The 52,998-nt window shown below is 59.2% G+C and carries 58 protein-coding genes and 1 riboswitch; of the genes, 30 read left to right on the top strand and 28 right to left on the bottom strand.

The genetic code is table 11. From position 1 onward, the window contains the following. From Q8N04_05630 to Q8N04_05640, 3 genes are all read left to right on the top strand, one after another. Positions 1 to 141, top strand: a 141-nt coding sequence (locus tag Q8N04_05630; protein MDP3090137.1) for an IS630 family transposase, incomplete at its 5' end; no start/stop codon positions are given. Between the two features lie 534 nt (positions 142 to 675). Further along, positions 676 to 954 carry a type II toxin-antitoxin system RelE/ParE family toxin gene (locus tag Q8N04_05635; protein MDP3090138.1) on the top strand — a complete coding sequence of 93 codons (279 nt, stop codon included), beginning with the start codon at positions 676 to 678 and terminating at the stop codon, positions 952 to 954. 11 nt (positions 955 to 965) lie between these two features. Further along, positions 966 to 1,271 (top strand): HigA family addiction module antitoxin, encoded by a 306-nt coding sequence (locus Q8N04_05640; protein MDP3090139.1) that lies wholly within the window; start codon positions 966 to 968, stop codon positions 1,269 to 1,271. Between the two features lie 234 nt (positions 1,272 to 1,505). Here the strand turns inward: Q8N04_05640 and Q8N04_05645 are convergent, their stop codons facing one another. Both Q8N04_05645 and Q8N04_05650 read right to left on the bottom strand, forming a co-directional pair. Further along, positions 1,506 to 1,640, bottom strand: a complete 135-nt coding sequence (locus tag Q8N04_05645) for a DUF433 domain-containing protein (GenBank protein MDP3090140.1) — start codon at positions 1,638 to 1,640, stop codon at positions 1,506 to 1,508. Positions 1,641 to 1,781: 141 nt separating this feature from the next. Continuing rightward, positions 1,782 to 4,394, bottom strand: a complete 2,613-nt coding sequence (locus tag Q8N04_05650; protein ID MDP3090141.1) for an ABC transporter permease — start codon at positions 4,392 to 4,394, stop codon at positions 1,782 to 1,784. Positions 4,395 to 4,561: 167 nt separating this feature from the next. Here Q8N04_05650 and Q8N04_05655 point away from each other — a divergent pair, with 167 nt between their 5' ends. After that, complete coding sequence (locus Q8N04_05655) at positions 4,562 to 4,831, top strand: LuxR C-terminal-related transcriptional regulator (protein ID MDP3090142.1); 270 nt, start codon at positions 4,562 to 4,564, stop codon at positions 4,829 to 4,831. Positions 4,832 to 4,833: 2 nt separating this feature from the next. Here Q8N04_05655 and Q8N04_05660 read toward each other — a convergent pair whose 3' ends face one another. Together Q8N04_05660 and Q8N04_05665 are read right to left on the bottom strand one after the other, a co-directional pair. Further along, positions 4,834 to 5,763, bottom strand: a complete 930-nt coding sequence (locus tag Q8N04_05660) for a dihydroorotate oxidase (protein ID MDP3090143.1) — start codon at positions 5,761 to 5,763, stop codon at positions 4,834 to 4,836. Continuing rightward, positions 5,760 to 6,458, bottom strand: coding sequence for an ABC transporter ATP-binding protein (locus tag Q8N04_05665; GenBank protein MDP3090144.1), 699 nt, complete (start codon positions 6,456 to 6,458; stop codon positions 5,760 to 5,762). The genes Q8N04_05660 and Q8N04_05665 overlap by 4 nt, the downstream gene beginning before the upstream one ends. Before the next feature lie 145 nt (positions 6,459 to 6,603). Here Q8N04_05665 and Q8N04_05670 point away from each other — a divergent pair, with 145 nt between their 5' ends. From Q8N04_05670 to Q8N04_05695, 6 genes are all read left to right on the top strand, one after another. Beyond that, positions 6,604 to 7,419 (top strand): ComF family protein, encoded by an 816-nt coding sequence (locus tag Q8N04_05670; protein MDP3090145.1) that lies wholly within the window; start codon positions 6,604 to 6,606, stop codon positions 7,417 to 7,419. A gap of 2 nt (positions 7,420 to 7,421) precedes the next feature. Further along, a complete protein-coding gene (locus tag Q8N04_05675; protein ID MDP3090146.1) occupies positions 7,422 to 7,766 on the top strand; it encodes a zinc ribbon domain-containing protein in 345 nt (114 codons plus the stop codon). A gap of 107 nt (positions 7,767 to 7,873) precedes the next feature. Beyond that, complete coding sequence (locus Q8N04_05680) at positions 7,874 to 8,071, top strand: helix-turn-helix domain-containing protein (protein MDP3090147.1); 198 nt, start codon at positions 7,874 to 7,876, stop codon at positions 8,069 to 8,071. 14 nt (positions 8,072 to 8,085) lie between these two features. After that, positions 8,086 to 8,526 carry a hypothetical protein gene (locus tag Q8N04_05685; protein MDP3090148.1) on the top strand — a complete coding sequence of 147 codons (441 nt, stop codon included), beginning with the start codon at positions 8,086 to 8,088 and terminating at the stop codon, positions 8,524 to 8,526. 9 nt (positions 8,527 to 8,535) lie between these two features. Then, a complete protein-coding gene (locus Q8N04_05690; GenBank protein MDP3090149.1) occupies positions 8,536 to 9,108 on the top strand; it encodes a RusA family crossover junction endodeoxyribonuclease in 573 nt (190 codons plus the stop codon). A gap of 93 nt (positions 9,109 to 9,201) precedes the next feature. Then, positions 9,202 to 10,449 (top strand): DUF3391 domain-containing protein, encoded by a 1,248-nt coding sequence (locus tag Q8N04_05695; protein MDP3090150.1) that lies wholly within the window; start codon positions 9,202 to 9,204, stop codon positions 10,447 to 10,449. A gap of 76 nt (positions 10,450 to 10,525) precedes the next feature. Here the strand turns inward: Q8N04_05695 and Q8N04_05700 are convergent, their stop codons facing one another. From Q8N04_05700 to Q8N04_05715, 4 genes are all read right to left on the bottom strand, one after another. Beyond that, positions 10,526 to 11,761 carry an ABC transporter permease gene (locus Q8N04_05700; GenBank protein ID MDP3090151.1) on the bottom strand — a complete coding sequence of 412 codons (1,236 nt, stop codon included), beginning with the start codon at positions 11,759 to 11,761 and terminating at the stop codon, positions 10,526 to 10,528. Next, positions 11,761 to 12,501, bottom strand: coding sequence for an ABC transporter ATP-binding protein (locus Q8N04_05705; GenBank protein MDP3090152.1), 741 nt, complete (start codon positions 12,499 to 12,501; stop codon positions 11,761 to 11,763). Before Q8N04_05705 ends, Q8N04_05700 begins: the two co-directional genes overlap by 1 nt. Before the next feature lie 59 nt (positions 12,502 to 12,560). After that, positions 12,561 to 13,847, bottom strand: coding sequence for an efflux RND transporter periplasmic adaptor subunit (locus tag Q8N04_05710; GenBank protein MDP3090153.1), 1,287 nt, complete (start codon positions 13,845 to 13,847; stop codon positions 12,561 to 12,563). Positions 13,848 to 13,994: 147 nt separating this feature from the next. Beyond that, positions 13,995 to 14,699, bottom strand: coding sequence for a hypothetical protein (locus Q8N04_05715; GenBank protein ID MDP3090154.1), 705 nt, complete (start codon positions 14,697 to 14,699; stop codon positions 13,995 to 13,997). A gap of 278 nt (positions 14,700 to 14,977) precedes the next feature. On the opposite strand from Q8N04_05715, the gene Q8N04_05720 reads away from it, so the two are divergent. Further along, complete coding sequence (locus tag Q8N04_05720) at positions 14,978 to 15,853, top strand: undecaprenyl-diphosphate phosphatase (protein ID MDP3090155.1); 876 nt, start codon at positions 14,978 to 14,980, stop codon at positions 15,851 to 15,853. A gap of 97 nt (positions 15,854 to 15,950) precedes the next feature. Here the strand turns inward: Q8N04_05720 and lspA are convergent, their stop codons facing one another. The 3 genes from lspA to nadA all read right to left on the bottom strand — a co-directional run bounded on the left by lspA (position 15,951) and on the right by nadA (position 20,543). Further along, on the bottom strand, positions 15,951 to 16,487 hold the full coding sequence (lspA, locus tag Q8N04_05725; protein MDP3090156.1) for a signal peptidase II: 537 nt from the start codon (positions 16,485 to 16,487) through the stop codon (positions 15,951 to 15,953). Further along, positions 16,484 to 19,297, bottom strand: a complete 2,814-nt coding sequence (gene ileS / locus Q8N04_05730) for an isoleucine--tRNA ligase (protein MDP3090157.1) — start codon at positions 19,295 to 19,297, stop codon at positions 16,484 to 16,486. The genes lspA and ileS overlap by 4 nt, the downstream gene beginning before the upstream one ends. A 142-nt stretch (positions 19,298 to 19,439) precedes the next feature. Next, complete coding sequence (nadA, locus tag Q8N04_05735; protein MDP3090158.1) at positions 19,440 to 20,543, bottom strand: quinolinate synthase NadA; 1,104 nt, start codon at positions 20,541 to 20,543, stop codon at positions 19,440 to 19,442. A 141-nt stretch (positions 20,544 to 20,684) separates the two neighbouring features. Beyond that, positions 20,685 to 20,787, top strand: a riboswitch (TPP riboswitch). Positions 20,788 to 20,943: 156 nt separating this feature from the next. Here nadA and thiC point away from each other — a divergent pair. From thiC to Q8N04_05760, 5 genes are all read left to right on the top strand, one after another. Further along, entirely contained in the window at positions 20,944 to 22,791 is a 1,848-nt protein-coding gene (gene thiC / locus Q8N04_05740) for a phosphomethylpyrimidine synthase ThiC (GenBank protein ID MDP3090159.1), read from the top strand. Positions 22,792 to 22,929: 138 nt separating this feature from the next. Next, positions 22,930 to 23,730 carry a sulfide-dependent adenosine diphosphate thiazole synthase gene (locus tag Q8N04_05745; protein ID MDP3090160.1) on the top strand — a complete coding sequence of 267 codons (801 nt, stop codon included), beginning with the start codon at positions 22,930 to 22,932 and terminating at the stop codon, positions 23,728 to 23,730. 140 nt (positions 23,731 to 23,870) lie between these two features. Then, a complete protein-coding gene (locus Q8N04_05750; GenBank protein MDP3090161.1) occupies positions 23,871 to 24,386 on the top strand; it encodes a tetratricopeptide repeat protein in 516 nt (171 codons plus the stop codon). A 6-nt stretch (positions 24,387 to 24,392) separates the two neighbouring features. After that, complete coding sequence (locus Q8N04_05755) at positions 24,393 to 24,776, top strand: histidine kinase (GenBank protein ID MDP3090162.1); 384 nt, start codon at positions 24,393 to 24,395, stop codon at positions 24,774 to 24,776. Beyond that, a complete protein-coding gene (locus tag Q8N04_05760; GenBank protein MDP3090163.1) occupies positions 24,773 to 25,864 on the top strand; it encodes an aminomethyltransferase family protein in 1,092 nt (363 codons plus the stop codon). The genes Q8N04_05755 and Q8N04_05760 overlap by 4 nt, the downstream gene beginning before the upstream one ends. Positions 25,865 to 25,872: 8 nt before the next feature. Here Q8N04_05760 and Q8N04_05765 read toward each other — a convergent pair whose 3' ends face one another. From Q8N04_05765 to Q8N04_05775, 3 genes are all read right to left on the bottom strand, one after another. Next, positions 25,873 to 26,355 carry a hypothetical protein gene (locus Q8N04_05765; protein ID MDP3090164.1) on the bottom strand — a complete coding sequence of 161 codons (483 nt, stop codon included), beginning with the start codon at positions 26,353 to 26,355 and terminating at the stop codon, positions 25,873 to 25,875. A gap of 39 nt (positions 26,356 to 26,394) precedes the next feature. Continuing rightward, positions 26,395 to 26,652, bottom strand: a complete 258-nt coding sequence (locus Q8N04_05770; GenBank protein MDP3090165.1) for a hypothetical protein — start codon at positions 26,650 to 26,652, stop codon at positions 26,395 to 26,397. A 92-nt stretch (positions 26,653 to 26,744) separates the two neighbouring features. After that, the gene (locus Q8N04_05775) at positions 26,745 to 28,223 is read right to left on the bottom strand and encodes an alkaline phosphatase D family protein (protein MDP3090166.1); all 1,479 of its coding nucleotides are present in this window, start codon (positions 28,221 to 28,223) and stop codon (positions 26,745 to 26,747) included. A gap of 203 nt (positions 28,224 to 28,426) precedes the next feature. Between Q8N04_05775 and Q8N04_05780 the strand changes: the two genes are divergently transcribed. Beyond that, complete coding sequence (locus Q8N04_05780; GenBank protein MDP3090167.1) at positions 28,427 to 28,663, top strand: hypothetical protein; 237 nt, start codon at positions 28,427 to 28,429, stop codon at positions 28,661 to 28,663. Positions 28,664 to 28,705: 42 nt separating this feature from the next. On the opposite strand, the gene Q8N04_05785 is transcribed toward Q8N04_05780, so the two are convergent. The 10 genes from Q8N04_05785 to Q8N04_05830 all read right to left on the bottom strand — a co-directional run bounded on the left by Q8N04_05785 (position 28,706) and on the right by Q8N04_05830 (position 35,466). Then, on the bottom strand, positions 28,706 to 28,999 hold the full coding sequence (locus Q8N04_05785) for a type II toxin-antitoxin system RelE/ParE family toxin (GenBank protein ID MDP3090168.1): 294 nt from the start codon (positions 28,997 to 28,999) through the stop codon (positions 28,706 to 28,708). Further along, on the bottom strand, positions 29,000 to 29,224 hold the full coding sequence (locus Q8N04_05790) for an addiction module protein (GenBank protein MDP3090169.1): 225 nt from the start codon (positions 29,222 to 29,224) through the stop codon (positions 29,000 to 29,002). 201 nt (positions 29,225 to 29,425) lie between these two features. Continuing rightward, complete coding sequence (locus tag Q8N04_05795; GenBank protein MDP3090170.1) at positions 29,426 to 29,659, bottom strand: addiction module protein; 234 nt, start codon at positions 29,657 to 29,659, stop codon at positions 29,426 to 29,428. A 290-nt stretch (positions 29,660 to 29,949) separates the two neighbouring features. Beyond that, complete coding sequence (locus tag Q8N04_05800) at positions 29,950 to 30,342, bottom strand: nuclear transport factor 2 family protein (GenBank protein MDP3090171.1); 393 nt, start codon at positions 30,340 to 30,342, stop codon at positions 29,950 to 29,952. An 89-nt stretch (positions 30,343 to 30,431) separates the two neighbouring features. Then, positions 30,432 to 30,842, bottom strand: a complete 411-nt coding sequence (locus Q8N04_05805; GenBank protein MDP3090172.1) for a response regulator transcription factor — start codon at positions 30,840 to 30,842, stop codon at positions 30,432 to 30,434. Next, complete coding sequence (locus Q8N04_05810) at positions 30,832 to 31,092, bottom strand: hypothetical protein (GenBank protein ID MDP3090173.1); 261 nt, start codon at positions 31,090 to 31,092, stop codon at positions 30,832 to 30,834. The genes Q8N04_05805 and Q8N04_05810 overlap by 11 nt, the downstream gene beginning before the upstream one ends. Before the next feature lie 142 nt (positions 31,093 to 31,234). Beyond that, positions 31,235 to 31,888, bottom strand: coding sequence for a response regulator transcription factor (locus Q8N04_05815; protein ID MDP3090174.1), 654 nt, complete (start codon positions 31,886 to 31,888; stop codon positions 31,235 to 31,237). Further along, the gene (locus Q8N04_05820) at positions 31,885 to 33,717 is read right to left on the bottom strand and encodes a PAS domain S-box protein (GenBank protein ID MDP3090175.1); all 1,833 of its coding nucleotides are present in this window, start codon (positions 33,715 to 33,717) and stop codon (positions 31,885 to 31,887) included. Before Q8N04_05820 ends, Q8N04_05815 begins: the two co-directional genes overlap by 4 nt. A 178-nt stretch (positions 33,718 to 33,895) precedes the next feature. Further along, positions 33,896 to 34,816, bottom strand: coding sequence for a DMT family transporter (locus Q8N04_05825; GenBank protein MDP3090176.1), 921 nt, complete (start codon positions 34,814 to 34,816; stop codon positions 33,896 to 33,898). Continuing rightward, positions 34,813 to 35,466, bottom strand: a complete 654-nt coding sequence (locus Q8N04_05830; GenBank protein MDP3090177.1) for a class I SAM-dependent methyltransferase — start codon at positions 35,464 to 35,466, stop codon at positions 34,813 to 34,815. The genes Q8N04_05825 and Q8N04_05830 overlap by 4 nt, the downstream gene beginning before the upstream one ends. Positions 35,467 to 35,569: 103 nt before the next feature. On the opposite strand from Q8N04_05830, the gene Q8N04_05835 reads away from it, so the two are divergent. Both Q8N04_05835 and Q8N04_05840 read left to right on the top strand, forming a co-directional pair. Further along, positions 35,570 to 37,102, top strand: coding sequence for a carboxypeptidase M32 (locus tag Q8N04_05835; protein MDP3090178.1), 1,533 nt, complete (start codon positions 35,570 to 35,572; stop codon positions 37,100 to 37,102). 214 nt (positions 37,103 to 37,316) lie between these two features. Beyond that, positions 37,317 to 37,730 (top strand): hypothetical protein, encoded by a 414-nt coding sequence (locus Q8N04_05840; GenBank protein ID MDP3090179.1) that lies wholly within the window; start codon positions 37,317 to 37,319, stop codon positions 37,728 to 37,730. 90 nt (positions 37,731 to 37,820) lie between these two features. Here the strand turns inward: Q8N04_05840 and Q8N04_05845 are convergent, their stop codons facing one another. Further along, complete coding sequence (locus Q8N04_05845; protein ID MDP3090180.1) at positions 37,821 to 38,384, bottom strand: hypothetical protein; 564 nt, start codon at positions 38,382 to 38,384, stop codon at positions 37,821 to 37,823. Positions 38,385 to 38,530: 146 nt separating this feature from the next. Here Q8N04_05845 and Q8N04_05850 point away from each other — a divergent pair, with 146 nt between their 5' ends. The 11 genes from Q8N04_05850 to Q8N04_05900 all read left to right on the top strand — a co-directional run bounded on the left by Q8N04_05850 (position 38,531) and on the right by Q8N04_05900 (position 49,127). Next, positions 38,531 to 38,962: a Fur family transcriptional regulator gene (locus Q8N04_05850; GenBank protein ID MDP3090181.1), complete on the top strand. Its 432-nt coding sequence runs from the start codon at positions 38,531 to 38,533 to the stop codon at positions 38,960 to 38,962. A 70-nt stretch (positions 38,963 to 39,032) separates the two neighbouring features. Next, positions 39,033 to 40,100, top strand: coding sequence for an extracellular solute-binding protein (locus tag Q8N04_05855; protein MDP3090182.1), 1,068 nt, complete (start codon positions 39,033 to 39,035; stop codon positions 40,098 to 40,100). A gap of 15 nt (positions 40,101 to 40,115) precedes the next feature. Next, positions 40,116 to 41,699, top strand: coding sequence for an iron ABC transporter permease (locus Q8N04_05860; GenBank protein ID MDP3090183.1), 1,584 nt, complete (start codon positions 40,116 to 40,118; stop codon positions 41,697 to 41,699). Between the two features lie 32 nt (positions 41,700 to 41,731). Beyond that, the gene (locus tag Q8N04_05865; GenBank protein MDP3090184.1) at positions 41,732 to 42,859 is read left to right on the top strand and encodes an ABC transporter ATP-binding protein; all 1,128 of its coding nucleotides are present in this window, start codon (positions 41,732 to 41,734) and stop codon (positions 42,857 to 42,859) included. A gap of 86 nt (positions 42,860 to 42,945) precedes the next feature. After that, the gene (gene exbB / locus Q8N04_05870; protein ID MDP3090185.1) at positions 42,946 to 43,377 is read left to right on the top strand and encodes a TonB-system energizer ExbB; all 432 of its coding nucleotides are present in this window, start codon (positions 42,946 to 42,948) and stop codon (positions 43,375 to 43,377) included. Next, entirely contained in the window at positions 43,367 to 43,741 is a 375-nt protein-coding gene (locus Q8N04_05875; protein MDP3090186.1) for a biopolymer transporter ExbD, read from the top strand. The genes exbB and Q8N04_05875 overlap by 11 nt, the downstream gene beginning before the upstream one ends. Further along, positions 43,738 to 44,772 carry a TonB family protein gene (locus tag Q8N04_05880; protein ID MDP3090187.1) on the top strand — a complete coding sequence of 345 codons (1,035 nt, stop codon included), beginning with the start codon at positions 43,738 to 43,740 and terminating at the stop codon, positions 44,770 to 44,772. Before Q8N04_05875 ends, Q8N04_05880 begins: the two co-directional genes overlap by 4 nt. Before the next feature lie 8 nt (positions 44,773 to 44,780). Then, positions 44,781 to 45,152: a PepSY domain-containing protein gene (locus Q8N04_05885; GenBank protein ID MDP3090188.1), complete on the top strand. Its 372-nt coding sequence runs from the start codon at positions 44,781 to 44,783 to the stop codon at positions 45,150 to 45,152. Then, entirely contained in the window at positions 45,149 to 45,601 is a 453-nt protein-coding gene (locus tag Q8N04_05890) for a hypothetical protein (protein ID MDP3090189.1), read from the top strand. Before Q8N04_05885 ends, Q8N04_05890 begins: the two co-directional genes overlap by 4 nt. A 127-nt stretch (positions 45,602 to 45,728) precedes the next feature. Beyond that, positions 45,729 to 48,068: a TonB-dependent receptor gene (locus Q8N04_05895; protein ID MDP3090190.1), complete on the top strand. Its 2,340-nt coding sequence runs from the start codon at positions 45,729 to 45,731 to the stop codon at positions 48,066 to 48,068. Positions 48,069 to 48,440: 372 nt separating this feature from the next. After that, positions 48,441 to 49,127, top strand: a complete 687-nt coding sequence (locus tag Q8N04_05900) for an HD domain-containing phosphohydrolase (GenBank protein MDP3090191.1) — start codon at positions 48,441 to 48,443, stop codon at positions 49,125 to 49,127. Between the two features lie 112 nt (positions 49,128 to 49,239). On the opposite strand, the gene bfr (Q8N04_05905) is transcribed toward Q8N04_05900, so the two are convergent. The 3 genes from bfr (Q8N04_05905) to topA all read right to left on the bottom strand — a co-directional run bounded on the left by bfr (Q8N04_05905) (position 49,240) and on the right by topA (position 52,790). Then, entirely contained in the window at positions 49,240 to 49,710 is a 471-nt protein-coding gene (bfr, locus tag Q8N04_05905; GenBank protein ID MDP3090192.1) for a bacterioferritin, read from the bottom strand. 41 nt (positions 49,711 to 49,751) lie between these two features. Beyond that, entirely contained in the window at positions 49,752 to 50,228 is a 477-nt protein-coding gene (bfr, locus tag Q8N04_05910; protein ID MDP3090193.1) for a bacterioferritin, read from the bottom strand. Between the two features lie 222 nt (positions 50,229 to 50,450). After that, the gene (gene topA / locus Q8N04_05915; protein ID MDP3090194.1) at positions 50,451 to 52,790 is read right to left on the bottom strand and encodes a type I DNA topoisomerase; all 2,340 of its coding nucleotides are present in this window, start codon (positions 52,788 to 52,790) and stop codon (positions 50,451 to 50,453) included. Positions 52,791 to 52,998 lie beyond the last annotated feature (208 nt).

Below are 52,998 nucleotides of genomic sequence, written 5' to 3' on the forward strand. Positions count from 1 at the left end.
CGAGCCCTCAAGGCCGCCATCCGGCACTACATCACGGTCACCAATACACACCCCAAACCCTTCACATGGACGAAGACCGCCGACGAAATCCTGGCCAGCGTGGCCCGATTTTGTCAGCGAACTTCGGAGACAGGACACTAGCTGAGAAAGTTTATGGATTTAAGATTTGTACTCGCAGTCCCGGCAAAATGTTGGACCTAGAAATGTGCCATTTACGATCTTCAATCCAGCCAGTCGGTACGCGCCGGACAACCCGCTGAACCCAGCCCAGCCCTATGCGCTAGATAATCCCCTCAACCCCGCGAACCGCTATGATCCAGGCAATTCAGTGAATCCAGCGAATCGCTACAGTCCCAACAATTCCCTCAATCCGAGAAACGAAAAAGGTACCGGGAGTCTTTCTTTGCACAGTCACCTCCAACCCGACGCGCGCGCATGCAAGAAGCACGATGTGTCCGGCTTGATCAGCGGCTACGGAAATTCTGTCTTGGGACGCCGGACGCGAAGCTTGCGATCGATCATCACGACGAAGGCGCGCATCCAGGGCTCGGCAGGTTCAGACTGAACCACGGTGTGGATTTGACGGGTGTGGCGCCTGGTGCACGCAGGTGCCTACGAGGTCTGATGAGTGTCGAGCATTGACAGGCGAAACGCTACGCTATACAGTTCTCTGGTATGATTAGGTCATTTCGGCACAAGGGGCTACAAGCCTTTTTTGAAACAGGCAGCAAGGCGGGTATCCAGCCGCACCATGCGGCCCGGCTCGGGCGACAACTGGCCAGACTTGACCTGGCCCAAACGGCGGCGGATATGAATGTGCCGGGGTGGGGGCTGCATGGATTGGCCGGCACTCTTGCAGGCCGGTATGCGGTGTCCGTGAGCGAAAATTGGCGACTGACCTTTGGTTTCGATGGCGGGGATGTCCTCCTCATCGATTACCAAGATTATCACTAGGAGGACTCCACATGAGCCGAATGCATAATCCCCCGCACCCAGGCGAAACATTGAGAGAGGATATTTTGCCTGCCCTGGGCTTGACCGTGACGCAAGCCGCGGCGCAACTGGGGGTGACCCGTGCCGCCTTGTCGCGCGTCTTGAATGGACGAGCGGCGATCTCTCCGGAAATGGCCTTGCGATTAGAAGGATGGCTCGGCGTGAAAAATGGAGGCCGCGCTGATGTGTGGGTGGCACAGCAGGCTGCGTATGATTTGTGGCAGGCCCGCAAGACCGGCGTGCCAAGAGTACGACGGGCCATTGTGCTCGAAGCGTGATGCCGCTCTGCGGAAGAATCTGAAAGTCAGAACTGGGGTCGGTTCTTGCCCCTGCCGTGGTCTGTACACATTTCCTCTTGCTGCTCCTCTGCCACCTCGCGCCTGAGATTGCGAACCTGTCACGGCCATCGGGTAACGAAATGCCGCGGAGACGAACACACGGGGGCGCGATGACGGCGGTGAAAGATTGCTCACGAGTCGGGAAATACCGGGAGGGGGGCAGTCTCTGTGCGGTCAGGATCGTCCGGTGCAATAAGCAGACAACTTGAGGCCGGCGAGAATCGTGCGTACCGTCACCCGCGTTCCTTTGACCACAGGCTCTCCTCCGCAGATAGTCGCATCACGGACGATGTACTCTTTGCAGATCATCACGTATCTCCGTGTCCTTGTGGACGAGCCTAGAGCGTTGCCAGTGTCCAATCAAGATATCGATCAACCTCTACTAAGCTGAATCTAGCCTGTTCCCCCACTCCGATCGAACGCTGGATAGACCAGATCGATGGATTCGCGCTATTCCTCTCTTAACCCCTCCACTACTGGTTGCTGTGCGGCCCAGCGGGCGGGGAAGTAGCCGGCGATCAGCGTGGCTGCCGCGGCGAGGCCGACGGCTTGAGCGAGGGCGCCGAACGGCAGAATCATCTGAATCGTCCAGCTGAACGATTGCTTGTTGATCACTTTGATGAGCAGTAGGGACAGTAGCCCGCCGCCGACCAGTCCCAGCGCGATGCCTACGACACCCAGATAGGCTGCTTCCCACAAAACGAGTTGCCGGATCTGCCCTTCGCTGCCGCCGATGGCGCGCAGCGTGGCAAACTCCCGGCGCCGTTCCAGCACCGAGGTCACCAGTGTATTCACGATGCCGAGCATGGCAATGATCACGGCGATCGCTTCGAGCACATAGGTGAGCAAGAAGGTCCGGTCAAAGATGTCGAGGATTTCCTTGCGCAACTCAGCATTGCTGATGATGAGCGGTGGTAGGGTCCGGTCCGGTGCTTGCTGCAATGCGCCGGCGATCGCCTGCCTGACCTGCTCCCTATCCGCCCCCTCGTTCAGATAGATCGGGAAGACGGTCACGAGTTCGTCCTGCCAGAGCGATTGATAAAGCCCGCGATCCATGACCAACTTTCCGCCGTCGGTGGCGTAGTCGTAGAACACGGCCACGACCGGAAACGACCGCGCTCCTTGCGGGGTCATGATCCCCAGCGAGTGGCCTTCGCGAACGCCGAGCCGGTTGGCCAGCACTTCAGACAGGATGATCCCGCCGCTCTCGACCGCCTGATTCAACCGGTCGGTGGAACTCCCCTGACGGACGAGATACTGGCTGCGCCTGGCATGCAACCGCAGATCGCGCGAGACGATCGCCACGCGCTGCCCCTTCACCTCCACCCGCACATCCCGATAGGTATCCACCTCGGCCACGCCGGGGATTGCGGCCAGTACGCCGCGCCAGCCTGGGGGCAGACTCTTCGTGCCGTTCCCGCTATTCGCCTCCCGCAGCCAGGTCGAGGGAGCCACGACGATATCGGCGATCACGGTCTCGTTGATCCAGACTTCGACGGTGTGCCGAAAACTGCGCACCATGATGAGCACGCCGATCATGATCGCCAGGCCCACCATCAGGGCAGAGACCGTCACGCCGTTCCGGCCCGGGTTCCTCGCTGCATGCTCCACAGCAATCTCTCGCATCGCGCCCTGCGCGCCGGCAAGACGTTCGCTCTGGAGAATTCGTTTTCTCCAGCCTGTCACACAGAGCGGAGCAAGGCACGACAGTCCAGCCAATAAACAGAATGTCGCGAGATAGCCCAGAATCGGCGCTCCGCCCAGCGGCCCGGCAAAAGCAAGCAGCCCGGCTAGAACGAGCAACCCGATCCCGCCAACCGCCAATCCCCCTACCCGCACCTGTCGGCTGCTCTCGTAGTCGCCAGGTGCCAATGCCCGCACGGTGGCGGTGCGGCTGGCATCGAGGCTCGGCCCGATCGCTCCGATCATGGAGACAAGACAGCCGATCAGAATCCCTTCAGCAGAGGCCTGCCAGAGTTCAGCTACGTCGAACCAGGATGCGGTCCCCTGACTCACCGGGGTATAGAGATCCGAGATCGTCCGGCTGACCAGTATGACCAGTTTCTGCGCCAGCAGAATTCCGCCCACACTCCCGGCAATTCCACCCAGCAGCCCGAACAGAGCCGCCTCAGCCAGAAAGAGCCCGGCCACGCGTGTCTGGGTCATCCCAATCGCACGGTAGATACCGATCTCGCGGCGGCGCTGCGCCACGGCGAACGCCATCGTGTTGTAAATGAGAAACATACCGACCAGCAGACCGACCCAACTCAGGACGGTGAGATTCAATCGGAACGCCCGCACCATCTGCTCGACCTGCTGCGTCCGGCTCGCCGGCCGCTCGACCGTGACATGCGGCGGCACAACGGCGCGCACGGCCTGCGCCGCCGCGTCAATCTCAACCTCCGGATTCGTCACCAGATCGATCCGGTCCAGCTTTCCGACCATGTCAAAGAGAACTTGAGCGGCGGCGATGTCCATCACGGCTAGACGATCCCAGGACGAGACCCGGTCGGCCCGGTCCTGAATCACACCGGCAATCCGCGCCTGGACCTGCCGGGGGCCGACTTGGAGCTGGACCGTACTACCCTTTTCGAGATGCCACTCCGCCGCTAATTTTCTCCCGATATAGAGGCTGTCGGCTTTCAGCAAGTCCGCGAGCGGATTGTCACCCTGCTCCGGCATCACTCGAAAGCCGCGGGTATCGAACTCGGCGAGGAGATCCAGTCCAATGACTTGTGCCGCTCCAGCCGGACGCCCGGCATCGAGCCGCACCGCCGTCTGCACGATCACCGGCGACGCAGACGTCAGGCCCGGTACGTCCCGCACCTTCGCGATCAGCTGTTCATCCAGCCCGAAGTCTCCTCCGGAGACCTCCAAGGTGGTTGGTCCGGCAACGGTCAGCACGGCCTGCTCGAACGAGTGCAGCACCTCCACATTGGCCGTCCGCACCGCCACCGAGGCCGCCACGCCCAGCGCCACGCCCACAATCGTAAGCACCGTCCGGAACGGCCGTTGGGTCATGTGGGACCACAGCAGAAGCGCGACGACGTTCAACCAGGCCATTGTGCGGCTCCTAGAGATCCGATTGCTGTTCGCACTTACGTAGAACCACGGTGACGGGAAACACCTGCACGCACGAATGATTTACGGGCTGCGCAGAATGGCCGTTTCGTTTACAGGTCGCCGACCCTTTGCTAGATTGACGAGGAACATTTGATCGGGAGTCACACATGGCACGTAGTCGAGGGAACAACGCACTTCAGATAGACCGGAGCCCGAAGGCCGAGTTCTCCATTACCCCCCGGCAACGGGAAATCCTGAAGATGGTCGCCCTCGGCCATACGAATCGGGAAATTGCGGAAACACTGGCGATCAGCATCCGCACCGTCGAGGTGCATCGCTTCAATCTGATGCGGCGGCTGAATGTCCGAAACGTGGCGCAGTTGCTTCGCCAAGGCCTTCAGCAAGGATTACTGCCACGCAACTTCGGCCTGAAATAGCGTCACAGCTCTTTCACCTTCCCCCGACATTCCGTCACTGATCCGTAGCCCTTCTTCTTCAGCTGCGCCGCCAGTTCCGTCTCCAGCCGTCCGAAGGCGCCAAGCCCCTCTTCAACCAGAACCGTGCCGACCTGCACCGCCGACGCTCCGCAGAGGAAGTGCTCGAAGGCATCGACTCCGTGCATGACGCCGCCGGTGCCGATGATGGGAATCTTTCCCTGGAAGATTTTGTAGAAGGCCCGCACATTCGCGAGCGCCACGGCCTTGATGATGGTGCCGCCCAACCCGCCGAACCCGCCCTTCGGCTTGATGACGACTTCTTCCCGCTCCGGATCGACCACGAGGCCGTTGCCGACCGAGTTAATCATGTTGAGAAAGTCGACCTCGCACCGGCCGATCACCTTCCCCATCACCTCATGGTGCGCCGGATCGAAATAAGGCGGCAGCTTCACACCCATCGGGACGGTGATAACCTTGCGCACCCGCTTGAGCAGACGCTCGGACGCCTCCGGGTCATAGCCGATCTGCGGCTTGCCGGGAATATTCGGGCAGGAGAGATTCACTTCGATCAAGTCGGGCTTCGCTGCATTGATGGCGGCCGCGATCGTCGGGAAATCGTCTTCGCACAGCCCCGCCACGCTCGCAATGACCGGCTTGCCGAACTGTTTCAACTCGGGAATGAGTTCGGCATAGGCCCGATAGCCGAGATTGGGCAAGCCCATCGAATTGATCGAGCCGCCCGGAAAGCCGTAGTACCGGGGCTCCGGATTCCCCTGGCGCGCTTCGACGGTCATGGACTTGGTGACAATCGCCCCTGCGCGCGATGTGCCCAGCGCCACCAGTTCGTCCCGCGTGACACAGAGCGCGCCGGCCGCGTTCATGAAACAGCTGGGAAACTTCACCCCTGCAATCGTCGTCGAGAGATCCGTCATGCTACCCCCGTTAAAGCCGTCGATGGTGCGCGCGCAACAAGCCGCCCGTCCTGCATCGTCCAGGTATAGTCCGCGCATTGCGCGGCAGTCTGGCTATGCGTCACCAGCAAGACCGTGACGTCGCCTGCTTTCGTCAGCGATCGAATCAATGTCATGATCTCTGCCCCCTGATGGGAGTCGAGATTGCCGGTCGGTTCGTCAGCCAGAAGCAATTTCGGCCGATGCGCGAGCGCCCGGGCGATCGCGATCCGTTGTTGCTCGCCACCCGACAATTCTCCGGGACGATGATGCTTCCGATGCCCCATATGGACCAGCTCCAGCACTTCCTCGACCCGCTGTGCGACTGACCGGCCGCCGTCTCCGCGCAACATCAATGGCAGCGCGACATTCTCCAAAGCCGTCAGCCCTGGAACCAAGTGAAACGCTTGGAACACGATGCCGATCAGTTCCCGCCGCGCCACCGTCCAATCATGACTGGTAAATGTGGTAGTCGCCCGCCCGTCGAGATAGAGCTCTCCGGACGAAGGCCGATCGAGGCCGCCTGCCAGATTCAGCAACGTACTCTTCCCGCAACCGCTGGGCCCGACGAACGCGCAGAACTCGCCGCGTCCGACATCGAGACTCACCTCATGCAGCGCCGCCACCGCAGCCTCGCCACGCTCATAGGTCTTGGATAACCGGGCCAGCTTCACCATGTCTGCAACACACCTCAGATTCTGCAATGCCATGTAGAACGATCGTCCTCGTATAACACAACCATTTAGAACCCCACAACCTTGACAGGCGCCCGTTCCTATCCTACAACCAGCCGCATCTCTCCCTGTCTGAGAGTGGCGCAAGATGGAATCGTGGCCTCAGAAACTGCCTGGCCTGATACGGCACGCCGTCAGATTTATTCTGCCGGCTGACTGTGCCACATGTGGAGTGCCGCTCACGACCGATCCCGTCCCGCTGTTTTGCACGAGCTGCTGGGACACCGTCGCTCCGCTCAGGCTGGCTCGCTGCTCGCAATGCGATCGTCCGCTCCCCTCGCCCGTCGCACTCACCTACAGCCCCACCCATCGCTGCCACCACTGCACGGTTCGCCCACCCGCCTATGTGAAAGCCTGGACTCTGTATCCCTATCTGCCGCCTTTGCAAGACGCTATTTGCCTGTTCAAATACAGAGGGAAAGTCTCGCTGGCCAAGCCGCTGGGACGCTTAATGATCGCAGCCATCCCTGCTTCGTTGGATGCCGACCTCGTCATCCCGGTCCCGTTGCATCCCACCCGTTTGAGAGAGCGTGAATTCAATCAATCGCTGCTGCTCGCCGATCAGGTGGCCACACACCTGCATCTCCCCCTTTCGTTCACCAATCTCGTTCGAACCGTTCCATCAGAACCCCAAAGCACGTTGTCGCGAAAAGAACGGATGAAGAATCTTCGCCGGGCCTTTGCAGTCCGCCGACCGGAGTCGATCGCTCAGAAACGTATCCTGCTGATCGATGACGTCTTTACGACTGGCACGACGACAAACGAATGTGCCAAGGTACTTCGAACAGCCGGAGCAGAGGCCGTCTTCGTCCTCACCCTGGCACGAACGATCGAGTCGAGTGTCGTGCCTGACCGAATCCTGGCCCAACGTGCCACCGGTCTCCTAGGAGTCTTGAGGGGATAGCCATGCCGATCTACGAATACCTTTGCCGCGATTGTCGGAAGCGAAGCACCTTGCTGGTGCTGAGCCTGGCCAGCTCGACCCCGCCGGCCTGCAAACAGTGCGGGAGCCAGTCTGTGGACCGCCTCCTCTCCCGATTCTCCGCCCCAAAGTCCGATGAGGCCCGGCTTGCTTCCCTTTCAGCCCCGGACAACTTCGACGGACTGGATGAGAACGATCCGGAGTCAATGTCCCGCTTCATGAAACACATGGGAGTCGAGATGGGTGAGGACGTCGAACAGGATGTCGAGGCCATGATGGATTCGGCCGATAGCGGGACCTCCGATAACGGTAGCACTGACAGTCTATGACAGGCATTGTCATGTATTTTTACTTGACAATCCGCCCTCACTCACTAAAATAGCCCTTATCTTCTGGAGTCTTATGAGAAACAGACCTTCTCAGAACAGGTGGGACGATGGGGACAGCCCCGAAGAGCGAATTGATGACGGTGTCGGAGACGTGTCTGTACCTGAAGATTACGACCCGCACCCTCTATCGCTATATACAGAACAGACAGATTCCAGCCTTCAAGCTTGGGAAAGAATGGCGATTCGTACGTTCGGATCTGGAGCAGTGGATCCGCGACCGGACCAGAACCGCCCTCCCGTCATAAACTAGGATCGATCTATGTTCGCTGGCGAATATCTCTGCAAAGTCGACGAGAAGGGGCGTTTCATCGTCCCCTCCCCGATCCGCGAGCAGATTGAAGCCGACGGCCAGGCCGTCACCTTCCTCAAGGGCCCGGAACAATCCCTCCTCATCTATTCGTTGAAGGAATGGGAAAAGGTCCTCGACCGGACCAAGACGACACTCGATGAAGACCAAAGCCGCCTGTTCATGCACTTTGTCGTGTCCGAGGCAGGCACATCAGAAATCGACAAGACCGGCCGCATCCTCATTCCCGGCCGCTTGCGGAAACAGATTCCCTTGGATGAAGATCTCGAAATCATTCTGGTCGGGATGTATCACCGAATGGAAGTCTGGAATCCCAGCGAGTGGCGCCGCTACATTGCCCGCACCGAAGACCGCTACGAACAGAACATGTCGAAGATTCAGAACCTGCTGTAAGTTCGCTCCATGCCTGCCGGACGACGTCACACGGGCTCCCATCGTTCAAAAGTCCCCGTTCGCGTCGTCTCCTATCGACCGGCCGCCAAAGCCGAACCAGCTTCGAAACAGCCGTCCGTTGCCAATCTACCCCCAACAGTTCGACAAGCGCGTCCCCGAGCGCCGCTTCAAATCCCGGTGCCCTCTGCAGTTGTGACGGCCGAATCCATCGCGATCACGCTGCCGGTTCCACCCAGCATCAACCATCAGTACGCCACGGTTCAGGGCCGCCGGGTCCTGTCTTCGGCAGGTCGAACGTATAAGCAACATGTCGGGCAGCAGCTCTGGCTGGCCTTGTCTCAATCTCCCCACAAGCGAGTGCTGATGCATCGGCTTCAATCGGAACCTCTCGCCCTCTCCATTCGGTTTTATTTCACCTCGCCCCTCAGACGCGATGTCGACGGCGGACTCAAAATCGCCCAGGATGCCCTCTGCGAAGGGATCGGCCTCAATGACAATCGCATAGTGGAAACCCATCTCTATAAGGATGTCGATCGAACCAATCCCCGGATTCAGATTGCCCTCTCCCTGGCTACCCAATAGCAGTCCCAATATATCCAGCACCCCTCTTTAGATTCCCGCAGGCACAACCGATAAGAGTGTGAACTCTTTTAACTATTTGCCGTATCCATAGCCATGGCCACAAAGACGATTTCGATCGATCAACTCCGCGTCGGGATGTACGTTGCGAAGATCGACCTGTCCTGGTTTCGATCGCCGTTTCTCCGGCGCTCGTTGCCCATCGAACACACGATTCAAATTGAGAAGCTGCGCCGCGCCGGAGCCCAGCGCATCGTTATTGATCTGTCCCGCGGGGATGATGTTGAAACGGTGGGTACGCTCGACCCGCTGATCTCCTCGCAAGAGATGACGCTGACGCCGCAGGCACCTCCATCGAAATTGGTTCCCAAGCCGTTGACCCAGCTGAACGAAGAGTATGCCCAAGCTCTGGTTGCCAGAAAGCAATTGGAGCAAGCCGTTCACTCGGTCTTCTCGTCTATTGCAGAACAGGGATCCGTTGACCCTCAGTTGGCAGCCGAAGCCGTGCAGGAAGTCGCAATCGTCACACGAACCCTCCAGAATTCAGCCATCTTCATGGCGCTCAGCCAGCAACGGGCAGGAGATTCGTCCCTGAGCCACCATGCGCTTTCAACCTGCACCTTGTCGCTCGTCGTCGGACAATCGTTCGGCTATAACCCGCTCGAACTCCAGGAACTGGCCATGGCCGCGCTGCTTCACGACATCGGCCTGCTCCAGATTCCCGCACCGATCATTCAGCGAAGCGCCAACACCTCCCATCCGCCCTCACGGCAAGACCGGCAACTGCTCCAGTCGCATCCCCGATTGGGTATTCTCGCGCTTGAACGGCAAGGGGGATTCGAAACCAGAGTCTTGCAAATGATCGGGGAGCACCATATCCGCCTCGATGACTCGGGCTATCCCCAAGGCACCAAAGGCGAGTTTACGTCGGAACGCTCGCGCATTCTGATGATTGCCGATTACTACGATGAGTTGATCACCGGATTCGGCGGAGCGTCGCCGCTGGCACCCCATCAAGCGCTGCAACGGATTTTCCGAGAATCCCAGGACGGGGCGTTCGATCAGGTCATCCTGTCGCGCTTTATCAAGCTGATCGGCATCTACCCGGTTCACAGCCGCGTGCAGTTGAACACGAGCGAAAAGGCTGTTGTGACGGAGTTGAATCCGTCAGCGCTGCATCGACCTGTCGTCACAATCACCCATACTCCCAACGGGAATGAGGCACCAACCCCTTTCGTTGTCGACCTGTCAGACCAAGTCAATGTCACGCCCGAACGGGCTATCGATAAGGTGCTGGACTCCCAGGAACCCGCCCATCCCGCCAGCGCGTCACAAGCCGCCTAGCCCTGGCAGAACACGCACCAGCAACGTCGCCGATACCCCCTGCACATGAAGACGATAGACGATTTGAAATCGATCGCTACTCGTAGCGTAACGCGTCGATCGGATTGAGCCGAGCCGCTTTATTGGCTGGATAGAGACCGAAAAAGAGACCGACCGCGAGCGAGAAGACAAACGCCGCGATCACGGTATCGCCGGAAATGATCGTGGGCCACCCCGCGATAACGGTCGTCAGCCTCGCACCCACCACCCCGACGACAATTCCCAGCGTCCCGCCGACGACACTCAAGGTCATGGCCTCGATCAAGAACTGCATGAGGATATGCCGCCGCTTGGCCCCCACCGCCATCCGAACGCCGATCTCCCGCGTCCGCTCCGTCACGGAGACCAGTAGAATATTCATAATGCCGATGCCGCCGACCAGCAGCGAAACTGCCGCAATGGAGAGCAGCATCACCGTCAACGTCTGACTCGTGCCTTCTTGAACTTTTCCAATATCGACCTGCGTGCGGATCGTAAAGTCGTCGCCCTGTTCGGCCTGGAGCCGATGCCGGGCCCGCAAGAACTCACGAATCTGATCGACGGCGGCAAACAGATCCTCCTGCCGCTCCGTCGTGGCAAACAAGGCCCCGACCGATCCGATGAACTGCGTCCCAAAGACTTTCCGCTCCGCGGTGCTGAAGGGGATAAACACGATGTCGTCCTGATCCGATCCTTGGGCCGATTGGCCCTTCGGTGCAAGCACCCCGATCACACGAAACGGCACATTCTTGATCCGAATGACGGACCCGACCGGCTCCTCACCCGCCTCAAACAGATTTTCCACCACGGTTTGCCCGACCAGCGCCACACGCACCGCGGCATCCAGATCGACCTGCGTAAATGGGCCACCACTGGTAAACGACCAGTCGCGGATCGTCAGATAGCTGGGGGAAACTCCATTTACGGACCCATTCCAATTCTTGTTCCCATTGACGATCTGCATGACATCACGCTTCGCCCACCCGGTATCTTGCAGCAACGGGATGCGCTTCTTCATCTCCAGCGCATCGGACACATTCAGCGTGACTGCGCCGCCCTGTCCGCCCCGCACGCCGCTGACAGTCGTCGACCCCGGCAGCACGATGATGACATTGGTTCCCATACTGGCGACTTGCGCCTGCACCGCCGCCTTGGCTCCCTCTCCGATACTGACCATGGCAATCACGGCACCAACCCCGATGACGATCCCCAACATTGTCAGCCCGGCCCTGAGCCGGTTGCGGCTGAGGATACGGATCGCCGTCATGAGCGTGAGGAGGAGAAATGCCGGCATCAGCGCCCCACCAGAGGGGACGGATGCCCGGGCTTGGTATGCCGATCGGTAAGCACCTGCCCATCTTTAATCACGATTTCACGGGCAGCATAGGCCGCGATATCGGGTTCATGAGTCACTAAGATAACCGTGATGCCTTCTTCCTTGTTCAACCGATCGAGGATCGTCATGATTTCCCGGCTCGATTCTGTATCCAGATTTCCGGTCGGTTCGTCGGCCAACAAGAGGGATGGCGTCGTGACCAATGCGCGGGCAATGGCCACCCGTTGTTGCTGCCCGCCGGACAATTGCGTCGGATAGTGCTGTTCGCGGCCCTTCAATCCCACCCGCTCCAACGCCGCCGCCGCCAGCGTTCGCTGCTCGCGAAGAGAGAGGCCGCGATAGAAGAGCGGAAGCTGCGCATTTTCCAAGGCGCTGGTGCGGGGGATCAGATTGAAGCTTTGAAAAACGAACCCGATCTGCCGATTCCGGATCTCAGCCAGCTCATCGGCGCGAAGCGCCGCAACATCGACGCCGTTCAGCCAATAATGGCCCTTGGTGGGCTGATCCAGACAACCCAACATGTTCATCAGCGTCGACTTCCCTGACCCCGATGAACCCATGATCGCGACAAACTCGCCTTGCTCGACCGTGAGATTCAGCCCGCGAAGCGCCTGCACCTCCACATCGCCTAAGCGATACACTTTCCACAGGTCTTCGCACTGAATCAACGAAACCGGCCGGCCATGTCCACTATCCATGAGCGCCCTGCCTTGTCAGCGGCATTCGATCACACCGTGCACGAAGTGAGTCATGACCACTACATACCCCGGTCACGCGTGCGGCGCTGTCCGCCGCCGCCACCGAAGCCGGGTGGCAGCTCGCTCCCTTGGCGATTCGCTCGAGGCACATCCAGCCCCACGATGACCGTATCCTGCTCCCCGAGGGATCCGCCGACAATCTCCGTCGCCACGCCATCGGAAATCCCCGTCTGAACCGACACGGAGACCAGCTCGCCGGACTCATCTTGTTTCCAGACTTTACGTGCGGCGGCTCCGGTCTCCATAGCGCCGGATGACGCTCGGCTCGCAGCCGGTCGCCCCTCAGCCTTGGCCGGTTTTCCTTCAGCCGATCCGCCTTCTGCCCGCTCGCTCTTGGGAGGCGTAAAGCGTAACGCAGCGTTCGGCACCTTGAGCACCTGCTCTCGTTGCGCCACGACAATGGAAACATTCGCCGTCATCCCCGGCTTCAGACGCAGGTCTTGATTGTCGACGGCCACCACAACATTGTACGTCACCACATTCTGCACATTGATCGGAGCCAACCGCACCTGGCGGATCGATCCGGAAAACCGCACGCCGGGATAGGCATCCACGGAAAACGTCGCATCCTTTCCCTCGGCAATCCCGCCGATATCCGACTCGCTCACATTGGTATCCACCTGCATCTTCGTCAAATCGAGCGCGATCAGAAACAGGTTCGGCGTGGCAAAACTGGCGGCGACGGTCTGCCCGACTTCGATGTTTCTGGCCACCACAATGCCATCGACCGGCGAACGGATCGTGGTGTATTTCAATTCCAGTTCCGCTGAGTTCAACGCCGCTTCCGCCTGCCTGACTTGCGCCTCGGCCACGTGCACCTGCGCTTCCGCGCCCTGCGCGTTGGTCACAGCCACATCCACATCATTCTGCGACACAAAATTCTGATCGATCAGAGAGCGGACCCGGTCGAGTTCGCGTTTACGCTGCGCTCCATCCGTCTTGGCGCGGGCCACATTCGCTTTCGCCATTTCCAGATTACTCGCAGCTTGATCCCGACGGGCCTTAAACGGTTCCGGATCGATCACCGCCACGATGTCGCCGGCCTTCACCCGCGAATTGAAGTCCGCGTGGAGACTTTTGATCATGCCGGAAACTTGCGAGCCGACTTGCACGGACACGACCGGATTGATGGTGCCCGTTGCGCTCACGATAGAAACGATAGAACCCCGTTCGACGGCGGCGGTCCGATAGCGCACCGGCACCTTGCGCTCTCCGGTGAAGAACACATACCCGCCGATGGCAAGCCCCACCGCTACAATGCCGAGCACAATCCCGAGTCGTCGCATAAGCTAATCCTTGCCTGACCAGAGTGCATTCATCATAGCAGGAAGCTGCGGGACGAATCATCCCGCGACAGCCTCCGAAAGCACGAGGGCCGTTCCCCCTGACGGGAGAACGGCCCTCATCGACCGCATCATCGCCCCTGCAAACAGTTACGGGCTGACGGAAATACGATCCTTGATCATGTCGAAGGTCTCCTTGGGCACCACGTTCTTGGCGACCAATTCGCCCTTCACACGATAGGGACGATTCGTGACGATCCGATCGGCTTCGTCCTTCTTCAGCCCCAGAAACAACACCATATCGCTCGCGGACGCCTTGTTCACATTCATCGCCGCCGAGCCGGCCGCGGGAGCGCTCGGCGCCGGAGCCGTCGAGGCTGCCCCCGGAAGCGGAGGAAGTGGCGCGGACGGCGTCAGTGAACCGGTCACCGAGCGGGATCGGTCCTTGAGCTCCTTCTGATAGCGGGCGACCAACGACTTCAGCGTCTCATTGTGTCGCTTCACATCCTCATACTCCGCCCGCACGTTCCGATTCTGGGAGGACACCGCTTTCAGCTTATCTTCCAACTCCTTCGTCCGCGTGTCGAGCGACCCACGCTCTTTATCTCGCCCATGCTCGATGCGCTGCAGTTCGTCACGAGCCGCTTGCGCCTCGCCGCCGAACTTGACGTTCAGCTCCTTCAGCGTCTTCACCTGCTGCTCCATCGCGTTCTTCTGCTGGCGCGTCTTTTCCAGTTCCATCTTCGCGCTATCCGCCTCCGCCAGCGCGTCCTGATATTTCTTATTCGAAACCACGCACCCGCTGGTCATCATGGCCACAACCACCAGCACTGACAAGATCCACTCACGTCTCATACAAACCTCCCCCTCTTACAATAACCACGTATTAGTGAACGGGACCGGTGCTCTCTGCCGGCATGCATCCGTTGCCTCCCGGCTATGCCCTACTCATTCAAATTGTGTGTATGCCAACAGTCCCTCTTTGTCAACTTATTTGCAGCTGTCGCCGCGAACCTCGATCGATGCAGAGCCACCGGCAAGAAGCACCTGTGAGCTTGACGACAACCGATAGCTCTGTGATGATCGCAACGATACGTACTCTCCACAAGCACACTGTTCGAAACAGGAACGTCATGACTGAATGGGGCCCTGCCTTAGCGGTAATCCTTGGCATTGTCGAAGGGCTGACGGAATTTCTGCCGGTCTCCTCAACCGGGCATTTGATCCTCGTAGGCCACGCATTGGGATTCACCGGAGATGCCGCAGCCAACGCAGAGATTTCGATTCAGCTTGGCGCCATTCTCGCCGTCATCGTCTTTGAACGGGAAAAAATCGGCCGCCTCCTCTCCGGCGCGTGGCAAGAGCACGCGGCCTTGCAGACGTTGCAACGGAGCGGCCAACATCCCACATGGAAGGCGCTCATCCGGGCCTCCATGCAGGCTCATCCTCACTTGTGGTTTGTGATCGGGCTCGGTTTGGCCTTCCTCCCGGCCGCCGGCGTCGGCTTCCTCGCGCACGGATGGATCAAATCCGTGCTGTTCACGCCCCAGACCGTTGCCGCAACCTCCATCATCGGCGGACTCATTATTCTCGCGGTCGAAGCCCGGCAGCCGACAATCCAGACCACCCAGCTGGACCGAGTTTCGATCACGTCCGCCTTCTGGGTCGGCGTCGCCCAATGTGCCTCGCTCATTCCCGGCATGTCACGATCCGGTTCAACGATCATCGGCGGCTTGCTCGCCGGACTCGACCGGAAAGTCGCGACCGAGTACTCCTTCTTTCTTGCTTTACCAACGATCATCGCCGCCACTGCCTACCAAATGCTGAAGGCCAAGGCCACATTCAATCAGGCAGACTATGTGGCATTGGGCATCGGCATGCTCGTCTCCTTCCTCGTCGCCTGGGCTGTCATCGCAGCCTTCCTGACCTACGTTCAGCGCCACACCTTGCGCGTGTTCGCCTACTACCGTATTGCCCTCGGCATCCTCGTGTTTCTAGTCGTACGCTAAGCGACGTCCTCTACATCGTTCCGCGTGAATCGCGAACGAGACACTAGGATGTCTTGTGGTGACGGGAAGACTGCAGGAAACTGACAAAAACGACTCGTTACGTGCCGGGGGTCTGAACTGAGGGAGTCTCCGGCACCACCGGCGGGACATCCGGCTTTTCAAACATGAAGTGGATGATCAGAAAGATCACCCCGACCGTGATCGCGGAATCCGCCACATTGAACGCCGGCCAGTGGTAGTTGTCGACATACACGTCCAGAAAGTCGATCACTTCGCCGAACCGCAGCCGGTCGATGAGGTTACCGATCGCGCCGCCGAGAATCGCCGACACGCTCAAACGCCCCATCCACTCCCGTTCCGGCATGCGGTAGAGAATCGTGCCGAGCAGCACCAGCGCAAAAATCGATGTGAGCCCGAAGAATACCATCCGGAAGGCGTTGCTGCTCCCAGCCAGCAATCCGAATGCAGCGCCCGGATTGCGGATATAGGTCAAACTGAAGAGATTGGGGATAATCGGAATGGATTCATGCAGTCGCATGGTCTGCATGATATGCAACTTCGACAGCTGATCGGTGACGATGACGCTGCCCGTCAGCGAAGCCAGAACCAGATTGCGCAAAGTGAAGGCGCTCAACGGATCGCCTCCACACACCGGTCGCAGAGTGTCGGATGTTCCGTATCCGCGCCGACCGCCTCGCGGTAATTCCAGCAGCGTTCGCATTTGCCGGCCGATGACTTGGCCACCGACACTTGGATCCCTGCCTGACCTGCGGCCCCCTGCGACAGCGTCACCTTCGACACGATGAAGATCGTCCCGAGATCTTTCTCGTAAGGTTTCAGGAACTGATAGGCCTTGGCATCCGCCTCAAGCTGAACGTGCGCTTCAAGCGACGATCCGATCACCTTGTCGCGGCGGCTCGCCTCAAGCACCCCCTGCACCTGGCTGCGATAACCCAGCAACGTCTCCCAGCGTGCGGCCAGTTCCGCATCCCGCCACTTCGGGTCAACCTCCGGGAGCGAGCCCAGATGCACACTCTGCGTACCGAGACCTCCGGGCACCTGCGCAGACACCACCCGCCAGATTTCTTCCGCCGTGAAGCTCAGGATCGGCGCCATGAGTTTCGTCATGGCCATCACGGTCTCAAACAACACCGTCTGCGACCCGCGGCGCAACGGAGAATCGGTCCTGAACGTATAGAGCCGGTCTTTCAGAATGTCGAGATAGACGGAACTCAGATCCACCGAGCAAAAGTTGTTGAGCGCATGGAAGATCGTATGAAACTCAAAGTCGTCATAGGACTTCCGCACCCGTGGGATCAGCTCGCTCAGCCGATGCAAGGCCCACCGATCCAGCTCAGGCAACTGCTCGCAGGGAATGCGGTCTTTCGCCGGATCGAAGTCATACAGATTGCTCAGCAGGAAGCGGCAGGTATTTCTGATCTTCCGGTAGGCCTCAATGAGATGGGTCAGGATTTCAGGCGAGATTCTGAGATCGTCACGATAGTCCTGCGCCGACACCCACAGACGCAGAATCTCTGCGCCAGATTGCTTGATCACATCCTGCGGCGCGACGACATTCCCCGCCGACTTAGACATCTTCTTGCCCTGCCCATCAAGGACAAATCCGTGAGTCAGCACGGCCTTGTAGGGCGCGCGGCGATCGGTGGTCACTCCGGCCAATAACGCGCTATGGAACCACCCCCGATGCTGGTCGGACCCTTCGAGATACAGATCAGCCGGCCACCACTTCCTCGGCTTGAGCACAGCGGCGAAGCTCACGCCGGACTCGAACCAGACATCCAGAATGTCCCGCTCCTTTTCAAAGGTCGTCCCGCCGCACTTCGCGCAGGCGATCCCCGCAGGAAGCAACTCTGCGGCCGATCGCTCGAACCAGACATCCGCGCCCTTCGACTCCATGAGCCCGGCAACGTGCTCGATAATGGTTGGATCGGCGACGACGGTCCGGCAACCCGCGCAGGTAAATCCGGGAATCGGCACACCCCACACCCGCTGGCGCGAGAGGCACCAGTCCGGCCGGTTTTGAATCATGCCGTTGATGCGATCACGGCCATAGGCCGGAATCCATTGGACCCGCTCGATCTCCGCCAACGCTTCCTTGCGCAGATCGTTCTGGTCCATCGAGACGAACCATTGTTCGGTGGCCCGGAAGATGACCGGACTCTTGCAGCGCCAGCAATGCGGATAGGAGTGATTCAGCGAGCCATGGCCCAGCAGCCGCCCGTTGGCCTGAAGGAATTCCACGACTTTCGGATTGGCCTTGAACACATGCTGACCGGCGAACTCCTTCACAACGTCCGTAAACTTCCCGCCGTTATCGACCGGCGCCAGAATCTCCAGCTTCTCCCCGACCGACGCAGCCGCGTTGTGGTTCAGGACCAGGATGTAGTCCTCCATCCCGTGGCCCGGCGCGATATGCACACAGCCCGTTCCCTGCTCCAACGTCACAAAGTCGCCGAGCAGAATCGGCGACAGGCCGGTCGTCAGCGGCCGTTGCGTTTCCAATCCTTCGAAACCCTCTCCGCCCTTCTTCACCCCGACGACGCGATAGCCTTCGAGCTTGCACTCCTTCGCCACACTGTCCAGGAGTTTTTCGGCCACGACCAGCAGCTCGTCGCCGACCTGAACGAAGGCATAGTCGAAGTCGCGATGGAGACAAACCGCTTGATTGGCCGGAAGCGTCCAGGGCGTGGTGGTCCAGATGACGACCGAGACCGACTTGATGCCCTCAGGGAAGGCGATGCCGGGGAAGGTCGCGCTGAGCACCGACGGCGACGTCACGATCGGAAATTTCACATAGACCCAGGGGGAGGTATGGTTGTCGTACTCGACCTCCGCTTCCGCCAGCGCCGTTTGATCCTGCGTGCACCACAACACCGGCTTGAGCCCTTTGTAGACTCCGCCTCGTTCCACAAACTTTCCGAACTCGCGAATGATCGACGCTTCGTAAGCCGGCGTCATCGTGAGATAGGGCTGCTGCCATTCGCCCAACACGCCAAGCCGCTGAAACTCCTCGCGCTGGATCGCGACGTACTTCTCGGCATATTCGCGACAGAGCTTGCGGATCGCCGGCGTGTCCAAATCTTTCTTCTTGTCGCCCAACTCCTTCATCACCTGATGCTCGATCGGCAAACCGTGACAGTCCCAGCCCGGCACATAGGGCGCCTGGAAGCCCGCCATCGTCTTGGACTTCACGATGATGTCTTTGAGAATCTTGTTCAGCGCATGGCCGATGTGAATGCGCCCGTTCGCATAGGGAGGGCCGTCATGCAACACGTAGCGAGGCCGCCCCTGGCCGGCTGCCTGGATCTGCTCATACAGCTTCTCCTGCGCCCACCAGGCCAGCATCTCCGGCTCCCGCTGCGGCAGGTTGGCCTTCATCGGGAAATCGGTCTTGGGAAGATTGAGCGTCGACTTATAGTCCATATGTCAAACTCGTAGGCACGAGGCCAGTGGCTAGAGGCAATGGGCAAAGAGGGAATTTACAGGAGGGGGGAACCGGTAGCAATCTCAATTTTCCGTTGACCCAAACCGCTCGCCACTTGCCTCGCGCCACTAGCCAAAAGCCTCAACTGACGGACATCATGCGCTCGAGCGCAATCTTCGCCCATCGCTTATCTTCATCGGGCACCACAATGTGGTTCACCACATGGCCGTCGGCGAGGTTTTCCATAGCCCAGCAGAGATGCGCGCCGTCGATGCGAAACATCGTGGCACATTGGCAGACGGTGGAAGAGAGGAAGAACACCTTCTTGTCGGTCAGATCGCGTTTCAAGCGATTCACCAGATTCAGTTCCGTACCCACCGCCCAGGCGGTACCGGCCGGCGCCGCCGTGACGGTTTTGATGATGAACTCGGTCGATCCTGAGAGATCCGCCTTGTTCACCACATCCTCATGGCATTCCGGATGGACGATCACCTTGCCGTCCGGAAACTGCTTCCGGAAATTATCGATATGGACCGGCTGAAACATCTGGTGCACGCTGCAGTGCCCTTTCCAGAGAATCAGTTTCGCCTTCTGTATCGCTTCGCGGGTATTGCCGCCGTTGGGTTGAAACGGATCCCAGACAATCATCTGCTCGCGGGGCAGCCCCATCTTGTTGGCCGTATTGCGGCCCAAATGTTCATCGGGAAAGAAAAGAATCTTCTCGCGTCTGGCCCAGCACCATTCAATGACCGCTCTGGCATTGGATGACGTGCAGGTAATCCCGCCATGCTCGCCGCAAAACGCCTTGAGGACCGCGGCGCTATTCACATAGACCGCCGGCATCACCGTCTCTTCCACCGGCAGGATGCGCCCCAATGTCTCCCAACATTGATCGACCTGCTCGATCGCCGCCATATCCGCCATCGAACAACCGGCGGCCATGTCAGGAAGAATCACCGTTTGTTGCGACCGGCTCAGGATATCCGCGGTTTCCGCCATAAAATGAACGCCGCAGAACACGATATACGGCCGTTCGGAGCGCTCCGCCGCCAGCTTCGACAGCAACAACGAATCGCCGCGAAAATCGGCATGCTCAATGACTTCGTCCCGCTGGTAGTTATGGCCCAGAATCATGACCCGGTCGCCCAAGGCACGCTTCGCCTCGGCCGTTCGGCGAAAGAGCTCCTCAGAGGTAAGGCCCTGATAGTCGGTAATCGGTTTAGGTATCGTCGCCGTTGTTTTCACACACACCTCAGCAATAATCCGGAAGAGTGGATTCTACGTTAGCCCCTCTCCACAATCAACGAACCGGCTTCGTGAAGAAGGCCTAGCAGCCCGGTAGGGCTATTAGCCCGTTGACAACGACCGGAGCCGAGCATACGATCTTCCCATAGCTAGGGGGGCCATCAGGCTGAGAGTCCGAATGATCGGACGACCCTCACAACCTGACCTGGGTAATACCAGCGTAGGGAAGCGGACACGTCGCCGGGTCACCGGAACGACTTTCAGCCGCACCCCTCCTGTCAGGTGCGGTTTTTTTTTGCATCACCGGCTCCGCCCATAGACGAGAGGCACGAGGAAAGGGATCCCCATGGGTACTATGAATGGATCAAACGGCCAAGATACAAAGGACAGCGCAGCCACATTGACGACCGCGCCCTTCCCGGCGTCGCGCAAGATTCACGTGAGCGGCGCCCATCCCGGCGTGCGCGTGCCGATGCGGGAAATCAGCCTCAGCCCGACCAAATCGATGAACGGCGGCGCGCCGACGCCGAACGAACCGATCACCATCTACGACACCTCAGGCCCCTACACCGACCTCTCCGTCACCATCGACGCGCGCGCCGGGCTTGCCCCGCTCCGCCGCCAGTGGGTGCTGGACCGGGCGGATGTCGAAGAGCTGTCGGACGTCTCCTCGCAATATGGCCGGATGCGCAAGGCCGATTCGAAGCTTGACGAACTGCGCTTCCAACATATCCGCAAACCGCTCCGCGCCAAAGCCGGACAGAACGTGACCCAGATTCACTATGCCCGCAAGGGTATCGTCACGCCCGAGATGGAATTCATCGCGATCAGAGAAAACCAGTCCCGCGAAGTGGCGCGCGAACTCGCGTCCCGCAACGGGCATGGCGGCGGCATCGCCCAGCATCCCGGACAGGCCTGGGGCGCCAACATTCCGAAGGTCATCACGCCGGAATTTGTGCGCGAGGAAGTCGCGCGAGGCCGCGCGATCATCCCCAACAATATCAACCACCCTGAAACCGAGCCGATGATCATCGGCCGCAACTTCCTGGTGAAGATCAACTCGAACATCGGCAACTCCGCCGTCGCCTCGTCCATCGAAGAAGAAGTCGAGAAGATGATCTGGTCGATCCGCTGGGGCGCCGACACAGTCATGGACCTTTCGACCGGCAAGAACATCCACGAGACCCGCGAATGGATCATCCGCAATTCGCCGGTCCCCATCGGCACGGTTCCAATCTATCAAGCCCTCGAAAAGGTGAACGGCAAGGCCGAAGACCTGACCTGGGAGATCTTCCGCGACACGCTCATCGAACAGGCCGAACAGGGCGTGGATTACTTCACGATCCACGCCGGCGTCCGCCTCGCCTATGTGCCGATGACTGCGAAACGCATGACCGGCATCGTCTCCCGCGGCGGATCGATCCACGCCAAGTGGTGCCTGGCGCATCATCAAGAAAACTTCGCCTACACCCACTTCGAAGAGATCTGCGACATCATGAAGGCCTACGACGTGTCGTTCAGCCTTGGCGACGGGCTGCGGCCAGGCTCCATCGCCGACGCCAACGACGAAGGCCAGTTCGCCGAACTCGAAACGCTGGGAGAACTGACCAAGATCGCCTGGAAGCACGACGTGCAGGTGATGATCGAAGGTCCCGGCCACGTGCCGATGCACATGATCCAGGTCAACATGGAAAAACAGATGAAGGAATGCCACGAGGCCCCCTTCTACACGCTCGGCCCGCTCACCACCGACATTGCGCCGGGTTACGACCACATTACCTCCGGCATCGGCGCGGCGATGATCGGCTGGTACGGCTGCGCGATGCTCTGCTACGTGACGCCGAAAGAGCACCTGGGTCTGCCGGATCGCGAAGACGTGAAGACCGGCGTCATTACCTACAAGATCGCGGCCCATGCGGCGGACCTGGCCAAGGGACATCCCGGCGCCCAAATCAGGGACAACGCCCTGTCGAAAGCCCGCTTCGAGTTCCGGTGGGAAGATCAATTCCACCTTTCGCTCGATCCCGACACGGCCAAGGATTTCCACGACGAAACACTCCCGGATAACGCCGCGAAGGTGTCACACTTCTGCAGCATGTGCGGGCCGCACTTCTGCTCGATGAAGATCACGCAGGACGTCCGGGACTATGCCGCGCAATTGCAGGTGGATGAACAAAAAGCGATCCAGATCGGCATGAAAGAAAAATCGGAAGAGTTTAAGAAATCCGGATCTGAAATTTATAGATAAGGCTGCTCACAATGAGCTTCCGGCGAGGCCGCAGGCGAGACCAAACCGGAGGCGTACCCTCAGGGGTACGTTGAAGATTTGGCCGAGCCGAGAACGAAGCTGGAGGCCATTTTCAGCAGCCGCTAGATGGAGAACGATATGCCTAAGCCCCAACCAGCACCGTTACGCGAACGAGATATTACCCGGCAGATCGCGCGGGAATACTATAAAGAATTCGACTCCCTCATCGAGAGCGACGTCATCATCGTCGGCGCCGGCCCCTCTGGGCTGATCTGCGCCCACGACCTGGCGCAGATGGGCTTCCGCACGCTCGTCGTCGAACAGAGCCTCGCGCTCGGCGGCGGCTTCTGGCACGGCGGCTATCTGATGAACAAAGCCACCATTTGCGAGCCGGCCAATGAAATCCTCGAAGAAATCGGCGTACCCTGCAAGAAGATCAATGAGTGCGAGGGAATGTATATGGTCGACCCCCCGCATGCGACGGGCGCACTCGTCGCCGCTGCCTATCGCGGCGGAGCGAAGGTCCTGAACCTCACCCGGGTGGTCGATTTGATCTTGAGAAAAGACGGCATCCTCGAAGGCATCGTCGTGAACAACACCACCGCCGAGATGGCCGGCCACGACATCATCCACGTCGATCCCATCGCGCTGGAGAGCAAGATCGTGGTGGATGCCACCGGGCACGATGCCATCGTCGTGGAACTCCTGCACAAGCGAAACCTGCACAAGGCCATCCCCGGCAACGGGGCCATGTGGGTCGCGCAGTCCGAGCAGGAAATCATGGACCGGACCGGCGAAGTCTATCCCAACTGTTTCGTCATCGGATTGGCCGTGGCAGCCGTCTACGGGACGCCCCGCATGGGCCCGGCCTTCGGCTCGATGTTGCTCTCAGGGCGTTACGGCGCAGAGTTGATCAAGAAGAAGCTGAAGAACGAATAGTCAAACCCGTCTCCTGCGGCTTCTCAAAAATGTCTCCAGCAAGGCCGCAGGGAGTACAATCGACGAGGCGTACGTTTCCGGTACGTCGAGTCGACTGAACGACCGAGAACGCCGCTGGAGGCGTTTTTCAGAAGCCGATTATGGATGTACAAGATTTTTTAGAGCAAGGCCAAGGCCGTGAAGAGGACAAGCGCGAAGCCTGGCACCTCTTTCAGCAGGCCTACGAACGCCAGATGAAAGGCGACCTGGAAGAGGCCGTCAATCTCTACAAGAAATCGCTGGCCGTGCATCCCACAGCCGAGGCCTATACCTTTCTCGGCTGGACCTATAGTTTCATGGGACGGCTCGATGACGCCATCGAGGAATGTCACAACGCCATCGCGCAGGACCCCGACTTCGGCAACCCCTACAACGACATCGGCGCCTATCTGATCGAAAAAGGCGATTTCGACGAAGCGATCGTCTGGTTTCAGAAAGCCATGCAGGCCAGACGTTATGAAAGCCCGGCCTTCCCACATTTGAATATCGGCCGGGTCTACGAGAAAAAGGGCCGCTGGACCGAGGCCATCGACGCCTACAAAAAAGCCCTCACGCTCAACCCGAACTATGCCCTCGCAAAGAAATCGCTGGGACGACTGATCAGTTCCTTAAATTAGGATTACATGGACCACACCGAACGCACGATCCTCGTCGCCGTGACCGATATCTTTTTCTACACCAAAGTCCGCGACGCCTTGCGCACCGGCGGCTATCGCATCGAGAAGGCCCGAGCCCAGCAGGACATTGCCGAGAAAACTGCGGCCACGGCCCCGGCAGCCGTGATTCTAGACATGAACGATCTGACCCTCGACGCCTTTCAGGCCATCGAAACGCTGAAAGCCGATCCCCGGTCGAAATCCATTCCCATTCTTGCCTACGCGAACCATGAGGAAGTGGACACCTGGAACAGGGCCAAGGCACTGGGAGTCACGAAAATCGTCTCGCGAAATGAATTCTCGGCCCGGACCAAAGATCTGGTCGACGAAGTACAGAAGGGCGTCCGATGAAACAATCCCGTCTGCACGCACAGCATGTCCAACTCGGCGCCACGTTTGAAGAGGTCACCGGCTGGGAGATGCCCGCCCATTACGGAGACTGGCGTGCGGAATACCGAGCGGTCCGGCAGGCCGTCGGCGTCGCCGACCTTTCCCATCGCGGCAAGGTCAGAGTCACCGGCGACGATCGAGTGAAGTGGCTGCAGAGCGTCATCAGCAACGACATCCTTCCCCTGCAGCCCGGCCAGGGCCGCTACTCCAGCTTTCTAACGCACAAGGGGAAAATGCTCACCTACTTCCGCTGCTACCTGCAGACCGACGCCGTTATGCTCGAAGACGTCGGGGAAATCGGCGACGCAACTCATGCCGCGCTCAAGAAGTTTCTCCTCTACGGCACAAAGGCCAAGATGGAAAACTGCGCAGAGAGTTGGGGGCTGTTGTTGGTCAGCGGGCCCAAAGCGGCGCAGACCGTAAAATCAGCCTTTGGCATCGACTGCGGCGATCTGCAACCGATCAACTTTGTGACCGCCCAGCTCGGCGGACAGCAGGCCCTTGTGATTCGAACCGAAGAAACCGGCGAGATCGATCTGGAAATTCTGCTTCCTGCCGATGCGGTCGCGACTGCCTGGACCAGCCTCATGGAAACCGGCGCGGCCAGCGGCATCAAGGCCGTGGGAAGCCAGGCCCGTGAAGCTCTTCGCATGGAAGCGGGTATCCCGAAAGCCGGTTCTGAACTGAACGAGGAAATTGTCCCGCCGGAAGCCAACCTGGAAGGCAAAGCCTTCAGCCTCACCAAAGGATGCTATCCCGGCCAGGAAGTCGTGGCGCGAATGGACACCTACGGCAATGTGCGACGAAAGCTCGTCGGTCTCGTGTTACGCGATGCGACGATTCCACCCAAAGGCGCCAAGCTGTTCAGCGGAGACCGTGAAGTGGGCTGGATGAGCAGCGCCACGACGTCACCGCATCAGAACGGCATCATCGCGCTCGGATTTCCATTGAGAGACTTCAGTACGGCGGGCACAGCGTTATCGATCGAGGTCGAAGGCAAGAAGCACGACGCGACGGTAGCGGATTTACCCTTCTACCGCCGCGCCTAACAGAATCGTTACTTCTCGGGACTTCTCGCAGCCGACACGGCACCGGCAAACTTCAGCAAGCTGGCCCGCTCTGCGTCGTCCAGCGCCAGCAAGAGATGCGCTTCTTCGCCGTGCATCAAACGCAGGCTCAGGAACGGCTCTTCCTTGCGCTTTTCCTTGTTGTCCCACATCGCATCGATCACCTGCACTTTATCCAACTGTCCGACCGGCACCACGTCGTACCGGAAGTAGGAATCGCCGATGACGATGTCGAACACGACATTGCCGGCGGTGAGCAACACCAGATTGAACCGGCCCTGATCTTCGTACCCTTCCGGCAAAAACTTATTGATATGGAACAAGGCCACTTTGCGATCGCCCAGGGCCGCGCGGAATTTTTCCTTCAGCGCCTGATAATCGATCTGCAACGCTTTTTCATCCGGGCTCGTCGCCGCTGCCGCCGCATCTTCCGCTCTCTGATACACTTCGTCTGCTGACATCAACCCTGCCATGACGTAATCTCCCCTCTGTGTCGTGCTATCCGACGTGATTTATAAGACTGCGTCCGCTGTTTTCCGTGCCTTGATCGCCCGCACGACCCCGATACACCCGAGCCCGGCCCAGGCAAACTCCAACAAGATGAACCCTGCCCGCTGATCCTCGATCGCCACGATGCCCAGCAGCAGCGACCCGATGATGTTCAAGGCCAGATAGCCCGCATCCAGTTCACGCCAGATCCCGCTTTGGATCAAGGCGTAGGCGGTCAGCACCATGAGAGCGCCGACAACCGACAACACCTGGAACAGCATAGTGGGAACACTCCTGCCGACCGGCCCGAACCGAATTGGTACGGTAACTGGCCCGCGGTCGGGATTGCAAGAGGGATATTCGAGCCGGTCGGCTATTGCGCCGCGAGGTGATGAGAAAAACGAACCGTTCCCTTGTCGTCGACCACGGTCACATCGAACGCCAAGCCGGACACCCGCACCAGGCCGAAATTATAGTACCCGCCCTCTTGAATGAGATTCGTCGCGTTGAGCGCCAGCGTCGGAGGCGACATGCGTCCGGGAGCTGCGGAAAGCGGCCCTGCCACAAACTCATGAAAGTCCGGCACCCCGTCCCCGTTCGGATCGTACGAACTGGCTTGCACGTAGTGCACGTCCCCCGCCAGGAACACTACATTCTTGAGGTGTTGCGTGAGAATCGTATCGACGATCACCTGCCGTTCATACTCAAACCCGGTCCCATCAGGCCCGCCCGCCCATCCATCGTTGCCGGGAACCGTCGCCCCTCCCCCCTTGGGAATCGAAAGCGGGACCGACGTCGCAATCACCTTCCACGTGGCCAACGAATTGCGCAGCCCCTGCAACAACCACCGCAACTGCTCCTTGCCGAGCATCGTCTTCTCCGGACCGTCCGGATCTGAATTTTTGTTGCGATACTGGCGATCGTCCAGAATGAACAGTTCCAGATCCGCGCCATAGCGAACCGTCCGATACAACCGCTGCGGATCGTCGGGCGGCGACACAATCGGCCAATACTCGCGCAAGGCCTGACGCCCCGCCGGCATGTGCTCCTCATAAGGTCCGGCGAAGTTATTCTTCACTTCATGATCGTCCCAGGTCACATACACCGGCACCGATGCCAAAAACCGTTGCAGCGGCAATGATCCGCGTTGATACCGATGCCGCGCCCGATACTGGTCCAGCGTAGTGGCTTTAAAATCGGCACCCGGCTCGTTCGGAGGAGCCGGACAGGTATCGTCGCTATAAATCGTGTCCCCCAGGAACAAGAAGAAGTCGAGGTGCTGTCGCCGCAGGAGATCAAAGATCGGATACCCGTCCGGTCCGACCCGGCACCGCTGCTGGCCGCCCAGATCGCCGCTCCACGCAAACATGACCGGCACCGACGTCCCCTCATCCGGCAAGGTCACGAATTCCCCGCGCGCCGCCAGCACCGCCTCGATATGTTCATGGGGCACCGCCACATGCCCCACCAAGACGTGATACCGATAGCGCGTGCGCGGAACCAGGTCGGACAGTGGAATGGTCGCGGTAAAGTCGCTCTCCGCCGTCGTGGTCACCCGATTCGTCCGCAAGAGAGGCCACACCGCCGTTCCCATTTTCTCCGCCGCATCCCAAGCCGACGCAGGAGCCCATTCGATATGCACCATCGCCGGACCATCCGTTCGCGCCCACAGCGCGGCGCTATGGCCGGAGACATCGCCGACCGCGATCCCTTGAGGAAGCGCCTTTGGCTGTATTACCCCTTCAGCCAGGAACGGACTGCCCGGAGGCAAGCCTTCTCGCGAGGCAGACGTGCAACCGACCGAAATAAGGGAGAGCAGAATCGTGGCAATCAACGGGGTGATGAATCGCATGGAGAGTCCTTATCCTATGAAGCCAGAGGGGGCAAGTCAGGAACAGGCGGGAGGCCAGGGGCAAGAGGAAAGCACCATCTCTCACCGGATCCAGAGCCAGACCTTGCCCCGTGCCTCTGGCCAGAACCAAGCCGTCCAGGCTCGACTGGTTGAAAACTTCGTGATCCATCCGGCATACTGAGTTCCATTACACGAGGCACAATATGCATGACATCAACTGCTGCGCACCAAACTGTCAATCCAATCCCTATGCCCCAGCGGGCACCAAGTCCCTGTGCAAGGACCATTTCCTGAATTTCCTCACCTGGCGCCGCCGCCGCGGCCCGCAGATGTTCCTGAAATATGCCGCCATGACAATGGAAGAGCGCGACACCGTCTCAGCCGAATGGCAGAAAACCATCCAAATCGACGAAGTCCCCTCCAACTCACCAAAGACTTGACCGGGAACTATCTCACCCCACTGCGACACTCTTCATACCCGATCACTCCCGGCCAACCCAATACATAGGTCGCCGCTTCAGATTCATGACCGCAAGCACCCGCACGCTGTCTGGTTTGATGGAATAGAGAAGTGCATAGGGAAAGCGTGGGACGAGTCGGCGGCGGATCGTCTTGGTGATCAGCGGAGCGGCCTCAGGAAAATTCGCGGCGCCGTGAGTGCAACGCTCGACCTCGTCAAGAAATGCCTCTCCGAGCCCTGAACTTTCTGACTCGTAGTACTGTGCTGCTTCGTTCAACTCACGACGGGCTAATCGATGGTAGGAGACTCGCTCCATTCACTTCAGCTTGGCCCGTGCTTCACGGAACACGTCCGTCGCCGAAGCGCTGGAGTCCGGATGGGCATCCATATCCGCATCTCTGCGCTGAGCCTCCTCAGCCCAGAGCCGGGCATTCTCCTCTTCAGAAAGATTCTCCAGACTCTCCAAGAGCTTCCCAGCCAAGCGCGCGCGCGCCTTCGGATCGAGCTTCAATGCCTCGGCTTCAAGTTCCTTGATACTCATGGGCGCATTTTACACTAAACCACGTGGTTGGACCAGACGGTATCTCGATCGCTTCCCTCACAGCAGACGAAAGTTCGGGGCATGTTTCTATTAAACACTTGCAGCAAACACTGCCTTCTCAACACCCCCACCCTCGCATTTCAATAGACCAGACAGAAGCATCGATACGTTCCACCTCCGCTTCAGGGTGGAACTCCAGCTTCATTTCTTCAGACGAGCGCGAAGATGATCGAACACCTGCTGGACAGGAACCAACTGGACCTTCCCCTCTGCGATCTCTCGATGACGACGCTGGGCTTCCCTCAACCAGGCCTGTTCGACATCGGTGTCGGTCGGGCCGTCGAGTTCACCGATCAGAACCCTCAACAACTCGGTCTTATCCTCGAAACTCAGCGACCGAATCATTGCTTTGACCTCGGCAACATTGCTCGACATAGCGACATCCACGTCCCAATTCAAGCCCGCGTTTCCTACACAAAAAGGACTCTAACCAGCAGCTTAAGAGATGTCAAATCATCGCTCAAGCGCACCTCAAACAGCCCCTCCCCCCACACTCATCCAAGCGGGCGGCGGTGTGGCGTTCTCCTGCGGGCATTGAGCGAGCACTTCTTTTTCTTCCTCCTTAAGCAGGCGGCCTGGAGGTCTCCTCACTGCGCGCATCCAACGAGGGCCTTCTGAGGCCGCGCGTTGGGCGAGCACAGAAGACGACCAGGCTGCCCCGCGCCCTACCCCATCACCGCCGACCCATGATGATGAATCATGAGCCACTCGTCGCCGATGCGTTCGAAGAGGTTTGTCGCGAGCACTTTGGCCTCTTGCGGCTCGTCGGATTGCTGGCTGGTGATGCTTTCGACGCAGATCACCCAGGCCATGTCGCCTGCGACCTGGATCATGACCTCGGACAATTCAAATTGCATGGAGAACGTATTGTTGAAAATCAGCACCCAGGAGTCGCGCACTTCGGGCCAGTCCGACCGGAGTGTCCAGCCGGGATGAATACAGGTGACATATTCCTGGTGCGCCCAGATGCGATCCATCTTGGCGATATCGAGGCTCCCGAAGGCCTCGTAAAAGGCTTGATTGGCTTTGGTCACTTCGTCGATGCGTTGTTCGAGCATGCGGCCTCCTCCGTGAGAGGGGCATCATACTGCAATCACCGTCAGGAGGGCGAGGAGAGAATCATGGTCAGAGGCAGTGAGCCGGCGTCTCAACTGGAGGGTCTGGCGCGAACGATCTCCTGAATCAGCAGGGGAAACTCTTCCCGCAGATGGTGCTTATCAATGGCCTGGTCGACCAACGGCATCCTCCGCGCAACGGCGAGATGGACTTCGTCGAAGGACATAATGACCACGCGCACGGACGAATTCCATTGTTTGATCGGTTCGACGGCTTCGATGCCGCCCATGTCGGGCATATTCGCATCGAGCAACACCAGCTCAGGTCGCCGTTCAGGGAGGACGCTGAGGGCCTCTCTGGCCGATCCGCAGATCCCGACCACCTTCACCAGCGGCACCCCGCTCAGCCAGTCCTCTAAAGCGCGGAGAAGAACCTGATGATCGTCGACCACCAGAACCCGGATCGGGCCTCCCGCTGGACGGTGGTTATTTTCAGGAAGCATCTGGAGTGAGCCCCTGAGGTGGCCAGGGAACTCCGACACCGAATTGCCTCGCCATCTTATAGATCCCGATCATCGACTCGGCGCGCAAGCGGGCCTGCTCATCCGTCGACAAATTGGTCGAGACCCAGCCTTGCGGCTCGCGCCGAAAGATCCGAAACGGCCTGGGAGCATCGCCGGCCTCGGACTCGCCGGTCACCAAATACTCTTCCCCTTGAGGCCCCTTCACCAAGAGTCCAATGACAACCATCACGCACGCCCTCATATGAAACATTCAGGGGCGATCGCCCGTCAGGGAGATAGTCTTACCAGATGCCTCCCTCCCTACCCAGTGAGGAAATTCCTGATGGGACATCTTTCCCAGTACCAGCATCGTGAACGGGAACCGCTGGGCTTTATGAGGAGGGATGGACCAACCCGACCTGGATCGCAAACCGGACGAGCCCGGCGACATCATGGATATCCAGCCGCTCCATCAGCTGGGAACGATGCGTTTCAACCGTTTTAGCGCTGAGACTCAATCGAAAGGCAATTTCTTTGGTGGAATGACCTTCGGCGATAAGCTGCAAAATCTCCCGCTGACGCGGGCTGAGCCGATCGAGCGGATTGAGCGGACGCCCCCCTTCATGCTGATAGGCCTCAATCGCATACCGCGCCACCGAGGGAGTCAGATAAGGCTCGCCCTTGCCGACCGTTCTGATCGCCAGCTCCAGTTCCTGAATGTCGGCGCCCTTCAACAAGTACCCTGTCACTCCGGCCTTCAAGGCCTGGCGAAGGTACTCTTCATTGGCATGCATCGATAAGATGACCACCTTGACCTTCGGCCAGCTCTTCGTAATCCGGCCGGCGGCTTCCAACCCATTCAGCCCAGGCATCGCAATGTCCATGAGCACCAAATCGGGCTGATGCGTCTCCACCGCCTTCACCGCGGCCTGCCCATCGCTGACCTCGGCCACCACCGTGACGCCGCCCATCTTATCCAGGAGCGCATGAATCCCGGCTCTGACCAGCTGGTGATCTTCGGCCAACAGCACGCGGACCTTCGTCATAACGACAAGGCCTCCTGCTGCGGCTCGGTCAGCGGGACGGAGAAGACCAAGGACGTTCCTTGCCCGATCGTCGATTGAACCCGCATGATGCCTCCCACAAGGCTGACCCGTTCCTCCATCCCCAACATCCCCAGGCTCAACCCCTGGTGGGCTCGGACTCGCATGGCCGCCACGTTGAACCCGCACCCGTCGTCCTGCACCACCACGCGCACCTGTTCGGAAGCCACCGCCAGGGAGAGCGAGACCGATGTGGCCTTGGCATGGCGAGCGATATTGGTCATCGCCTCCTGCACGACGCGAAAACAGGCAATGCTCCGCGAACCCGTCAAAATCAGCGGGGCCTCGTCCAGATGCAGATGCAGCTTCCAGCCGGCCCGCTCCGCCTGTTTGGTCGCGTACCAGCGCAGGGCCGGCACCAGCCCGAGGTCGTCCAATAGCGAGGGCCGCAGATCCAGCGCCAGGCTCCGAACTCGGACCAACAGCTGGTCGCTGATCTCGATGCTTTCGTTCAACTCCGTCGAAGACGCTGTCCCTGGCCCGTCACGCTGCACCTGTTGCAAGTTCAGTTTGAGCGCCGTCAGGACCTGGCCGATTTCGTCGTGAAGATCCTGCGCGACGGCGCGACGCTCCGCTTCCTGCGCGTCGAAGAGGCGCTGAGCCAGCGTCCGGGCCCGCACGGTGGCGTCGCCGAGTTCAGCGGTCCGCTCGGCCACGCGCAACTCCAGCATGGCATGCGCCTCGCGGAGCAGATCTTCCGCCTTTCTCCATTCCGTCACATCGTCGACGACAAATGAACACCGCACCGCCCCATCGGCTGCCTGGCCGATCATCGACACCGTCGCCAGCAACGATCGCCGTTCACCCTGGCCGCCTCGCGCATCATCGTGCTCGTACTCGAACCGCACCGGTGACTGCTCCGTGATACAAAGACGATAGTGAGTCATCCACAGGCGAGCCAATTTCCTCGGCACACCCAGCTGAGAACAGAGCCGCCCGTTCATCCTGTCCGGAGTGGTGCCAAAGAGCCTGGCGGTGGCACGATTGCTGGACAGATGCCGGACGTCGTCGTCGAGCACCTCCACTACGCCCATCATGAGCGCCGCACTTTCGAAGAACGCCCGCAACATCCCTTCGCTTTCCTTGAGCGAGGCCTCCGCTGCTTTCCTGGCGGTGATGTCGTGCGCGATGGTGGACAGACCCACGACGGAACCGAACTGGTCCCGAATCGGGGAGCGGCTCAGCGCCAACGCGATCACAGATCCATCACGATGCGGCCACGCCGTCTCATACGGAGACACCGCGATGCCAGACAGCAGTTGCCGGCTCTTCTCAGCTTCTTCGGCCGCCTGCTCCGATGCCATGATTGCGCTCAGAGGGTGACCGATCCGTTCAGGAGCGCCATAGCCGAACAGACGCTCCGCGGCCCCATTCCAGCTGGTGACCATGCCATTGAGATCCTGGCTGATAATCGCATCCCCCGAGGAATCGACGATGGCGGCCAACTGCCTGGTCCCACGATCCACTAAGATGGTACGGCTCCGAATCACAAGAACCGCAATCACCCAGAAGAGGACGGCGCTGAGCGACCGGTTCAGGAAGGCCACCTCCACCGGAATGCCGGGTGGAGAGAGAACCAATCCGAGATAGGTTGTCAGCGTCGCCAGGCCCGCGACCAGATAGGCAGACCGTTCCTGCTCCAACCAGAGCGTGAGCACAATCGGCACCGTATAGAGGAGGAATACCTGATACCCCAGGGGCGTGAGGTAATCGAGCAGGAACGTCCCTGCCAGCATCAAGGCGATCGCGATATGGATGGTCCGAGTCGTCATAGACCTTGGGTCAGGCAATGCGGCCTGTCGGCCTTGGAACGGCAGGGAAAATGAGGCCCAGGACCTGTGCGGCACAGATAAGCGCGCATGGATGGGGCGCATCGTACAGGAAAGGCCCTACTAGAAGCAGTACTAGGGCCGTTATTCCAGATCAGGAATTTCCTGATAGGTAAACACCCTACTCCTGAGTACGCTCCGAATCGGCCGGCAGCTTCGTGGATCGATCGACGGCCCAGACACCGGCGAGGATTAGCGCAATCCCGATGAACTCCACCGGACCGACCGGCTCATACAGAATCAGCGCTGAAAGCGCGACCGCGGCCACCGGCGTGAGGTTGCCGAGGATCGACGCCCGGGAGGGCCCGATCCCTTGAACCCCGAACAACCAGGCTTGCTGCGCCACAGCCGTCGCGAAGACGACGAGATACCCGAGCGCCAGCCAATCCGGCACCGTTACCGAAGCCGCGCCGGCATCGAGCATCTTGCGATCCGTCCACAAGAGAGGAATCTGCAGCACGGTCGCCACCAACAACGTCGTCCAATTCACCGTGAGCGGCGAGATCCGGTCCATCACGGCGCGGCTGCCGATGCTATAGAGCGCCCAACTGACCACGCCCAGGAACACCAACAGACTGCCTAACACCGGATGTTCGCCGGCTGCCTGAAAGCCCGCAATCGACACCAGCGCCACACCGGCGCAAGACAGCAGCCCCCCGGCCCACACCGATCGGAGCGGCACATCCTGAATCATCACGGCCGACAGCAGCGCCGTGACCACGGGAGCCGACCCGATAATCACGCCCGCCACCGCCCCGCTCACATACTTCAGCCCCATCAGAATCAACAGATGATTGCCCAACACCCCAAGCCCGAGCAGAAAGAGTGTGCGGATGTCGCCCCCGGACAACTTGGCCAGCGCCCCCTCCTGCCACCACCAGGTCGTGAGCAGAATCGCCAGCCCGCCGATGTCGCGCAGCACGGACGCTTCGACGGCGGAGAAGGATCCCAGCGCCAGCTTTTGCGCGACAATCGACCCGCCCCACAGTACGGCGGCAAGCGCAAGGGCCCCATAGGCCGCGCCGATGGACGACGATTTCACGACACCGCCGCCTTCTTCCGAATCACCAGCACCCCGTCGCGGATCGTCACCAACACCGCCGTCACGCGGGGATCGCCGGCCACCGTCCGATTCAGTTCCTGGATCGCCGCCGTTTTCTCATCGGGCGGCGGCTGCTTCAGCACCTCGCCGTCCCACAGCACATTGTCGATCAGAATGACGCCGGCGGGCGACAACAGATCGAGCGCCCGGCGATAGTAGTTCAGGTAGTTGACCTTGTCGGCATCGATAAAAATGACATCGAACGGTCCGCTCAGCTCCCGCATGGTCTCCAGGGCTGGTCCAAGGCAGATCTCGATCTTCTTGCCGTGCGGGCTGTTGGCGAAATGCTTTCGTCCCAATGTCGCCGAAGATGCGTCGATCTCGCAGGTGATCACGCGCCCGTCATCGGGGAGCGCCTCGGCAAAACAGAGCGCGCTGTAGCCTGTGAACATGCCGATCTCCAGCACCCGCGTCGCCCCGACCAGCTGCGCCATCATTTTGAGAAACGCCCCTTCCAGCGGCCCGACGAGCATCTGCGCATACTCCATGGTTCGCTGGGTCTCCTCGCGGAGGGCACGGGCCACGTCGGATTCCAGCATGGAATGCGCCTGCGCATAGGCCTCGATCTCAGGGGCGACCAACGTCTTCATTCGCGATCCTTCCGCATCCTGTCGGCATCATTTGAAAAACCCTGCCCGCCTTGCGTAGACTGGCTGAAGAATCGAGATCTTAGCATACGCGAGGAGGCCGGACGTGAAGACTGTTGCGACGCTTGCACCACTGACAACCAAGCTGCTGGAAATCACCAGAATCAACAGCGCCGCATCCGTCTTGTCATGGGATCAGGAAACGCACATGCCGGCCGGCGGCGGGGAAGCGCGCGCGGAACAGATCGCCGTGCTCCAAGGCATCGCCCATGACAAACTCGTCTCCCCGGACGTCGAGCGGTTCCTCGCCGCCACCGTCGATCCGACGACGGGACAGGCCATCGATCAACCGGGCGATCTGTGGGACGAACCCTCGCGCTCGCTGCTGCGGGAAATCTGGCGGGACTTCAGCCGGGCAAAAAAGCTCCCCTCCGATTTTGTGGTCCGGCTCAGCCGGGAAACCTCTCTGGCGCAGCAGGTCTGGGCCGAGGCCAAAGAGCAGAACAACTTTCGCCAGTTTCTCCCCAACCTCCGCACGGTACTCGCGCTCAAACGGGAAGAGGCTGAATACCTCGGGTACAAGACCTCCCCCTACGATGCGCTGCTGGACGTCTACGAACCAGGGTCCACCATCGCCACGCTCCGGCCGTTGTTTGCGCAGATGAAAGCGCGACTCGTGCCGCTGCTCAAGCGCGTGACCCAGAGCCCGAATCAGATCGACGACAGCATCCTCCGGCATTCGTACGATCAGGCCCGGCAGCTGGAATTCGGCCGGCTTGTGCTGATCGCCATGGGCTATGATTTTGAGCGCGGACGGCTGGACCTCTCCGCCCATCCGTTCACGACATCGTTCCATCCGACCGACGTGCGCGTGACCACGCGCGTCCATGAGCACGAACTGCAATCCTGCCTCTTCAGTTGCATTCACGAGGGCGGCCATGGCCTCTACGATCAGGGACTCGACCAGCGCTACTTCGGCACGCCGCTCGGAGAATCCGTGTCGCTCGGCATCCATGAGAGCCAGTCGCGCATGTGGGAAAACTGCGTGGGGCGCTCGCGGGCCTTCTGGCAATTCTTTTACCCGATCCTGCAACAGACGTTTCACCACCAATTGCGCGGCATCGATCTGGAGCACTTCTATGCCGCCATCAATTGCGTGAAGCCCTCCTTCATCCGCGTCGAGGCCGACGAGCTGACCTACAATCTGCACATCATGCTGCGCTTCGAAATCGAGCAGGATCTCATCGAAGGCCGGACACAACCGGACGATCTGCCCGGCATCTGGGATCAGAAGATGCAGGACTATCTCGGCATCACGCCCCCGACTGATGCCGAAGGCGTGTTGCAAGACGTGCATTGGTCGTTCGGCGCCTTCGGCTACTTCCCGACCTATACGCTGGGCAACCTCTATTCGGTCCAGTTCTTCGAACAGGCCAAGCTGGAGATTCCCTACCTGGACGATGAAATCGCGGCCGGCCAATTGCTGGTACTGCGCCGCTGGCTGGAGCAAAAGATCCATCGCTGGGGCCGCACGTTCACCCCGGACCACCTCGCCCAGCGCGTGACAGGGAAAAGCATCAACCCGGAGCCCTTCCTGACCTACCTCGAAAAGAAATACGGCGAGCTCTACAAACTGTAACATCCATCCGCCACCGACAGCGCCGACGACAATTGGCTCTACGCCAAAAGACCCTATCGCCCGGGTTGATAAATGGCTACCCTCCGCCTACGTGAGTTTCGTGATGTCCGTCATGGCCGGATGGCACAATAGAAGGCGCACGATGCCCCTCCAGGCCGGAGAAGAGCGCATTGGCGTACCTCCACCCATTTACTAAATCGGCAGGAACCATTGCATGCCCACGATTCTGCTTATTAGTGACGATGCCACCTTCCGAAACTCACTCCGCCAATCCATTGGGCAGGACGGAGCCGCCGTGCTCGGCGTCCCGAACACCCGAGCGATCCTCAGCCAACCGGGAGCGCGACAAGTGTCGGGGTACGACCTCATTGTCGCAGAGGTCCTCTCAACCGATCATGACGGACTCTCCCGGCTGGTCCTGTTCCGCAATCTGCACCCCAACACACCCTTCATCGCCGTGACGCGCGAAGACCAGGGAGCGGGGCTGGCCTATGGCGGAGCTGCCGCACGAGCCTTGCGCGCCTGGCACGTCCCGGTCACCGCGGACTCGCTCACCGAACTGACTGATACGGCTCTGCGCGCACTCAATGGCGACACCCCGCCCACGACAGCAGCCCACGCCTATTGAGCCACGTTCGAGCGGACAGCATCCCATTCATTCGCCCTCCACTCCATAACGGAACTGCCTATAGGCGTTATGGAGCAGACCGCAAATGAACTAATACCCCATCGCGAGGTTGAGCTTGGACAGGATGGCGGGCGAGAGCGTGAATTCCGCCTGCACCTCGATGCGATGCGGAACCAGCAGTGTGGTGTGGAAGACAATGTCGCGTATGGGAATCTTGAACTCGGGATCTTGAGGGGTACTCAGTTCGACGGCCTCGACGGAATTCGTGATGGCGCCGCTGTCCTGCGGACCATAGGTCGTCATGACCGCATCGATGATCTCCTTCACTTTTTCATTGGGCTCCACGCCTTCGATGCCTTTCAGCAAGAGCGGTATGGCTTCCTCTTTTGCCTGATCGGACAGGGTGAAATTTTCGACCCGCTCTTTCCGGCGCAGTGACATCAGGTCGTTGTCGAGATCCTTACTGAAGGCGCCGTATGCGAATCTGAAAAACTCGAAATGGAACCCCTTGAAGCCTTTCCCGAACGTCTGGAGTTCGCAGAGAAACCCTAACTGCTGCAACTTGACGTCACTCAGCAGTCCGTGCGGTTCGGCAAGATACAGCACATACAGCAGCAGCGCTCGATCCACCGTAATCTGATTCGGCTTTCTCATCGATGGTCTCCGTTTATCCTCGAATGATCGAACTATAGACAGCCTGCTGGAGCAGCGTCAAACCCATCCGCTCGCCATTTCCCCCTTGACCCACCGCCGGCTTTGGTCTTTAATGTCTCTCCTTACAGGAGGGTCGGCCGGACTCTATGCCCAAACATGTGAAAGAGATGGAAGCGCTGAAAGCGCACCTCGGCAAACACCAGCTGAAGTACACGCGCCAGCGCGAACTCATTCTTGACGCGTTCCTCCAGCAGGAACACATCACCGCCGAAGAGATGTATCACCAACTGGCGAAGAAAGACCCGCACCTGGGGCTCGCCACCATCTACCGGACGCTCAACCTGTTTTGCGAAGCCGGGCTGGCGCAAGCCCGGCATTTCGGCACGCAAACGCAATATGACAACATTTCCCACAAGGGTCATCACGACCATCTGATTTGCACCGACTGCGGCAAAATCGTGGAGTTTGAAAACTGCGAGATCGAAAAGCTTCAGCAGGAAGTCGCCACCCGGAACGGCTTCACCATTTCCACTCACCGCCTTGAACTCTACGGCCTCTGCGGACGCTGTCGTCATTGACCCCTGCCGTTTTTTTTGCTATCTTATTGAGACGATTTATCAATTTCAATTGCGAGGCAGACCGCGCATTATGGCTACTTTTCTAACACGATTTTACTCGTCCATGACCTCGCTTCACCATCGCCACATGCCGGCCCTGCTGCTGATCCTCATCACATTCTGCGCACTGTCCTTTCCGCTCACCGATTCGATTGCGGCCGACAAATTGGTCGTCTATTCAGGTCGGGCAGAGCGTTTAATCAAGCCGGTGTTCGATGCGTTCACCGCGAAAACCGGCATCCAGGTGGATCTCCTGTCATCCGGCACTACAGAACTCGTCAACCGGCTGAAGGCGGAAGGCGATCGAACCCCCGCTGACCTCCTGTTGACCAATGATGCCGGAAGCCTTGAACTTGCACGCGTGGCCGGACTCTTGCGGCCGCTCAACATGCGCGAGGTCGAACGAGCCATTCCGTCCCAGTTCCGCGCCGCAGACAATAGCTGGGTGGGTCTCTCCGGCCGGTTTTGGATTATTGTGTACAACACGACGATGGTGAAGCCCGATCAGCTCAACTCCCTGCTCGACCTGGCGAATCCCCAATGGAAAGACAAGCTCGCAATCCCCAACTCCGGCAGTGAATATCTTCAGGCGGGCGTGTCGGTGATCCGCGCCGCTCACGGCGACGAGCGCACCAAGAAATTCCTGGAGGGCCTGCGGGATAACGCCGGCTCGCAGGTCTACCAGAAAAGCTCCCAGATCGTGGATGCCGTGGCCAAAGGGCAGGTCGCCGTGGGCATCGTGAATCACTATTACGTGTACCGCCACCTCGCCACGCAGCCCGCCGCGCCGTTGGCCGTCATCATGCCGGATCAAAAAGACGGCGGTATGGGCGCGATCATGAATGTGACAGGGATCGGCATCACCAAATCAAGCCTCCATGTCGACAATGCGAAGCTGCTGATCGAGTTTCTCGTCGCACAAGCCGGACAGAAGATGTTTGCCGATTTGGATAAGGAATATCCATTACATCCGGAAGTAAAGGCAGACCCGGCCCTGGTCGATCGAAAGAGCTTCCGCGCGGCCCTCGTCCCACTGACACGATTGGCTGAGCTCCGGGAACCGACTCTGACGCTCATCGAGCAAGTGGGCCTCCGCTAAATCACGAGGCCCGTTGTGACGACGTTTCGCCAGCAGCTCGCCTCTCCGCTGCAACTTGCCGCCATCGCCACCGCCGGGCTGATTCTGCTTCCGCTCGGCTATGTCACCGTCCTTGCGCTCTCGGCTGACCCGGCGGTCTGGTCCCGCCTGTGGGCGACGAGAATTCCTGAGCTGCTGTTCAACACCGTCACCCTCGCAGGGGCGGTGGCCGTCCTCACATTGATCCTGGGCGTCTCCACGGCATGGCTGGTCGTTCGTTTCGATTTCCCGGGACGCCGCCTCTGGGAAGTCGCATTGATTCTTCCGCTCGCCATGCCGACATACGTCCTGGCCTACGTCTACACCTATCTTCTGGGATTCGGCGGACCGGTGGAACGCCTCTGGCAACTCTGGGCCGGGCCGCAAGCCCACATTGTGTCACCGCAAAGTTTTTGGGGCACGACCCTCGTGATGGCGCTCGACACCTTTCCCTTCGTCTATCTACTCACCCGGAGCGCGCTCTTAAGCCTGAATGTGTCGTTCGAGGAGGTATCGCGAGTCTGCGGAGTGTCCCGGCTCATGACGCTCTGGCGCGTGACCCTCCCCCTGATGCGCCCGTCGATCGCCGCGGGAGTCGCGCTGGTCATTCTGTATGTGGTCTCGGATTTCGGCGCGGTGTCGCTGCTGCGCTACCAGACGCTGACTTACGCCGTCTTTCAACAGATGACCGGACGGTCCGACAATACCGCCGCCAGCATTCTGAGTGTCTTGCTCGTCGTCCTGGCGCTGCTCTTTCTCGTCACCGAACGCTGGTTTCGCCAGCGCAGCCGCTTCTACCAGACCACCGGCCGCTATCGCCCGCCGCAGCGCGTGCGCTGCACCTGGATCGGCACGGCCTCGATCACTGCGGTCATGAGCCTGATCGTCGCCATGTCCTTCGGCGTTCCCGCCTACCTGCTGATCACCTGGAGTCTCTCGCCGGAAGCGCAAGCGATCGTCGATAGCCGATTCTTTGGTTTTATCTGGAACAGCGCCCTGTTGGCGGCGGCCGCCGCCACCGTCGGCGTGATCATCGGCCTGCCCTTGGCGTATTTGGCAAGCCGGCGCCCGACGGCTCTCAATATCGGCTGTCTCCAAGCCGCCTATGCCGGCTATGTGCTCCCAGGGCCGGTCGCCGCGCTCGCGGTGCTCGTGCTCTGCCTGAAGATCGCCCCGGTGATGTACGGAACAATCCTCTTGTTGGTGATCGCCTATGTGATCCACTTTCTCCCCGCCGGGCTCCAATCGCTGGAACCGGCCCTGCAACAGATCACGCCGAATCTCGAAGAAGTCGCTCGCACGCTGGGGCTGGGCGTCCGCGACACCTGGCGCCGCGTGACGCTGCCGCTGGTGCGCAACGGGTTTGTCGTCGCCTGGGTGCTCATGTTTCTTCAGACCATGAAAGAACTGCCGGCGACGCTGCTCTTGCGCCCGGTCGGCTTCGATACCTTGGCCATTCGCGTCTGGCTGGAAGCGAGTGAGGAGTATTTCCAATTAGCGGCGCCGGCGGCGCTGCTCATCGTGCTATTGAGTCTGCCGGCCTTGTTCCTCTTGGTCTCAAAAGACTGGCGGGCCGCGTAAGTGACAGCGCCTCAACCGCAGCGGTGGATTGTATGCACACTGAAACACATCACGTCGTGAACCAACCGGACCTCTACCAGCCCGCGTCCAATGTGCTGGAGCTGCGCGCCGTGGCCTGCGCCTATGAAACCGGACGCCCGGCGATCCGCAATATCTCCTTTGCCGCGCGCGAGGGAGAAATTCTCTGTCTGTTAGGCCCCTCCGGTTGCGGGAAGACCACGATCCTCCGGGCAATTGCCGGATTCGAACCGGTCCGGTCCGGCGAACTGTTTCTTTCCGGACGCCTGGTGTCAAATGCGAATCTCACCGTCCCGACCGAAGAGCGGCGTGTCGGCATGGTCTTCCAGGAATATGCGCTGTTCCCCCATCTGCGCGTGGCGGACAACATCGCCTTCGGGCTCCAACACCTGTCGCGAGGCGACCGGAGGTGCCAGGTCCAAGAGATGCTCACACTCACCGGGCTTGAGGGATTTGATCGCCGCTATCCGCATGAACTGTCGGGCGGGCAACAGCAGCGCGTCGCGCTCGCCCGCGCACTCGTGCAGAATCCCGTCGTCCTCCTGCTGGATGAGCCCTTCAGCAATCTGGATCCCGACATGGCCGGCCGGATGCGCCAGGACCTGCATGCGCTGCTGCGGCGCACCAAGACCACGACCATCCTTGTCACGCACGATCACGAAGAAGCCTTTGCGATGGCCGACCGGATCGCGGTCTTGAACCAGGGCGTATTGGAACAGATGGATACGCCGGAATTGATCTACCACATGCCGGCCAGCCCGTTCGTCGCGGACTTCGTGGGGCAGGCCGACTTCATCAGAGGCGAAATCCGTGACGGGATGATTCACACGGAGCTGGGCGAGTTTCCCAATACGCTTCCCGGCGAGGAAGGCACCGCCGTCGTCGTCATGATCAGACCGGACGATATCCACCTCTCGCCGGCCAAGGGGGCCGGTGCCCGCATTCAAGCGCGCCAGTTCCGGGGATCTGAAAACCTGTATACCGTCAGCCTTCCCTCGGGACAGATCGTTCACAGCAGCGAGGGCTCGACCAGTGTGTATCAGGAAGGGACCGCCGTAGAGCTGCAAATCCTAGCCACTCATACAGTGGTATTCAAAGCGCCTTCCCAGCCAATCGCCGGAAAACCAAACGAAGCAGGTTGACCTCTGGAATTTTCCCATTGACAACTTCGATTCGCGGATGGTATTGAGAAACATTATCAAGAGATACTTCCTGGGGTGCTAGAGCCATGGATGCGTTAAAAGAAATTGTCGACTACGGAGTGATCGGCTTGTTGCTGGCGCTGAGCGTCTGGGCCGTGGCTATCGCCGTGGAACGATGGCAGTTCTACAAGCGGGTCGACCTGGCGCAATATCCCAATCACCAACTGTTCGAGATCGCGTTGACGAGGCGTCTCGTTGTCATTGGGACTGTCGCTGCTAACGCCCCTTACATTGGCCTCCTTGGAACCGTCTTGGGAATCATGATGACGTTCCATACGATGGGAACCTCGAAAACCATTGCCGTCAGCTCCATCATGGTCGGATTGAGCCTCGCGTTAAAGGCCACGGCGGTTGGATTGCTGGTCGCAATCCCTTGTGTCGTAATGAACAACGCTCTTCGGCGGCGGGTCGCCGAGCTCATGACGCTTTATAGGTCCCAGCGCCAACATGAATCATGAGCTGAATCAGATCAACGTCATACCGTTGGTCGACGTCATGTTGGTGCTGCTCGTGATCGTCCTGACGACAGCAACCTTCATTACGACCGGACAGATTCCTGTCGACTTAGCAAAGGCGACTCAAGCCGGGGATCGGAAAGACGTGCCCCTCGTGATTACACTTACAGCCGGTGGACAGCTGTACTTGAACGATGCCGCCCTCCCCGATCAAGGGCTCAAGGCCGCGCTTGAGCCGCATCCCCGGCAGTCGCTGGTGGTCGTCAGGGCCGACAAAGTCACGATCTTGGAGCGTTTCGTCCAGGTTGTGGATGAAGTGCGGGGGCTCGGATTCGGCCAAGTCAGCCTTGAGGTGGTGAAATCGTGACGACTCTCAGCATCACCCATCCGCTTTATGAGCGACACCGCTGGCACGGATGGATCTGCTCCGTCGCTTTTCACAGTCTGATGGCAGCCAGCGCCGCGGCGCTGCTCTCTGAAATTCAGTTGCCGCTGCCCGAAGAATCGTTCGCCTGGAATGTGGCAATGGTGGAACCACCGCCTCAACCCCAAGCGGCCCCGCGTCCAGAGTTGCAGCCGCAACAACCCCCTCGAAAACCCGCGATCGCCGAATCTCGCCCCCGGCCCCCGCAACCGGCGGTCGAGCCGGTACAACGGCAGGCGGTTCAGGAAATGCGCCCTGCTCAGCAGATGGTTCAGCGCCAGGTCGCCCACATCGTTCAAACAACCAGCCCTGTGACAACCGTCAATCAAACAGCGACTGTCGTCACGCAGGCGGTTCAGCAATATGACGTCCCCAGCCAATCCATCGCCCCGGTCGCGACCCAGAGCCACGCAGTCCAGGAAGCTTCCGCCATCGCCACGGCGGCTCAGGCGGTCACCGAAGCCGCTGTGACCAGGCCACTGGCGGAAACCTCCGTCGAACGACCAGCGATCCAAGCTGTAGCCGAACCGGCGGCCCAGCAGACTCAACAGATCGTGACCCGACAGGCAGCCGAACCGGTCAGCGACCGCGCGTCCGCCGATAGTCACGAAACTCCGCCCGCCATCCCGCAAGAGCACCTCGTCGCACAATTGACGCCGACTAAAGCGGTCCCGACCACAAAAGCCGACTATGGATGGCTGATGAGGGCACTGATGGGACGGGTTGAGCAATTGAAAAATTACCCTCACCTGGCGAGATTGAACAGATGGGAAGGGAAAGTGGTATTACGAGCGGTCATCCGGGACGACGGGCAGGTATTAGCCATTGACGTACAGGAAAGCTCCGGTCGTTCGATTCTCGACGATGCCGCCATCGAAACCTTGCGCAACGCCTCCCCGCTCAAGCTTGAACATCCGCTCGGGAAGCCGCAGGTTGCTATTTTAATGCCGATCAGTTACTCGTTGAGACGATAGGACGCCCTATGACGACACGACGGCACCGTGCCAGAGCATTGACGAGTGTAGCCCTAATCAGCGGGCTCCTGGGGGTCGGGGGCACTCTGCTATTTCCGACCGGATCTGACGCTCTTGACAGGGACACGCAGGAGATTGAAGTCTCCGCCGTCGGCCCTCAAGAAAAGCTTAAGTGGGCGCGCGCGACGAAGGTGTCGCTTACGGATGCGATCCGGACCGCCCTCGCCCGTACTCCCGGGCTGGCCATCCAGGCTACTTTGGAGTCGCTGAAAGGGCGGCTTATGTACGAAATCGAAATAGTCACGGGAGACGGGGCGGTCGTCGAAGTGTTCGTCGACCCTCAAACTGGCAATATCATTGACTCGGGAGGAACGAAGTGATCCGCTCATTCTCGCGACAGGCGCTTTATATCAGTCTCCTGCTGGGCCCGGTGATGTCCCTCGGCATCGTATCTTCAGCTTTCGCCCAAGCCAAAGCTGAAAAGTCGTTTACCGCCGCCGTCACTGACGCGCAAGGGATCGAAAGCGAAATTAAAAACGTTATTTTTTATTGGGAAGAAAAAGTAAGCGAAACCGCCTTTGTTCCGCACGAGTTGCGTCATGTCCCGGTAAAAAAGGGGACCGCCACCGTCAACGTGAAGTTTGACGCCATCAAGCAGATTGAGGTCAAGGCCGGACCAGAGAAAGGCTTGCCCAGCCTGACCATCACCCTCACCAATGGAAAGTCCGGTGACTTCGGACTGGCCATTGACGGAAAGTTCAAAGGGGAGTCAGATTTCGGCGAAGTCGAATTGCCCGCAGCCGGGCTCAAGAAAATCGTTTTCAAGTAATGGCGTACGCGAATAAAGAAAGTTACCGGCCGTTTCCACTCAGAGGCCCACAGGCTCAGCTCTTCAGCTGCCTTCGCGCCCGATCTTTTAACTCTTCACTCACATAATTTACCCAACGGAGGCCGCAATGAGCCCTTGTTTTCCCGCATTGAAAATGAGAACGGTACTCAAAATCGACATACTCCTATTATTGCTGCTCGCGCTGCTGCTCACTGGCTGGCAGCCGGCGAGCGCAGAGGAAATCGTCGACGCCCCCTCGCCAGTCACTACGGTGACGGCAAAAGAACTTGAAGATAAACCGATCAAGGCTCCCTTGACCGAAGTGATCGGGACAGCAGCGGACGCCCTGGACCATATTCCCGGTTCCGGCCGCGTCGTGACGCAGGAATCAATTCAGCGCAACCAGCGGTTTACGGTCAACGAAGCGCTACGCGAAGTTCCGGGCGTCAACGTTCGCGACGAAGACGGATTCGGCCTGCGACCGAACATCGGCATACGCGGACTTAACCCAACGAGAAGCACAAAAGTCCATATCATGGAAGACGGCGTGCCTATTATGCTGCTGCCGTACGGAGACCCGTCATCCTATTACTTTCCCCCGTTGCAGCGCTTCGACCGGATCGAAGTTTTGAAGGGCAGCGGCCAGCTGCTCTACGGTCCGCAAAGCATCGGCGGCGTCATCAACCTGATCACGCGAATGCCGCCGGCCACCCCCGAAGGGCATTTTCAGCTGATGGGAGGCAATCTCTCCTATCTCAGCTCGCATTTCGACTACGGAGGGATGTGGGGAAAGAGCGGGTATATGCTGGATGTCAACCACTATCAGGGCACCACGCCGCGCTTCTTCAATCAGAAGGCCAAAGTAGACGACATCACGTTTAAGACCGTTCAGGAGTTGAGCGACCGCACAACCATTCTGGCCAAATTCAATTACTACCGCGAAGATTCCACGATCGGTTATCAAGGATTGACCGAGAGTCAGTACGCCACCGATGCGCATCGGAACGACTTCAACAACGACGTTATGGATTTTCGCCGGATCGGCTTCCATGTCGCGGTTAACCATATGTTCAACGCAAGCCTCACCTCGACCACCAATTTCTTCGGCCACTATATCGATCGGGTATGGGGCCGCCAAATGATCGACTCCGACGGGGTACCTGGCTCAGCTTGTACAGTTAGCGCCACCGGTGGCGTCGGTGGGGGCTGCCAAACCGGCAACGGCCTCGCAGCCGGGGTTACGCAAGCGATTCCAGCCAATGGCCGTTTTATCAATGATCGCAAGTACTGGGTGTACGGAGTGGAACCCCGGTTTCATCTGACCCATGGCCTGTTCGGCATTCGGTCCGAAGCCGACTTCGGCGCGCGATACATGAATGAGCGGTCACAGCGAACCCAGTTCCTGAATGCGCTATCCGCAGTTGGCACAACCTGCGCGAATGCCGGAGGCGGACAAACAGGATGTCTTGGAGAGAATACGACCCGTCAAACCAACGCCTTCGCCTTATTTTTTCAAAATCGTTTCTTCATTACCGATAACTTCACCATTACACCGGGCTTCCGCGTCGAGCACGTAAACTACGACCAAGTCGACAATCGAGCCAATAGCGGCTCCGGCGCCTTCTCGAAGACCCATATTACGGAAGTGCTTCCTGGCATCGGCGCCACTTATACGCCGATCAAGAACTACACGTTCTTTGCGGGCGTTCATCGGGGGTTTGCGCCGCCGCAGATTTCCGACGCCATTCAGTCCAACGTCGTCGTCGACCTGAATGCCGAGTTGAGCTGGAACTACGAAATCGGTATCCGCGGCAATCCGATTCCATGGGCTTGGTTTGAAATGACCGGCTTCCGCATGGACTTTGAAAATCAGATCGTCAACCAGTCCGTCGCCGGCGGAACCGGTGCGACCAACACGAACGCCGGACGGACGGCCCACATGGGCGTCGAGTTCGGCACGAAGCTCGATCTGCTCGATGCTATCAAAGGGCAAGATCCCAATGAAGATATCACGATTGATCTCAACTACACCTGGCTGGGCCAGGCGGAGTTCCGCGGCACCCGCAACAGCTCCATCACGGGAGCGGCGCTGCTGGCGGACGAGGCCCCTGCCTTCAACACTAACGGGAATCGCCTTCCCTATGCTCCGAGAAATACAGTGACCGCCGGGATCGGCTATGCCAATCGCAATTGGGGATTCGATGGACGAGTAGAGACCCAATGCATCAGCGATATGTTCGGAGATGACCGCAATACCTATATTCCAACCCCCAATGGCCAACGCGGCCTCGTCAAGGGATGGTGCGTGGTCAATGCGGCGGTCAATCAGTATGTCAAGCCGATCAAAACGACGTTCTTCCTGGTCGGCAAGAACTTGTTCGATCAGACGTTTATCGTCGATCGGACGCGCGGTATTTATCCCGGCCTGCCCTTGCTCGTGCAGGGCGGCGCGCGCTGGACATTCTAATCATCGGCGATACGGGACGGGCCGCCTTGCGGCCCGTCCCACCCGATAGAGGATCATCTGTGAATCGGCAACATAATCAAGATTTCGAGGAAACTATGAGCAACCGCGCCGCCGATCCATGCCACAAAGACAGCGAGTGTCGTTGCCTCTGCGGAGCGCTCATGGCGCGCCTCACACTCGAAGGAATCGAGTTGAAGTGCAAACGTTGCCGGCGGCTCCTGACCATTCCTTTCTCGCGTATCAACGGGTGGGCATTGCAGCAGTATCGCAACTGATTTCTGTCGACAGCGAAGGCGGCCAGAGGTTGTTCACCCAGAGCCCAAGATCGCGAGCGTGGTCTTGGGCTCTGCATTTTTTGAGAAAGGAGTAGCTATGCGCGTCGAGAGTCTCAATCGGATTCACCCCGGCGTCCTCGCCATTCAACGGGAACTGGGTAAAATCGACCGGCTCCGTCTGCCCATCGCATCATGCCGGGATGTCGAACGCATCCTGGTGCGCCAGGTGACGAAGGAGCTTGATCGCGCGCTCCCCTGGCAGGCGGGTCACGGGCGGCGTACCGCGACGATCGCCCTGGCAGTAGGACGAGAAATCGGGCTGTCCTCTGACGACCTGCATCACCTCACGCTTGCGGCCTATCTGCATGACATCGGGCTCCTGATGTTGCCGCCCGGCCTTATGGACAGCACGACATTCCTCGAACCGGACACCTACGTGGCCGTCCAAAATCACTGCCGGATCGGCGCGGCGCTCTTAGAACCCTATGCTTTCTTGGAGAAAGCGGCGATTCTCGTCGCCTATCATCATGAACGTTGGGACGGCACCGGCTATCCCTATGGCATCAGAGGGCCCTTTATCCCTCTGGGCGCAAGAATTCTCTCGGTCGCCGACGCGTTCGACGCCATCCAAGTTCCCGAGGCCACTGACAGTACCCTGCGCGATCTCATCGCCTCGCGCATTCTGCACGTAGCCGCCGGCACCCAATTCGATCCGACCATCGTGGCGGCGTTGATGAGTTGTCTCAAACATCGGAATACCGACGGTGACCGCAGCGGAGTGTGATCAACGACCAGCCGGCGCTCTCCACGCGCTGGCATCGGAGTGGGAGCCATGATCTCCCACTTCACGGGCGGGGGCCCTCAGTCCTCCTGGGGCCCCCCGCCCATTCTATTGGCTACGACTTTATCTGCTCGGCAAGATAGGCGGGAAGCCCGACTTGGGCAATGGTCGCGAGCTGCCGCTCAAAGTAATCCACATGTTCCTCTGAATCGACGACCATCTCTTCCAGCTTCTGCCGGGTCGTGAAATCCCCGACCTTGGCGGCATGGACAATCGCCTTCCGCAGCATCTCCACATCTTCCTGTTCGAACGCCAGATTGGTCTCAAATAAATCCTTTACCGACCGGCCACCTTTCACCGTTTCCAACGATCCGACATCCGGCTGGCCGCCCAGATACAATATGTGGCGGACCAGCTGCCCGGAATGGGTCACTTCTTCCGTATACAAATGCTGGAACTTGTCAGCCAGTCGCTCATAGCCCCAGTGGCGACACAGTTCCGCATGGAGCAGATATTGATGCACGGCGGTCAGTTCGGCGGTGAGGATCTTCCCGAGTTGTTCCAGAATCCCGTCTTTCGCTTTCATCAGCGCGCATCCTTTCCTGACCGGTACGACTCGTCTCTGGGTTAGCTGTCTTTCTTGATCTGCTCCGCGAGATAGTTTTCCAGCCCGACTTGCTTGATGGTTTCCATCTGGGTTTCAATCCAGTCAATATGGGCATCGACGTCCTTCGCCATCTCTTCCAACATATGGCGAGTCGTAAAATCGGTCACCTTCACGCAATGCACGACTCCCTCATTCAATAACGCCAACATTTCCTGCTCGACCTTCAGATCCAGCTTGAACTGTTCCAGCACCGTCTCGCCGACATGCACGGTATTCATGCGCTGCACATTCGGCACGCCTTCGAGATAGAGGATATGCCCGATGAGCTCATCGGCATCCTTCATTTCATCGATGCTGCGCTCGCGCACCTTATGCTGCAACCGTTCGAAGCCCCAGTTTTCGCACATCTTGGCATGCACAAAATACTGATTGATGGCTGTCAGATCAGCCGTCAGCACCTTATTGAGAATATTGATGACGCCCTCTTTTGCTTTCATAGTGTGTTCCCCCTTTCACAGTATGGGCAGGCCCGCAGATCAGGGGCTCAGAGTTGTCGGATGACGCCACACGAATGCTTCATTATCGTCCGCAGCCACGCGGCCGTCAACCGGAGAGATTCTGACTGGGAGGGGAAGAGCATCGAACGTGATGAGTCTGCTTCTCAGTTTCGATGCAGAGGAGAAGGATTACCTGACGGCACGCGCGCACAGCAGCGCGACTTATCCGGCCTCGCGATAGCCGCATTCTTCATTGCGGCACTGCACACTGCGCCCGGCCTGCTTGCTGACTTTTTCAATCAGGAACGGCGCCTGGCACGTCGGACAGGTCTTGTTGATGGGACGATCCCAGAGCGCATACTCACATTTGGGGTAGTTGCTGCAGGCGAAGAACGAACGGCCTTTCTTGGTGCGTTTCTGCACAAGATCGCCACCGCAGTCCGGCTGCGGACACTTCACCCCAAGCGCGAGCGGCTTGGTGGTTTTACATTCGGGATAGGCCGAGCAGGCGATGAACTTGCCGAACCGCCCGGTCTTCACCACCATGGCACTCCCGCACTTGTCGCACTTCTGATCGGTCGTCAGTTCGATCTTCGGCACGATCTTGATCGTGCCATCTTCGAGCTTCTGAAAATTCTGCGTGTTCTTGCAGGGCGGATCCGCCTTATAGGCCGGGCACGCCAGGAACTTTCCATTCCGGCCCCACTTGATCTCCATCATCTTTCCGCATTTTTCACAGGGCACATCCGTGGGCGGCTCTACGATATCCTTCGGCCCTGGAATCGTCTTCGCCCGTTCGAGCTCCTTGGTGAACGGCGTATAGAAATCGCGCACCGCCGTGACCCAGGGCTTCGTTCCCCCTTCCACTTCGTCAAGCTGCTCCTCAAGATGCGACGTAAAATCCACATTGATCAGCTCGGGGAACCCCTTCATCAAGTAATCGTGAACGGTCTTGCCGGTTTCCGTCGGCACCAACCGGCCCTCGGTTTTTTCCACGTACTTGCGGTCTTGAATCGTGGAAATGATGGCCGCATAGGTCGAGGGACGGCCGATGCCTTTTTCTTCCAGTTCCTTGATCAACAGGGCTTCATTGTACCGGGGAGGCGGCTGAGTGAAGTGCTGCTTCGACGTCAGTCCGATCGCCGATTCTCCATCCTGCTGAACCAACCGCAGCCGTTCCCCTTCGGACAGAGCCGGCAGCTGGCGATCATTGTCATCGTCCGTCTCCTGATCCGCTTTCGGCTTTTCAGTCGGGAGCTCCTTATCGACACCCTCCATATAGACGATCGTGTGACCGGGGAACTTCACGACCGTTCCGGTAGAACGGAAGCCATATTTCACCGGCGTCCCCATCGGGGTCGAATCGATCCGGGTCACATCGAGAATGGCCGGCACCATTTGGGATGCGATGAATCGATTCCAGATCAGCTTATAGAGATTGTATTGATCCTGGTCGAGATACTGGCGAATCGATTCCGGATCGCGAGCCGCCGAGGTGGGCCTGACGGCTTCGTGCGCTTCCTGTGCGGCCTTCTGAGTCTTATAGATGTTCGGCGCCGACGGAAGATACTCCGATCCGAATCGTGCCTGGATGACTTCCCGTGCTTCGGTCATCGCCTCATTGGAAATACGCGGCGAGTCGGTTCTCATATAGGTAATCAAACCCGTAGCCCCCTCAGCCCCGATCTCCATACCTTCGTAGAGCTGCTGCGCGAGGGTCATGGTTTTCTTGGGCGAGAAATGCAACTTCCTGGAGGCTTCCTGCTGGAGACGGCTGGTGATGAACGGCGCCACGGGGTTCCGCTTCTTCTCCCGACGCTCGATGGATTCAACGACAAACGTTTTCCCTTGAATGTGGTCGACGACTCGAGCCGCTTGCTCGCCGTTCTCGATCGACGCGGCTTCCCCATTGATGCTATGGAGCTTGGCTTCGAATGAGGGCGGATTGGCGCCGGACAACAACGCGACGATCGACCAGTATTCTTCGGTCCTGAAGGCCTCCCGTTCCGCTTCGCGTTCGCAGATCAACCGCATGGCGACCGACTGCACGCGCCCCATGCTGAGCCCGCGCCGAACTTTGGTCCACAAGAGCTGACTGCCTTGATACCCGACGATGCGGTCCAGGATGCGGCGGGCCTGCTGGGCGTTGACCAGATTCATGTCGATTTCACCGGGCGACTCGAGCGCCCGCTTGACCGCCGTCTTGGTGATCTCATTGAACAAGACGCGAAAGATCTTTCCGCCTTGTTTCTTTTTGGACTTGCCGAGCAACTCCTGCTCCAAATGCCAGGCAATCGCCTCCCCTTCACGATCAGGATCGGGCGCCAGGAAAATTTTGTCGGCTTCTTCGGCTTTCTTTTTGATATCGGCAAGAACTTTTGCCTTGCCCTTGATGGTCACATACTGCGGTTCGAAATCGTGTTCGAGGTCAACGCCCAACTTACTCGTCGGGAGATCTTTGATATGGCCGACCGAGGCCATCACGGTATACCCGCGGCCCAGATATTTCGTAATCGTTCTCGCCTTGGTCGGCGACTCAACGATGATCAACGATTTCGCCATAACATCTCCCTATTCAGCTCACACGTCTTCCCATCACGTACCAAACTTTTCAACATCCTGCAACTGGAATGTCAAGCCACAGTAGAAATGTCCTCTTTCTCCCATAGTAGAAATGTCCGGTTTAGGCGATGCCCGCCGCCGCGCGTGTTGTCCCTTCCGGCAGCAGGCGTTTGCGCCACGGATGAGCCGAGGTCGGCTTGACCGGACG

This window comes from Nitrospira sp. (assembly GCA_030692565.1).
In the GTDB taxonomy this organism is placed as follows: domain Bacteria; phylum Nitrospirota; class Nitrospiria; order Nitrospirales; family Nitrospiraceae; genus Nitrospira_D.

Bases quoted from the DNA above. Each gene is read 5' to 3' on its own strand.
- Q8N04_05635 (MDP3090138.1), top strand. From the start codon at position 676: ATGATTAGGTCATTTCGGCACAAGGGGCTACAAGCCTTTTTTGAAACA.
- Q8N04_05640 (MDP3090139.1), top strand. From the start codon at position 966: ATGAGCCGAATGCATAATCCCCCGCACCCAGGCGAAACATTGAGAGAG.
- Q8N04_05645 (MDP3090140.1), bottom strand. From the start codon at position 1,640: ATGATCTGCAAAGAGTACATCGTCCGTGATGCGACTATCTGCGGAGGA.
- Q8N04_05650 (MDP3090141.1), bottom strand. From the start codon at position 4,394: ATGGCCTGGTTGAACGTCGTCGCGCTTCTGCTGTGGTCCCACATGACC.
- Q8N04_05655 (MDP3090142.1), top strand. From the start codon at position 4,562: ATGGCACGTAGTCGAGGGAACAACGCACTTCAGATAGACCGGAGCCCG.
- Q8N04_05660 (MDP3090143.1), bottom strand. From the start codon at position 5,763: ATGACGGATCTCTCGACGACGATTGCAGGGGTGAAGTTTCCCAGCTGT.
- Q8N04_05665 (MDP3090144.1), bottom strand. From the start codon at position 6,458: ATGGTGAAGCTGGCCCGGTTATCCAAGACCTATGAGCGTGGCGAGGCT.
- Q8N04_05670 (MDP3090145.1), top strand. From the start codon at position 6,604: ATGGAATCGTGGCCTCAGAAACTGCCTGGCCTGATACGGCACGCCGTC.
- Q8N04_05675 (MDP3090146.1), top strand. From the start codon at position 7,422: ATGCCGATCTACGAATACCTTTGCCGCGATTGTCGGAAGCGAAGCACC.
- Q8N04_05680 (MDP3090147.1), top strand. From the start codon at position 7,874: ATGGGGACAGCCCCGAAGAGCGAATTGATGACGGTGTCGGAGACGTGT.
- Q8N04_05685 (MDP3090148.1), top strand. From the start codon at position 8,086: ATGTTCGCTGGCGAATATCTCTGCAAAGTCGACGAGAAGGGGCGTTTC.
- Q8N04_05690 (MDP3090149.1), top strand. From the start codon at position 8,536: ATGCCTGCCGGACGACGTCACACGGGCTCCCATCGTTCAAAAGTCCCC.
- Q8N04_05695 (MDP3090150.1), top strand. From the start codon at position 9,202: ATGGCCACAAAGACGATTTCGATCGATCAACTCCGCGTCGGGATGTAC.
- Q8N04_05700 (MDP3090151.1), bottom strand. From the start codon at position 11,761: ATGCCGGCATTTCTCCTCCTCACGCTCATGACGGCGATCCGTATCCTC.
- Q8N04_05705 (MDP3090152.1), bottom strand. From the start codon at position 12,501: ATGGATAGTGGACATGGCCGGCCGGTTTCGTTGATTCAGTGCGAAGAC.
- Q8N04_05710 (MDP3090153.1), bottom strand. From the start codon at position 13,847: ATGCGACGACTCGGGATTGTGCTCGGCATTGTAGCGGTGGGGCTTGCC.
- Q8N04_05715 (MDP3090154.1), bottom strand. From the start codon at position 14,699: ATGAGACGTGAGTGGATCTTGTCAGTGCTGGTGGTTGTGGCCATGATG.
- Q8N04_05720 (MDP3090155.1), top strand. From the start codon at position 14,978: ATGACTGAATGGGGCCCTGCCTTAGCGGTAATCCTTGGCATTGTCGAA.
- ileS (MDP3090157.1), bottom strand. From the start codon at position 19,297: ATGGACTATAAGTCGACGCTCAATCTTCCCAAGACCGATTTCCCGATG.
- Q8N04_05745 (MDP3090160.1), top strand. From the start codon at position 22,930: ATGCCTAAGCCCCAACCAGCACCGTTACGCGAACGAGATATTACCCGG.
- Q8N04_05750 (MDP3090161.1), top strand. From the start codon at position 23,871: ATGGATGTACAAGATTTTTTAGAGCAAGGCCAAGGCCGTGAAGAGGAC.
- Q8N04_05755 (MDP3090162.1), top strand. From the start codon at position 24,393: ATGGACCACACCGAACGCACGATCCTCGTCGCCGTGACCGATATCTTT.
- Q8N04_05760 (MDP3090163.1), top strand. From the start codon at position 24,773: ATGAAACAATCCCGTCTGCACGCACAGCATGTCCAACTCGGCGCCACG.
- Q8N04_05765 (MDP3090164.1), bottom strand. From the start codon at position 26,355: ATGGCAGGGTTGATGTCAGCAGACGAAGTGTATCAGAGAGCGGAAGAT.
- Q8N04_05770 (MDP3090165.1), bottom strand. From the start codon at position 26,652: ATGCTGTTCCAGGTGTTGTCGGTTGTCGGCGCTCTCATGGTGCTGACC.
- Q8N04_05775 (MDP3090166.1), bottom strand. From the start codon at position 28,223: ATGCGATTCATCACCCCGTTGATTGCCACGATTCTGCTCTCCCTTATT.
- Q8N04_05780 (MDP3090167.1), top strand. From the start codon at position 28,427: ATGCATGACATCAACTGCTGCGCACCAAACTGTCAATCCAATCCCTAT.
- Q8N04_05785 (MDP3090168.1), bottom strand. From the start codon at position 28,999: ATGGAGCGAGTCTCCTACCATCGATTAGCCCGTCGTGAGTTGAACGAA.
- Q8N04_05790 (MDP3090169.1), bottom strand. From the start codon at position 29,224: ATGAGTATCAAGGAACTTGAAGCCGAGGCATTGAAGCTCGATCCGAAG.
- Q8N04_05795 (MDP3090170.1), bottom strand. From the start codon at position 29,659: ATGTCGAGCAATGTTGCCGAGGTCAAAGCAATGATTCGGTCGCTGAGT.
- Q8N04_05800 (MDP3090171.1), bottom strand. From the start codon at position 30,342: ATGCTCGAACAACGCATCGACGAAGTGACCAAAGCCAATCAAGCCTTT.
- Q8N04_05805 (MDP3090172.1), bottom strand. From the start codon at position 30,842: ATGCTTCCTGAAAATAACCACCGTCCAGCGGGAGGCCCGATCCGGGTT.
- Q8N04_05815 (MDP3090174.1), bottom strand. From the start codon at position 31,888: ATGACGAAGGTCCGCGTGCTGTTGGCCGAAGATCACCAGCTGGTCAGA.
- Q8N04_05820 (MDP3090175.1), bottom strand. From the start codon at position 33,717: ATGACGACTCGGACCATCCATATCGCGATCGCCTTGATGCTGGCAGGG.
- Q8N04_05830 (MDP3090177.1), bottom strand. From the start codon at position 35,466: ATGAAGACGTTGGTCGCCCCTGAGATCGAGGCCTATGCGCAGGCGCAT.
- Q8N04_05840 (MDP3090179.1), top strand. From the start codon at position 37,317: ATGCCCACGATTCTGCTTATTAGTGACGATGCCACCTTCCGAAACTCA.
- Q8N04_05845 (MDP3090180.1), bottom strand. From the start codon at position 38,384: ATGAGAAAGCCGAATCAGATTACGGTGGATCGAGCGCTGCTGCTGTAT.
- Q8N04_05850 (MDP3090181.1), top strand. From the start codon at position 38,531: ATGCCCAAACATGTGAAAGAGATGGAAGCGCTGAAAGCGCACCTCGGC.
- Q8N04_05855 (MDP3090182.1), top strand. From the start codon at position 39,033: ATGGCTACTTTTCTAACACGATTTTACTCGTCCATGACCTCGCTTCAC.
- Q8N04_05865 (MDP3090184.1), top strand. From the start codon at position 41,732: ATGCACACTGAAACACATCACGTCGTGAACCAACCGGACCTCTACCAG.
- exbB (MDP3090185.1), top strand. From the start codon at position 42,946: ATGGATGCGTTAAAAGAAATTGTCGACTACGGAGTGATCGGCTTGTTG.
- Q8N04_05875 (MDP3090186.1), top strand. From the start codon at position 43,367: ATGAATCATGAGCTGAATCAGATCAACGTCATACCGTTGGTCGACGTC.
- Q8N04_05885 (MDP3090188.1), top strand. From the start codon at position 44,781: ATGACGACACGACGGCACCGTGCCAGAGCATTGACGAGTGTAGCCCTA.
- Q8N04_05895 (MDP3090190.1), top strand. From the start codon at position 45,729: ATGAGCCCTTGTTTTCCCGCATTGAAAATGAGAACGGTACTCAAAATC.
- Q8N04_05900 (MDP3090191.1), top strand. From the start codon at position 48,441: ATGCGCGTCGAGAGTCTCAATCGGATTCACCCCGGCGTCCTCGCCATT.
- bfr (MDP3090192.1), bottom strand. From the start codon at position 49,710: ATGAAAGCGAAAGACGGGATTCTGGAACAACTCGGGAAGATCCTCACC.
- bfr (MDP3090193.1), bottom strand. From the start codon at position 50,228: ATGAAAGCAAAAGAGGGCGTCATCAATATTCTCAATAAGGTGCTGACG.
- topA (MDP3090194.1), bottom strand. From the start codon at position 52,790: ATGGCGAAATCGTTGATCATCGTTGAGTCGCCGACCAAGGCGAGAACG.